Raw genomic sequence first — 57671 nt, forward strand, 5'->3', positions numbered from 1 at the left:
GTTAAGAAAAATATGTTGAACTTATAGCTTATATTTAAAATAAATAGGACTAAACCATTCTCTTTGCAGAAGTAGTGGTTTAGTCCCTTATTTGTATTTATTTAACTTTCATACCAAAATAACTTTGCCTCTTTTTTGAGATTTCTTTCTCATGCCAAAAATAATCAAAAATTACTTTTCTTAAATCTTCTTTTATTTCAGTATCTAAGAAATAGTTTCTTGTTACCGAATCAAAATAATAAATCTCAAGATTGTTGATATACACGGTGGGATAAGCAATATTCATAGGAATTTCCATGATTACACCCCGATTATAAAAACCTTCATTTATTTCTGCAGTATTATCATTCAAAAATTCATAGGCTTTATCATAATCATCAAAATAAGCAGATTCATTACAAGAGAAGTAATAGTAATCACTTATTTTATAATATAATTTTTTCCACATATCTATAGTAAATTCAGTTTCATATTTTAATGAAAGAATTTTACATTCTTTATTAATATCAGCAAGGCTTTTTGGAATTAAATTAAAAACAGTTACCACATATAGTTTTTTCAAATAAATTCTCCTTTCATAAACACGAGAATATAAATAATAATGATAATCATTATCTTATAGTAATCATAAAACAATCACAGTGATAACGTCAAGCTAAAAATTTTTTTGTTGCGTTCATTTAAAAATCTATTTGAATTATTTAAATATATTTCTTGTTGGAGTACATACGATAGCGAAACGCAAATTACGAAAGGTATGAATAAAATACAATTAATCGATGTGAATGGTAATAATATAAGCTCTACACGATGCTATGAAGAACATATTCCCACAATTACTGACTTACGAAAATGGATACTTAATGCAGGTTTAAGAATTAAGTATGAATATGGCAGTTATAATAGAACTCCTATTAATAAGGAGACTACGAAAGCTATTATTTGGGCTGTAAAAGAATAAGAAGGAATAATAAGTGCTGCCAATGAATTAGGCAGCACTTATTATTCTTATAGATTTAGCTTGCCTCACTGGGAAAGCAAGTGAAACAAAATATTATGACAGTTGATAATCCAGCCCTTTAAAATGAATTATTTGTGCAGCATTCAGGCCACATTGTACAATTCCTTTTCTACCAAGCATGGACACTCCGGTGTACTTAAATAAAGTGGAATCTTCATCACGAAATGCGGCTTTCTGGTTTACTTTTATTGAAGGGTCATTTAATATTTGGATAAAATCATATGTCTGGGTACCTTTTTGGCTGCTGAATTTGTAACCGATATTTTTACTGCTGCTGCTTTTAGTAACGACACCATTTTCATCAATTATATGGATTTCGGTTAGTCCGGTTGCTTTGGTCAATTGAATCAAATCTTCATTGGAAAGATTTTTCTTTTCTAACAAACCGGCAATTTGCATATTTACTTCCAGCATTTGCTCGCCAATAGCAGTATCGAATTTCTTCATAATGTCTTTTAGATTGTGGGCAACGTCAAGCAATTCTTCTGTTCTTTCCGTGTACAGTACATTATTTTTTAACTGCACCTCCATAATTTGTGCCATTCCTTCTACGGATTCTCTACCGGACATACTCTTTTGTGCAACATCATCGGCACTTTGTGAAATCAGGTCAGTACCCAGCGTATGGTTAGCCGCATCCTTGGAAATATCTCCAATTAAAAGAACGGCTCCTTGTACGGTATTCATAATATCCTCTAAATTCTTTTTCGCATTTTCTGTTACGTCTACTCCGGTATTTACATCATCCATAACTTGTTTCATGGAATCAACTGCTCGAACTACCTCGGACTGTACATTACATATTAAAATGTTAATTTTTTCTGCTGCATCCCGAGTCTCTTCTGATAATTTTCTGACTTCATCTGCTACAACAGAAAAGCCTTTTCCATGTTCACCAGCTCTGGCAGATTCTATAGCTGCATTTAGTGCTAACATATTCGTCTGTTCGGATATGGTTTTAATAGTTGCTGTAATGGTTCCAATCTCCGAAGAAGATTGCTCTAAATTTTCCACAATATTATAGGTAGACATAATATTATCTTTTACTTGTGTCATAGTTTCAGATACCTCTGAGACTGCAGCGCCCCCAAGTGATGCAGTGTCATTGGCATATTGTACACGTGTAACGGCAGATTCACTGTTTCCTGCGATACTCTTTTCATTTTCCACCAATTGAGTGGTAGATGATGCCACTTCCATGATCATATTTGTTGTCTCTTCAAATAACTGATTTATGTAGATTAATTGTTTGTTTAAGTCTGTCATTCCATCGGTTGTCTTGTCCGTCGTGTCTTTAATTCTGTATGCAGAGATCTCAATGGATACAGCAGAGTGTAAAAGCTCATAAATCCAATTGTTAATAATAATTCGCAGATTCTCAAATTGTTCAATAATCTCGCTTAGATCCCTTTGCTTGGTGCGAAGCTTAATCTGGGAATTAAAATTGCCTTCATTAAACTGATTTAGATTTCGTTTAATCTCATTTAATAAAAGGTATACCTCCCTGTTACAAATAGTTACGATGAAGCTGGTAATTAATAATGATATGCATAAAAACAAGATAACAGTCACTAAAAAACTTAATCCCTTTTTTTCAGCTACTGCGGCTACTGCTGCATAAATTACTGTATTTAACGCAGTCAGTAACAGAATGTGCTTTAGATTCAATTTCGTCTTCAAGTATCTACCTCCATCATATGTATATAACTATGGTATTGTAAGCGAACTTTTTCGCAATGACACCGTAATACAGACATAGTGAAAATTACTAAATAGTATGGCTGTATTATGTTGATTTTATCACAAATGTTATAAAAAGACTAGTATACAATTGAAGTTTTTATAGGTGATAGTGCTTATTTCTTAGTTCTGATTTGACAAACTACACATAAAGTGGTAGATTGAATCTGTTTTTAATATCATCTAAGGAGGACATGAACGAAAATGAAATGGGGAATTATTTCAACCGGTACAATTGCTCATAATTTCGCAAAAACTGTTGCGGCAATGGGCGGAGAGACAGAAGTTTATGCTGTTGCTTCACGCAGCCAGGAAAGTGCACAAGCTTTTGCAGACCAATACGGGATTAAAAAAGCATATGCTACTTACGAAGAATTGGTTAAGGATGATAATGTAGATATTATTTATGTTGCCACACCTCATAATTTACACTATGAAAACATGCTGCTGTGTTTAGAATATAATAAAAATATACTTTGTGAGAAATCATTTACAGTTACTGAAGAAGAAGCACAAGAGATTTATAATTTAGCACAAGAAAAAAATCTGTTTGTTATGGAAGGCTTTTGGACAAAATATCTGCCTATTTACAGGGAAGTTGAAAAATTAATAAATGAAGGTGTGATTGGCGATATTCATATGGTTACGGCACAGTACGGATATTGTACAGCAGGAGCACGTACCATTCGTAAATTTGACCCTGCATTAGCAGGAGGAACACTATTAGATATCGGTGTTTATGCGATAGGTTTTGCTGCCATGATTTTAGGATACCAGCCAAAGTCTATTCAGTCTCTGGTGAAATTAAATGATGTGGGCACAGATGAATATAGTACCATTGTTATGCAATATGAAAATGGAGCAATTGCACAGCTTACCACTGCAATTCAGACAACAATTCCTGTTTTAGGCTGCGTATATGGTTCCAAGGGGTATTTAAATATTCCGGAATTTAAAAATCCTGATAAAATTCAGGTAGTATTAAATGATGGAACCACTTATACCATTGAAAAAGATGTAGAGATAAACGGATACGAGTATGAAATTAAAGAGGCAGAAAGATGTTTATCAGAAAAACGTCAATATAGTGAAATTTTAACTCCTGATCAATCTATAGCAGTCATGAATATGATGGATCAGGTAAGAAATATTTGGAATATGAAATTTCCTTTTGAAAAATAAAGTAATTCAATAGAAAGAACCGAATGGGAACATTATTTTTCTATAGGTTTATGCAGCGACAGGACTAGCTCAGGTTTAAAAGAATTTGAGTTAGTCCTGTTTGCATACTACTCCAAACGAGCTATTTGCTATACAAGTGAACTCTATTTAGCTTTTAAATCCTAAATATAATGTTTTGCGGTGGTCTTGATTGAAGAAGGAGTAAATTTCTTGCAATTTTATTTTTGATATGATAACGTAAAATTATAAATATATCGTAGAAATATATAATTAATCCCGTACTAATTAGGAGAGATTATTATAATAAGGGTAAGATGTGATGTTTACCGTGACCATGATATAAGCACTGCAGGATTATTTAATGAATAAATATTTCAAGTTAAGTCGTTGAATTTACTTTAGGTAGTAAATTTCTGTCATTTATAAAAGGATTAATTATAATATTATTAATTAAATTAACTATATAAAATAAGGTTTCGGTTAATCTTGCTAGAAAAACATGGTGTATGGAGGTTGAAAAATGAGAAAAGATACGTGGAAAAAGATTTTAACATATAGTGTTTTATTAATATTAGTAATAAGCTTCTCAGGATGTAGTAAGACAAGTGATGCGAAAGATTTAGATATACAATATATATCGTCTTCTTATATAGTTGATATGAGTAATCCAGAAGAGGTTGTTAGTAGTTTTTCATCCAAACAGATATTGATATAGTTATATTTGCATATATGAGAGCCTAAAGACCTCGATAGTGTGTTAGGAAACGGAATCTGTGTATTAGAGTAATAAGAGTATGTAAGAGGTTTGTTATTGTTGACAACTTGGGTGAATATATTGAAGGCATAAAAAAGATCTGCAAAGAACGCAAATAGTTAACTTCGTAGGTATTTTGTCTGCGGATAAGAGTGGTAAAAATTTATAGTATGGTGCATAATGGAAATAAATTAAAAAGTGAATGTATGGGAGGATAATAATGATAAAGATATCAATCAATGAAGAGGTTACTGGTGTAAAGCTCAATGAACTGATGGACTTTGTAATTAAGAGAAGTGATTCCATATCTGTGTCCAGATACTATACCGGATTTTTGGAGGTTTTAGAATTCGATCAAATGCAGGAAGGGTACAAAGAATACATATATAAGGAAGATGCAAAACGAAGAGAAGCTTATAAAAGTAATCACAATAATTATCAATTTAGAATAAATAGTATGTTACATTTAGATTCTGAAGATGGCGCTTATTCATATTTTGACGAACTATTGAAGCAGGATTTAAGTGCATTTGAGGAATTGCAATATGATTCTTTTTCTGAAGAATCGGATAAAAGATTCACATCTCAGTCTGTTGAACTTATTAAAACGAAGTACACCAGGGTTACTCCAGTAACTATGAATCCGGTTTTTGAAATGTGCTTTTTTAAGCTTGGGAAAATCAGTTTATCCATTACAAATAAAATGAAAAAGTTATATGACTATCCATACATGATTGATGGCATCGATTATGAAGACATAACCTTTTATAAGAACGATGTTATCACATTTGCAGTATGTTCGCATGAAAGATTTGCTTATCTAAGTCTGAATGAGGAAGATTTTGAAGCCTTTAAGGAGTTGGGAATAGCTTATGAGTAGCATACTATAAGTTTATTTGAATAGTTTATGATGTCCGGTAAAATATGGCGGGGAATTAAATTGAATTTGCTAAAAGTAAGTATCTGCAATTAAAGCCATAGCATATATTGAAATAATAAAAGTAATAAGAGGCTTGCTATGCCAATCGGAAAAGCTGACAATCAATTAAATCTTGCTCTTGACGTTTCAGAACAGACAAGAGAAAGAACTTTAGACCTGAATGTAGGATATTTCCCGGATCTAAGAACTTGGGAGTTAATTGTAAAATACAGCGGAGATATTAGTAGGATTGCTGAGGAATTGGAACTTACTGTAGTACCTCTGCAAAATGAATATGCAATTATAACAATTAGAGAGGATCTGATTGACCTCTTATCTGCCTACGAAGAGATCGAATTCATAGAGAAACCAAAGAGGTTGTTTTATACTGTAAATGAGGGAAGGGCGGCTTCTTGTATTAATCCCCTTCAAACCCCCCAGATTAATTTGTTTGGCAGAGGTGTTCTGATAGCAATAATTGATTCGGGCATTGATTACTCCCATCCGGATTTTCGAAATGAAGACGGAACCACCAGAATAATTGATTTATGGGATCAAACAATACCCGGTAATCCCCCGGAAGGGTATGCAATAGGAACTCTTTATACAAGGGAAGAAATTAATGAAGCTTTGCAGATTAGGAATATGGGAGAGAGGCTTAATGCATTGCCAAGTACGGACCTTAGTGGCCATGGAACCCACGTTGCTTCAATTGCAGCAGGAAATGGACGTGGAAGCAACGGAAGATATAGAGGAGTGGCTTCTCAAAGTGAATTGATTATAGTAAAACTTGGGGCTTCTGTTGGAGAGTCTTTCCCAAGAACCACCCAGTTGATGCAGGGAATTGATTATGTTGTAAAAAGAGCTATTGAGTTAAATATGCCCTTAGTTGTTAATTTAAGTTTTGGTAATAATTATGGAACTCATAACGGTTTGTCCTTATTGGAAACTTATATTAATGATATAGCAAACCGCTGGAAGATGAATATTGTAGTTGGAACAGGTAATGAAGGAACTGCGGGAAAACATACCGGAGGTTTTCTAAGCACAGGAGTAATGGGTGAGCCTGTAGTCATTGAGTTAGCCGTTGGGGAATATGAGGATACCTTTAATCTTCAAATATGGAAGAACTTCTACGATCAATTTGATATTACATTGATTGCTCCTAGCGGAATCAGAGTTGGTCCCATTCCGGAGAGATTAGGTACTCAGCAGTTTGTCATTGGGCCTACAGAAATATATTTATTCTACGGAGAGCCTTTGCCTTACAATATTCAACAGGAGATATATATTGAATTCATCCCAACCAGAGATTATGTGGAGACAGGTATTTGGAAGATTGAGCTGGTTCCTAGAAATATTGTAGTTGGAAATTATGATCTTTGGCTTCCAGCAGGTGGAGTTATAAGTCCTCAAACCAGATTTCTAAGGCCGACGGAATCTACTACTTTAACAATACCATCTACCGCGGAAAGAGCCATTTCTGTAGGAGCTTATGATGCTCATAATGACAGCTTCGCATATTTTTCAGGCAGAGGTTATCCTCGTGGAAGTATTATGGTTAAACCGGATCTGGTTGCCCCTGGAGTGGACATAACTGCTGCTTCACCGGGAGGGAGTTACACCAGCAGATCAGGGACTTCCATGGCTACTCCATTTGTAACAGGAAGTATTGCTATGCTAATGGAATGGGGAATTGTTAATGGGAATGATCCATACCTTTATGGTGAGAAGACTAGAGCATATCTTATCGCTGGGGCAAGGCATCTAAGTATAGAGAGAGAGTATCCAAACCCAACCTTGGGATATGGGGCATTGTGTTTAAGGAATAGTTATCTGCTAACTCAGTAGATAAATAGAAATATTACTATTTCTGACGGGATTAGGACATTTGCCGAAATATTGCTAATAATGTAACAGAACATCGATTTATGTCATAATATATATCAGGCATAATATACTCTTGTTATATTATAGCTAAATAAATTTCGGGAGGTGTTTATATGGGTAGAAATGATTTTGGCCACAATTACTATAGATTTGATAATAGATTTGATAGTAGGTCAAGAAGCCTTTCAGGAAGAAGACGTTTTAGTGAATCAGACAGAAGATTAGGCGGCGTATCAGAAAGAAGACGCTTCAGTGAATCAGACAGAAGATTTGGCGGAATATCAGAAAGAAGACGCTATAGTATATCAGACAGAAGGCCTTGGTAAAATAAATAAATTAAATAAGTGTAATCTAGAAGAAGCATGGAAAATTACTACAAAGTTAACGATAGGGTAAATGGATATTTAATTCGTAAAATTATAGGCGAAGGACGATATGGAATAGCGTATTTAGCTACAAATGATCAAAATGAAAAGTATGTAATGAAACAATTGAAAAAAGAATCGATTAAAGAGACGAAAGAAAATTTATTCTATGAAGAAAAAACATTACGAAGCCTAGATTATTCATGTTTTCCAAAATTTATTTCTAAATTTGAAGATAAATATGGAGAAGGTTATATATTAGAATATATAGAAGGAACAGTTTTTGAAGACTTAATTGTAGAAGACAAACACATTTTTAGTAAAGATGAAATCTATGATGTGGGGGGTCAACTTCTTGAACTAGTTGAGGTTTTACAGAATAATAACATTGTACACCAGGATATTAGGCTTCCCAACGTGATTTTAAGAGAAAATAAAGAGATAGCTTTAATTGATTTTGGATTAGCTAGATTTATAGATAATGACAGATATTTAAAAGAGATAGATTATTGGTGCATAGGTGATTTTCTTATTTTCTTATATTATTCATCGTATGCAGAAACTAATTCTGAAGAAAGACCTTGGTTTGAAGAACTTGAACTAAACATAGATGAAAAAATATTTTTAAAAAGACTGATGGGTATTGAAGAAAGATATAAAGATATAAAAGATATAAAAGAACAACTTGAAACTTTAAAAAAAAATAAACTCTAATATAAACCATGTGATGAAAATGCTACAACATTACATGGTTTATTTATAATATAAAAAATAATAATTATAAGGAGACGTCATTGTGCGAAGTTCTGTTACAATATTAAACATATATCTTGATAGCTTTAGAGCCAATATATATACGGTCGAACCTTTTAGAATGATTGGTTTAATTGATGTTAATATTAGGTATGTCTATGGAATAGAAAGAGTAACCTTGGCATTTTATAGGTCCTCTGGAACCTATAGTGGGAAAATTAAAGGCTTGTGGTATCCTATAGTTGGAATAAAAACTAATACGGGAAGATTTACAGAATTTTCAGATAACATAAATTATATTTTAACACATACGACCAAAAATGGAAGCGCAGATAAAGGCTGGCTTGTTAAGTCATTATTTTTTGGAAACCAATTTGCAGATAAATATTTAATGAAAGGATTTTCCGTTGGACCACATTACAATAAATTATTAGAGATAGGTAAAACATTAAAGAATTTATATGAAAGTAAGAATTTCTATAAAGTCGATTCCTTAGATGCACAATATTTAAACGCCGAAGTGTTTTCAAGAGATACTTATTATAAAAATTTCCATACACAAAAGGAAAATTTTGAAACTTTTATTGTGGATCTGTATAACCAAAGCTTACTATAATATTTTATATTTGATTTATCAAATTAATATATACATTTACATGGGAGAAGAATTGGGAGTTTGTGATATTCTTACTGAACGTGTAGACGACCTGACCGGATTTCACCAGTCAATTGAGGCAGTCTGTAAGAAGTGGACAGGACATTGAAGGACTGGGGTAGATACATTTCAAACTTAAAATGTTTTTTAAAGAACGCTTATCCTAAAAAAAAGACAAGGTATTAGGACTGCCTAATGAGATTTTTCTTGCAACCTTAAAAATGGTTTTGTAATACAAGTATGGGCAAGAACCACTGGAAAATGGTCTTGCCCATAAATTTTCGGCAGCTCCGGTACTTATATGACCGAACCGCAAAAGGAAGTATTTCTTACTTTACATGTTTTTTTATGGCTTCAAAACTTTCTTTACTGATTACATGTTCAATTTTACATGCATCCTCAGCAGCGATATTCTTATCAACGCCAAGTTCAATCAGACAGGAAGAAAGAAGCTGATGTCTTTCATATATCATTTCGGCAATTTCTTTTCCGGAATCCGTCAGATAAATAAAGCCTGCATCGGTAACGGTAATATGATTTTTTTCGCGTAAGTTTTTCATGGCAATACTTACACTTGATTTCTTAAATCCCAGTTCGTTGGCTACGTCAACTGAGCGGACAACCGGGAGTTCTTTACTTAATACCAAAATAGTTTCCAGATAATTTTCTGCTGATTCATTTATATTCATATCTTGTTACACCTCACATTCTATATTTTAAATTTATGTTAGTTATGTCGAATTTAAGTTAGTATATCATAAAAAATATATTATTTCAATTATTTCCGAGATGGGTAGATACCTGTAAAAAATGCTATGTATAACTAATTCAATTATTTTTCTAAGAACAGGAATTTCCTTACCGAAAACATAAGGAATATAACATCAAATAGAAACTTGTTTAATGAGAAAAAATATGCAAAAAAATTCTTGACAATTATTTAACATTGGAATATACTAATATATGAAAATGAAAATCTTTATCAATACCATAAAATTGTATAAGAAAGAGGATGAGATTATGCCGTTAACGATGGTGAAAGTAGGAGAACCTAATACAATAAAAAAGGTTGGCGGAAAAGAAGAAACAAAAAGGTTTTTAGAGAACCTTGGATTTGTTGCGGGAAGTATTGTTTCGGTTGTGTCTGTAATAGGCGGCAACATGATTGTGAATGTAAAAGATTCCAGAGTTGCTATCGGAAGAGACATGGCGAACAAGATAATGGTTTAATAAGATTCATTGTATATAATATGAAAGAAGGAATTAGGTTGAAAAACAAGTTTTTCAGCCGACAATTTGTGCTGGTGCACAAAGTTGCTGTCATTATTAAGAGGTGCTAAAGCGCCGGAATTGAGGTTAATATGAAAACATTAAGGGAAGTAGCCTGTGGACAAACCGTAAAGGTAAAGAAGCTTACCGGGGAAGGTCCGGTAAAGAGACGTATCATGGATATGGGAATTACAAAGGGAGTTGATGTTTTTGTTAGAAAAGTAGCGCCCCTTGGTGATCCGGTGGAGGTGACCGTAAGGGGATACGAATTATCACTTCGAAAAGCAGATGCGGAAATGATAGAAGTAGAATAATTTTTTTTTCGTCATAGGTTAGTAAAGACTAACAAACGGCAGGGGAAACAAATAAGGGATAGGAATAACAAACATAGCCATTGGGCAGAAGGAGATTAAGATGTCAATTAAAATTGCACTTGCAGGTAATCCAAATAGTGGTAAGACAACATTATTTAACGCACTGACAGGCTCTAACCAGTTCGTTGGTAACTGGCCTGGTGTAACAGTAGAAAAGAAAGAAGGTAAGTTAAAGGGGCACAAAGATGTCACAATCATGGATTTGCCGGGAATCTATTCACTGTCCCCATATACTTTAGAGGAAGTAGTGGCAAGAAACTATCTGATCAGTGAAAGACCGGATGCAATCTTGAATATCGTGGATGGAACAAATATTGAGAGAAATCTGTATTTATCTACACAGTTAATGGAACTGGGTATTCCAGTAATTATGGCAGTTAATATGATTGACGTGTTGGAAAAGACCGGTGATAAGATACATATTGATAAGCTCAGTAAGAAGTTGGGGTGTGATGTAGTAGAAATTTCCGCATTAAAAGGAACCGGAATTCAGAAAGCAGCAGAAAAAGCAGTTGCTCTTGCAAGAAAGAAAGAAGTAAATGTACCGGTTCATGAGTTTGCAGCGGAAGTGGAATCTGCAATTCGTTCTGTAGAAGACAAACTGGGAATGGATGTTTCAGAAGAACAAAAGAGATTCTTTGCAATCAAATTGCTGGAAAAAGACGATAAGATTCAGAATCAGATTAAACAGGTACCGGATGTATCTGCCGAAATTAAAACACTTGAAAAAGAATTTGATGATGATACAGAAAGTATTATTACCAATGAAAGATATGTATATATATCATCTATTATTGGTGAATGCTGTACGAAGAATAGAAAAGAGAAGCTAACTACGTCAGATAAAATTGACCGGATCGTTACTAACAGATGGCTGGCACTTCCGATTTTTGCAGCAGTTATGTTCCTTGTATATTATGTTTCTGTTACAACAGTGGGTACATGGGCAACAGATTGGGCTAACGAAGGCTTATTCGGTGATAGTTGGAGCCTTTTTGGAATGGAAGTTCCCGGTATACCTGCACTGATAGAATCAGGTTTAAATGCAATAGGATGTGCTGACTGGTTACAGAGCCTTATTATTGATGGTATTGTAGCCGGTGTTGGCGCAGTCCTTGGTTTCGTTCCCCAGATGCTTATCTTATTCGTATTTCTTGCCTTTTTGGAAGGCTGCGGATATATGGCGAGAGTTGCATTTATTATGGATAGAATTTTCCGTAAATTCGGTCTTTCCGGTAAATCTTTTATACCAATGCTTATTGGAAGCGGCTGTGGGGTTCCAGGTATCATGGCATCCAGAACCATTGAAAATGACAGAGACCGTAAGATGACAATTATGACTACAACCTTTATCCCTTGTAGTGCAAAACTTCCTATCATTGCTTTGATTTCAGGTGCTCTATTTGGAGGCGCATGGTGGGTTGCTCCCAGTGCATATTTTGTAGGTATTGCAGCAATTATCTGCTCTGGTATTATCCTGAAGAAGACAAAAATGTTTGCTGGAGATCCAGCTCCTTTCGTTATGGAATTGCCGGCTTATCATATGCCTACGGTAGGTAATATATTAAGAAGTATGTGGGAAAGAGGATGGTCCTTTATTAAAAAGGCAGGAACCATTATTCTCTTATCAACTATAGTATTGTGGTTCTTAATGCGTTTTGGATGGGCAGACGGTTCTTTTGGATTGTTAGAACCAGAACAACTTGATGATAGTATTTTAGCATCTGTTGGAAATGCATTGGCACCATTATTTGCACCACTTGGCTGGGGAAACTGGAAGTCATCAGTAGCAGCAGTTACTGGTCTTATTGCAAAGGAAAACGTAGTTGGAACATTTGGTATTCTATATGGATTTACAGAAGTAGCAGAAGACGGTGCAGAAATCTGGGGTTCCCTTGCAGGAAGCATGACTGCCATAGCTGCATATTCATTCCTTGTATTTAACCTTTTATGTGCTCCTTGCTTTGCAGCCATGGGCGCTATCAGAAGAGAAATGAATAATGCAAAATGGTTCTGGTTTGCAGTTGGATATCAGACAATTCTTGCATATATCGTATCTTTATGTGTATTCCAAATCGGTACCTTAGTTACAGGTGGTGGCTTTGGAGTTGGAACTGTAGTAGCATTTGTACTTATCCTTGGATTTATATATCTGCTGTTTAGACCACATAAAGAAAGTAAAACATTACATGTAAATATGAAGAGTATAGCTGGCGCAAAATAGAAAGCAGTCCGGCATAAGATAGGGCCTGCGTCTAATGACGCGGGCCTGTTTCTCAAAAGGTGCTAAAGCACCAAAATCGAGATCAGGTTGAAAAAGGTTTTTCAGCCGGTAAATTTGTATATGGCACAAATTTACTCTGCTATTAGAAGGTGCTAAAGCACCAGAATCGAGGTTATTATGGGTACATTAATTACAGGAATTGTAGTTTTGGGAATAGTAAGTTTTATAGTAAAAGGCATGATTCGTGATAAACGAAATGGAAAATCAATACAATGTGGTGACGATTGCAAGCATTGCGGAGGTCATTGCCACAGGTAGGAGGAATGCATTGGAGCAGGAAGTAAAAAAGCCAGGAAAAAAGCCCCGGGATTATAGAAACTATCACAGGACACAGATGCAGAAAGAAATGGTACTTCAAAAACTGAAAGAAAAAGGCTGCAGGATTACCAAACAAAGATTGACCTTGCTGGACATTATTCTGGAGGAAGAATGCTCCTGTTGTAAGGAGATTTTCTATCGGGCAGTAGAGAAAGATAATAGGATTGGAACAGCAACGGTATATCGTATGATAAATACACTGGAGGAGATAGGGGCAATCAGCCGAAAGAATATGTATAAGATTGCCTGTGGTGCTGAATGTGAGATGGAAAATGTTTGTACGGTAGAATTTGATGACGACACCGTCTGTCATTTATCAGCCAATAAATGGAATACGGTTATACATGCGGGACTGTCTGCCTGTGGTTATATGAACGGCCAGGAAATACGCAGTGTGGTTGTGAAACAGTGCAGTTGTGACAAAAGTGAAGCATGAAACAGAACACACAAAATGCAAAAGCTGTCACATGGTAGTAAAGCTGCCGTGATGATGGCTTTTGTTATTATAGGATCAAAAATTCAAAAAGCTTAGGAGGTACCTATGTGGAATCTTTAATGCGGGAAGAATTGTTTTATGGAAGCAGAGTAAAAGTATTAGAAAGAAAAGATAATATGTCTCTATATCAGATAACAGATGAAACCGGAAAAGCAGAGATGACCAGTTATCAGGTATTTGATGGGATTACAATTGTGTACAACGACGTGCATATGGAGGGTATTCATGTGGACGTTTTGCCTCAGGAAGATATGTACGAAATTAATCACTGTAATGAGGGTAGGATCGAGTGTGAATTCAATAGCGGAGACTATCTTTATATGGCAAAAGGGGACTTTTCCATGAACCGGAAGGATGGAACTTGTCATCAGTCTTATTTCCCCGTATCTCACTATCATGGAGTATCTATTTTAGTTATACCTAAAATTGCACAGAGGGAAATTGATAAGCAATTTGGAAAAAATAAAATTGACTTAAACAAGATCTTTACTACTTTTTGCAAGGACACAGGGTTTTATGTGACCAGAGAAAATGAGTCCATGGAACATATATTCCATGAATTGTACCATGTTCCGGAGAAGATCAAGCAGGAATATTTTCGGTTAAAGGTATTAGAGGTAATTTTATTTTTAAGTGCGTTTGAACAGGAGGAAAAAGAGGAAAGAGTATACTATTCAAAAATCCATGTTCAAAAAGTGAAGAATATACAGAGACAATTAGTGGAGAATCTGGATAAAAAATATACCTTGGAACAACTTGCAATAGAACATGACATAGCTTTAACCTCCATGAAAAAGTGCTTTAAAGGGGTATTTGACAGTGGAATCTATGCATATATAAAGGAGTATCGAATGCAGGAAGCTGCAAAAATGTTATTGGAGACAGAAGCGTCAATTTTGAATATTGCCAATTGTGTGGGATATGAGAATGGCAGTAAGTTTTCAGCAGCGTTTAAGGATGTAATAGGGATTACACCTAAGGAATTTCGAAAAAGCAGGGAAACTATGCCTGAATGGAGTGAAATGCGCCGGAATGGAGTAGAAAAATATGCATAAAAGCAATAAAATGAATAAGAAATAAGAAAAAGCGCCATTGTGGTGCTTTTTTTAAAAGAGAATAGTTAGTGATTACTAACCATTAGTAGTCAGTACTCTTTAGTAATTACTAATTATTAGTAGCAACTAATAAATGGAGGTGTCATAATTGAAAAATAAGAAAAAAGGAATCCTTGATTTTGCAGGTAATTATAAATATCTGACATATTTAGGATGCGTATTATCCGGCATCAGTTCCGTATTAATGTTGGTGCCATTTCTGTGTATTTGGAAAATTGCTTATGAAGTTCTGAAAGTAATGCCCAATATTCAAGATGCAAAGAATTTGACGCAGTATGGATGGATTGCTGTTATCTTTGCCCTTGTGGGAATTTTAATTTATGGAGGGGCATTGATGTGTACACATATTGCAGCCTTCCGTACCGCAAGAAATATGAGAAGCAAAACACTGCATCATATTGTAAAATTACCCCTTGGATACTTTGATACCAATGGAACCGGTAAACTAAGACGTATTATTGATGAAAGTGCCGGCCAAACAGAGACTTTTCTTGCACACATACTGCCAGATTTAGCCGGAGCACTTGTAACTCCTGTTGCAATGCTGATTCTGTTATTTGCCTTTGACTGGCGATTGGGACTTATCAGTCTAATTCCTATTATAATCAGTATGTTCTTCCTAAGCCGTATGATGGGACCTAATATGGCAGAAGCCATGAGAGAATACCAGAATGCTTTGGAAGATATGAACAATGAAGCGGTAGAATACATAAGAGGAATCCCTGTTGTAAAAACTTTTGGGCAGTCGGTATTTTCTTTTAAGAATTTTCATGATTCTATAATGAGGTACAAAAAATGGGCAGTGAACTATACAATCAGTTTACGGATTCCCATGTGTAATTATACGGTGTCCATGAATTCCGTCTTTGCACTTTTGATACCAGCGGGTATTCTGATGATACCGGCAGCGGTAAACCCCCAGAAGTTCTTATCTGATTTTATTTTCTATTGTATTTTTACTCCTATTATCACGGTTACAATGAATAAAATCATGTTTTCCAGTGAAAATCTTATGTTGGCAAAAGATGCGGCAACCAGAATCAATGGGATATTGGAAGAAAAAGTACTTAAAGAGCCTGCAGGAACTGAGAGAAAAACGCCGGCTCATAGGGATATAGAATTTAAGGAGGTAACTTTTTCCTATCCAGGAGCTGCCCAGCCTGCTATACGTAATATGTCATTTTCCATTAAAGAAGGAAGTACAGTGGCTTTAGTGGGACCATCCGGTGGAGGAAAAACAACGGTTGCCTCCCTGATTCCCCGTTTCTTTGATACGGACAAGGGAAGTATAACAATAGGAGGGGTAAGTGTTAAAAATATTCCAACGGAGGAATTGATGAAAAAGGTATCTTTTGTGTTCCAGAATACAAGACTTTTTAAAACCAGTCTTTTTGAGAACATTAGATTTTCAAAACCGGAGGCAACAAGGGAACAGGTTATGAAAGCAGCAAAAGCTGCACAATGTGAAGAAATATTTGAAAAATTGCCTCATGGCATTGATACAATAGTGGGAAGTAAAGGTACTTATCTTTCCGGAGGAGAGGCACAGCGAATTGCACTTGCAAGAGCCATATTAAAGGATGCTCCTATTATACTTTTGGATGAAGCCACTGCTTTTGCCGATCCGGAAAATGAGCATAAGATTCAGGAGGCTTTTGCGGAACTTACAAAAGGAAAAACAGTATTGATGATTGCCCACCGTTTGTCTACGGTAAAGAATGCGGATAAAATCATGGTAATTGAAGGCGGTAAAATCAAGGAAAGCGGTACACATGCACAGCTTCTTGAGAAAGGTGGCTTATACCAAAGAATGTGGGAAGAATATCAGACCTCCATCTCATGGAAAGTAAAAGAAGGGAAAGTGAGTTGAAAAAACAAGTTTTTTCGACAGGAAGTTTGTTCCAGAACAGAAAATTACTGTCATTATTAAAAGGTGATAGAGCATCGGAATGGAGGTCAAAATGACACAATTTTTTATCAATAAATTTGCTTTAAGTGAAAAAGGGGCAAAGGATCTGGTGAAAGCAATTATTGCATGTACTTTAACATACATCAGTTTTATGTTCCCGGTGGGATTATTATACACAGTATTACGGGCATTATTGGCCCCTTATATAGGAGGAGTGGAAAAGATACTCCCTCTATACGTATACATTATAATTTCAGTTATTATATTGGGAGTTATCTGGATATTTCAAAAAAATCAGTATAATGCTACTTTCTTATCCTCTTATGAAGAAAGTGCCAACCAAAGAATCAGCATTGCTGAGAAAATGAGAAAGATACCTTTATCTTTCTTTGGGAAAAAAGACTTGTCTGATTTAACAACTACAATTATGACAGACTGTGCCGGAATGGAAACTGCGTTTTCTCATTTTATACCGGAGCTATTTGGTGCAGTACTTGCAGTGGTATTCGTGGGAATCGGACTGCTGCTTACGGATTGGAGATTAGCTGCGGCATTGCTTTGGGTGGTTCCCATGGCCTTTGCCATTACCGTGGGAGGAAGAAAACAGCAGGATAGAGCCAATAAACTTCATGATAATTCTAAGCTGGAACGAGCTGATACGATTCAGGAATGTTTGGAAACAATCAGGGAAATAAAAGCCAATAACCAATCAGAACGGTATCTGGCAAAAGTTGATAAAACACTGGTTGCAGCAGAGAAATTGAACATCAAGGCAGAAATATATACAGCGATATTTGTTATATCGGCACAGATGTTATTAAGGGTTGGAGTGGCTACACTGATTCTGGCGGGAGCCAAGCTGATTATGGGTGGAAAGATTGATTTTCTCACACTTCTTATGTTCCTTATTGCAGCTTCCAGAGTATTCGATCCTCTTGCTATGGCTTTGCAGAATTTAGCTGCAGTTTTTGCTACAGAACTTAAGATTGAACGAATGAAAGAGATTCAGAATCAGAAAATTCAGACAGGAAAAGAGGATGTTGAATTTGGACATTATGATATCTACTTTGATCATGTAGGATTTGCATATAATACAAAGGAAAATGATGGTTCCGAGAATGTATTAAATGATGTAAGTTTTATAGCTAAGCAGGGAGAGGTTACTGCATTAGTAGGACCATCCGGCGGTGGAAAAAGTACGGTAAGTAAGCTTGCAGCAAGATTTTGGGATGTGCAGTCCGGTAAGATTACCGTAGGTGGAAATAATATTTCTGAAATTGAACCGGAGGAACTTTTAAAGAACTATGCCATCGTTTTTCAGGATGTGGTACTGTTTAACAATACGATTATGGAAAACATACGTCTGGGCAGACGAGGAGCTACTGATAAGGAAGTAATTCAGGCGGCTAGAATGGCAATGTGTGAAGAGTTTATAGAAAAGATGCCTCAGGGGTATCAAACAGTGATAGGGGAGAACGGCTCCACTCTTTCCGGTGGGGAAAGACAGAGAATCTCTATAGCAAGAGCTTTGTTAAAAGACGCTCCCATTATACTTCTTGATGAAGCCACAGCATCACTTGATGTAGAGAATGAATCCAAAGTTCAGAAAGCACTATCCAGGCTGGTAAGGAATAAGACAGTTCTTGTCATTGCCCATAGAATGCGGACAATAGCAGGAGCAGATCACATTGTAGTACTTGCTGAAGGCGGTGTGGCAGAAGAAGGAACCCATGATGAACTTTTAAAGACAGGCGGATTATATCATAAATTATGGGAGTTACAGACAAAGTCAGCGGAGTGGACTTTATAAGTTATTAAAATCTAAGAAAAACATATAGTAGAGATCTAAGTGGATAAAAGCCATGCTTATTGAGAAGAAAAAATCAATGAGCATGGCTTATTTTTTATAATAAAGTATAGCAATTACAAGTGGCATTATTAAGAGAAACTAATTATTTATGCCCACTGGTTAAAGGTAGATTTCAAATAAGATGACCTTTTATAAGATCCGGAGTGAAAGAATAAGAAATAAATAAGTTTTATTGATAAAATTGTATCATTAACATACTTGACGAATGTCTTAAAATTAGATAATATAAACATTAGTTAGACATGACTAACCAAAAGAAAGAAGGGGATTTATGAGTCAGGAAGTATTTCAAATCATCCAGGGAATGGATTTAAAGAATATTGAAACCCAATTTGCACTGCAATGCGCCCCATTAATAACTGGTTTAAAAATATCCAACTTATTGATTGTACAAAATGATAATGCTGCCAGAGTAAAAGAAATATTAAAGGGCACCGGTATAGTGTGCTTTGTATTACATGTATCAGATGGAAAGACCATATTTTTGCTGTATAAAGAAAGAGAAATGAAGGCATACCTTTCCCAAAAAAAGGTTAGAACATTGCTCGCCCAATTGGGGTACAGAAACTATGACTTAAAGAGTCTGTTAATACTATTTCGTAAACGATATAAAATGTATGCGAATGGAGAAATAGACTTTCCTCATGAAATGGGCTTGTTTTTGGGGTATCCAGTGGAGGACGTACATGGATTTATTGAAAATACAGGAAAGAATTTTTTACATTCCGGATACTGGAAAGTCTACAAAAACTTACCTTTAAAAATGCAATTGTTCCAAAGTTTTGAACGGGCAAGGGAAAGGGTAATACAGTTAACCTCTTGCGGGATGAGTATAAGAGAAATTATTAATATTTACAGTGAAGCCAAGCTGCAAAGGGCAGTAGTTTAGGAGGAAAATAATATGAGCGTAGTAATCATTGGAGGTCATGACAGAATGGTCTGTCAATATAAAGAAATCTGTAAGCAGTACAATTGTAAAGCAAAAGTATTTACCCAGATGTCTGCCAGACTTAGCGATCAGATCGGGGAACCGGATCTGGTTATTCTCTTTACCAATACGGTATCACATAAAATGGTTCGGTGTGCATTAGTAGAAGCTGAGAAGAAGAACGCAGAAATTGTAAGGAGCCATACCAGCAGCAAAAGTGCTTTAAATGACATTTTAAAGGCTTATGCTTAATTTTTTAGATTTACTTAATTGACTATTATCTAAAATTATTATAAAATTGCCTTTAATAATAAATATTAATTAAAAACTATTGCAGTTAACAAATAGCATTAATCGTTAATGCAATAAATTTATGAGGCAGAGAGTGATAATATGTATGAATACTTATGGTTTTTTATAATTTATGCTTTTTTTGGATGGTGCACAGAAGTGGCATTCGCAGCAGTGGATTTAGGAAAGTTCGTAAACAGAGGCTTTTTAAATGGACCTCTATGTCCTGTGTATGGATTCGGTGTGGCTGCTGTTATCAGCTTGTTAACGCCAATACAGGAGAGTAAGTGGATGCTGTTTATTGGAGCAGTCCTTGTTACCACTATAATAGAGTTTCTAACCGGATGGGTATTAGAAAAGATGTTCAAACAAAGATGGTGGGATTATTCGGATTTACCCTTTAATATAAAAGGGTATGTTTGTTTAAAATTCTCTGTACTTTGGGGACTTGCGTGCCTGTTTGTTATGGAAATCGTGCAGCCGGGAATTATTCATTTTATAGCAGTCGTTCCCACACGCATGGGATGGGTTATGTTGGCGATCTTTTACTTAATTCTATTTGTTGATGTTTTTGCTACAGCACAAACAGTACTTAAAATTAATAAGCAACTGGAAGAAGCCAACAAAATAGCAGAGAAAATACATAGCTTTTCCGATGGTATTGGTAAAAAGATTTCTACGAATAGTATAAGGGTTGCAAGTAAGTTGGAAGAATCAAAAAAAGTAACAGAAGAATTAAAGACCAATGTACTGTCTAATTTAAAGGGTCCAAAAGAACAGTTGGAAAATCTTAAAGAACAAAGAGATAAGATTCTTAGTAAAAACTTTTTTGGTAGAAGCAGAATCATTAAGGCCTTTCCGCAAATATCCTCTTCTAAATATAAACTAGAATTAGAACATTTAAAGGAAAAAATCATAGGAAAAAATCAGGATGAGGATGAGCGCTAAGCCAAAGAAAGCGGTGTATTAGGGAAAGTTTCAAGTTAATAGTAAGAGAATGAATAGTTGATATTGCAACAAAAAAGAGATATACTTAGTTGCAGTATCAACTTTTTTTTAAGAAGACTTAACTAATGAGATGAAGTTATATTTAGGCAGGCTCAACTAATGAAACGAATCTATGTTTTAAGAAGGCTCAGCCAATGAAATGAATCTATGTTTAAGAAGACTCAATTAATGAAACAAATCTATGTTTAAGAACGACTCAGCCAATGAAACAAATCTATGTTTAAGAAGATTCAACTAATGAAAAAACTATATTTAGATGCTATCTGATAAAAAAGTGTATTAAAAACATTTGAAAGAATGGGAGTGCGAATATGGAAAAAAAAACAAAAATAAACCATTTAGAAACAGTACCAATAAATAGATTACTGAAACAATTTGCGATACCCAGTGTTATTTCTATGCTGGTAAGTGCCTTGTATAACATCGTAGATCAGTTTTTTATAGGAAGAAGTGTAGGTCAATTAGGAAATGCTGCAACCAATATTGCATTCCCTCTTACGATTTCCTGTATTGCTATTTCTCTGCTGTTTGGAATTGGCGGAGCATCTGCATTCAATCTTTCCATGGGAAAAGGAGATAAAGATAAAGCCGTTTACTATATTGGGAATGCGGTGGTGATGTTATTTGGCTGCGGTGTAGTATTAACTGCCATTACCCTTCTCTTTTTAAGTCCTATGTTGAAATTTTTTGGAGCTCATCCGGAAATACTTGGTTATGCAAAAGTTTATACGGGCATAACAGCTTTTGGATTTCCCTTTTTAATACTTGCAACAGGGGGAGGTCATCTGATACGTGCAGACGGAAGCCCCAAATTTACTATGATTTGTAATCTTACCGGAGCAATCATTAATACTATACTGGATGCCTTATTTGTATTTGGTTTTAATATGGGAATACAAGGAGCTGCTATTGCAACCATTATTGGACAAACCATCTCTGGCTGCTTGGCACTTTACTACTTACGTCATTTTAAAACTGCAACAATGAAAAAGGAACATTTGAAGATAAGAAGAAAATATATTGGAAGAATCACGTCCCTTGGAGCGGCACCTTGCAGTAATCAGCTTGCAATGATGGTAGTGCAGATTATCATGAATAAATCATTGGCGCATTATGGTGAATTGTCCGACTATGGGATATCAATTCCTTTAGCCAGCGCAGGAATTATTACTAAGGTTAATCAAGTATTCTTTTCCTTTATTATTGGGATATCCCAAGGGTTACAGCCAATTGTAAGTTTTAACTATGGAGCAGCAAAGTATAGACGGGTAAAGAGTGCGTATATACGGGCAATTTCCTATGGATTTGGAATAGCATTGGCAGCATTTTTAATGTTTCAATTTTTACCAAGGCAGATTATTTCCTTATTTGGAGACGGTTCAGATGAATACTACCGGTTTGCGGAAAGATATTTCAGAATATTTTTATTATTTACCTTTTTAAATTTTTTGCAGCCCATTACCTCCAATTTCTTTACGGCAATTGGGAAGCCTCAAAAAGGTGTTTTCCTTTCATTGACCAGACAGATTCTTTTCTTATTGCCTCTTATATTGATTTTACCAACAATAATTGGAATTGACGGTATATTGTTTGCCGGACCAATTGCGGATTTTACGGCTGGAACAGTGGCTATTATTATGATTCTAAAAGAATTGAAGGACAAGCGTTATGGCAATGTAGAAATTAGGATTTAGAAGGTAAAGGCATATATTGTTACTCATGTTTAATATATTATAATGGAAGAATCTGAAAGGTATTAAACATGAGTGTCCCTATAAATCCAGCAACTAACCCAACCAATGAAGAAAGACATGAAATACTGAGAGACAGCCTGGCCCGTGAAGGAAGGGCAGAAGATTACGATAATATTATATATTTATTGAGTCCTCCTCCAGACATTACAGATTATGCTGCACCGGGAGAATTAAAAGGTGTTAGAGTCGGTATTATTGGCGGTGGGCTGGCAGGTATGGCAGCCGCCTATGAACTTAGAAAAACAGGCGCGGATATTACTGTGTTCGAAGCTTCTGAAAACAGAATCGGCGGTAGAGTTTATACTTACTATTTTGATCCGGATAAAAAGTATTATGGCGAATTTGGTCCTATGAGAATTCCGGTATCTCATGAAACAACCTGGTATTATATTAACCAATTGAATTTAGATACTGTTTCCTTGTCCTCTCCCCTTCGAAACAATTTTTTATACGTTCATAATACCAGATTAAGAGCAACAGATTCAATTACAGATTTGTTATATCCTAAGTATAATTTGGAAGAATGGGAGAGAAGTACACCATGGCCTGAACTGAATCAATATGTTACTACGTATATTCTGAATCAATTAACACCGGAGCAAAGAGCGGAACTAATTACTATTCAGCCAACTTACTCAGAAGAAATAGCAAGGATTATGAATACAAGCATTCGAGAAGCGTTAGAGTCATTAGTTCTGTCACAGGAAGCCATTAGCTTGGTATCTGGTGTAGAACCCTCAATTGGTTCTATTTTAGAGACGGCATATGATGAATTTATAAAAGAAGAATATACCATGGATTATAGAAATTTGTATCGCATAAAAGGAGGAATGGTTAATCTTCCCCTTGCTTTCTATCAGACCTTTACAACACCGGATCCTTCCCTTTATTATGACATACCGGATTACCATCTTGGAAACGTGGATTATAGGTTCGGTAATTTTGTTGAAGGTATCTATCAGGATGTAAATAACAACAGGGTTCATTTAAAAAGCAGAGTACAGCAAGATGGAGAAAGCATGATGGAGGTATTTGACTATGTGATATGCACAATTCCTTTTTCCATATTAAGAACGCTGGAAATCAAGCCTTACTTTAGTAATCCCAAGATGCAGTCCATCTTAGAATTTAATTATATCAATGCGCAAAAAACCATTTTTCTTTGCAATCAACGTTTTTGGGAAGCTAATACATATTACGGTAATATTCTTGGAGGAATATCCTTTACAGACCTACCGATTCAATCTATTGTATATCCTTCTGATCACAACTTTTGTCAGGGGGAGAGTACATGTTCCCCAGATGAGCCTGGAGTACTTGTAGGTTCCTATTCTTTTAATCAAAATGGAACCAGGGTTGGTAATCAGAAAGAACCTGATAGAATAGAATTTGTTAAACGAGAGGTAGAAGAAGTACACGGATTACCAGAAGGGTTCTTGGATTCTATTGTAGAACAGGCTAAAACAGTGGTTTGGGACAACAAACCAAACTTTCGCGGAGCTTTTGCATATGCTTTGCCAGGCCAAAATCAACGTTTTTCCTATGTAATGGCATTACCGGAATATAATAATAGAGTCTTTTTTGCCGGAGAGCATACATCAAACAAGCATGGTTGGATGCAGGGTGCTTTGCAGACGGGAAAATCTGCGGCAAATAATCTTGCTTATTATGCACGGCAGTAAAAATATGTCCCATGCCATTATAAAATATCATTTAGAAACTAAGAGACGGAAACATAGCATCCAGCTTGCTTCCGTCTCTTAGCATCTTAGTCTTCAGTAAATACATAACTCAATTAATTTCTCATTATATTAGTATTATTGATTTTAATTCTATTATTGTACAGGTTGAGGATATTTATAAATCTGACCTGCATAGTTTCGCATAATGACTTCATTATCATCCATGGAAATAATATATTCCGGATTCATAGGAACCTTTCCGCCTCCATGAGGTGCATCAATAACAAATTTAGGTACTGCATATCCGGATATGGTACCGGTTAGATTTTGGATAATTTCAATGCCGGTTTCAACTCTGGTACGAAAGTGGCTAAGTCCCTGACTCATATCACACTGATAGAGATAGTAAGGTCTGACTCTAGCTTTTACCAGTTTTAGCAATAACTCTTTCATGATATCTGTATTATCATTGATATTTTTAAGCAGTACACTTTGGTTACCCAAAGGAATTCCTGCATTAACGATATCGGCACATGCTTTTACAGCTTCCGGAGTAAGTTCTTTTGGATGGTTAAAATGGGTATTAATCCATATAGGATGATACTTCTTAAGCATTGTTAAAAGCTCAGAAGTGATTCTCATTGGCATAACCACCGGAACTCTGGTTCCGATTCGAATAATCTCTACGTGTTCAATATTTCTAAGCTTTGATATGATTTTTTCCAATCTTGCATCACTCATGGTTAGAGGATCACCACCGGATAAAAGAACATCCCGTATGTTAGGATTCTTTGCAATGTAGCTTATAGCTGCATCCACCTCTGCATCACTGATTACAAAATCTTCTTCACCGACGGATCTTCTTCTTGTACAATGTCTGCAATACATAGAACACATATGTGTTACAAGAAAAAGAACACGGTCAGGATAACGGTGTACAATATTTTTCACGGGGCTATCCCGTTCTTCGTCAAGAGGGTCCGCCAACTCGTAGGATCCTATTTGAGTTTCATGAATGGTAGGAACAGCCTGCATGCGGATGGGACACATGGGGTCATTTGGATCCATTAAAGAGGCATAATAAGGGGTAATTGCCATTCTAAAATGTTCTAAACAACTACCGATATCCTTCTTTTCTTTTTCACTTAAATGAATGATTTTCTCAAGTTCTTCAATTGTGGTTATTCTATTACGAAACTGCCATTTCCAGTCATACCACTGGTGGGGGTAAGGTTCCGAATCATTTAATCCATCTTTTTTTCCAGTCATTATAAATCCCTCCTATGATAAATAAAAATGAAAGCCGTGTCTTTTTAGGGCACTATTTAAAATACTGCGAACCAAGGTATTATAATTCATACCATTAAATTCTGCTATCATCGGGAAATCACTATAACCTGGGGCCAGCCCCGGTAATGGATTAATTTCTATAAAATATATTTTCTCAGAATTAGAATTTCTCGTCTGGGGATTCTCACTCCTGGGAATTTCCCTTTGGGAAAGGCGAAAGTCAATACGGGCAAAATCCTTACATTGAAGAACTTCATATATTTTTTTGGCGGTTTGCACCATTTCAGTTTCTATTTCTTTACTGATTGCAGCAGGACATTCATAGCGAATCAGTTCTTTATAATTTTGTTTTACATTATAACTATAGATATTGAAAGGGGTTTGCTGATCCAAATATACAATCTCCATAGGGGGAAATACTCGCAATTCACTTCCATTACCAAGGATACCTACGGTGAATTCTCTTCCACCAATGTATTCCTCTACCAACATATCCTGATGATAAAGGCTTATATTTTTAGATATTAAGCTTTTTAACTCACTTGGGTTGGAAACGATTGCAACATCAGAAATACCTTTGCTGGAACCTTCTGCGTTAGGTTTAACAATAGCAGGAAACGTAAAGCTGTCATTGAACTTTGTCTCATCTTTTGATATGACAAAGTATTTTGGTGTCCTTATTTGATAAGTTTCAAGGACACGCTTAGTTAGTGCCTTATCCAGTGCAAGGCATAGAGTAGTCTCATCTGACCCTGTATAAGGAATTTTGTAAAAATTCATAATGGCAGGAATTTCTGCTTCCCGCCCTCTTCCTTGAATGCCTTCAGCAATATTAAAAACTATATCGATGTCATGTTTCGCTAATTTAAGAGGCAGATCTTCCGTTGCTTCTAAAAGTTCAATACGACAATCATCGCTTTCTAAGGCATTTTTAATAGCTAAAACGGTTTCCATACTATCATATTCAGCCTCCATGTCCGGAGCTTCATTTTCTGCAACATTTTCTGATGCATTCTTCTTAAGATTGTAGGTCAAACCTACACGCAGGGGATGGGAAGATTCATCCACAGGAATATTATCCATATGTACCACGATCCTTATTTTGAATTTTTTATTGCTTTATTTCGTTAAGAGTGTAGTCCTTAATTTGATAGAAGTCAACAAAAAAGTAACGAAAAACAGGGGAGAAATTTATGAAAAATTAACAAAAATAAAGGCTGAATTAAATTTTTAATTTTCTTAAGTTTCAATACGTCGTAACTGTAAACTGTAACTGTATTACAGGCAGAGCTTCCTGAATTAAAGAATTAATAAGCGCATAATCTTATTCATAATTATTCATAATTTTACTATTTTTATTTTAAATCTGTATTGTAAAATGGTTTATATAATATATTAAATGTCTTGATAAGAAAGAATGAGGGGATGTTTTATGTGGATAAAAAAACTGCGAAACCGTAAGCTGCAAAGTATTCTTATTGTTTTGATTGTCATGGTTTGTGCCATGCTAATGACTAGCTCACTTGTCATTATGACTTCCTTGGGAAGCCCTTACAGAGAACTGACCGAGGAATCTAAATCCCCGGCTCTTAAATTATATCTTTTTGAAGAAAGTTATGAAAATGCAAGTAAAGTGAAAGAAAAATTTGAAAAATTAGAAGAAGTAGAACAAGTTAGTATGATTGAATATAATTATCTCCAGGATAATTTAAAATTCAATGATAAGAAAATAGAAGATTTTCTGAATTTGGTTGTTTACGACGAAAGACTTCACGATAACGTCAGGATATTAGAAGGGGATATGAATAATTTAAAGAAAAATGAATGTTTTATCCCAGGAGTTTTAGCATATAAAGATAATATTGAAACAGGTGATGTTTTAGAAATATCGGAAGGTGTCTCTTATATAGTAAAAGGTATTTATACAGAACCTTATAATATGAGTATCTCGTATGACATAGAGATTATTATTAATGAGATGCCACAGGACTTAGATAGTAATTATTATTTAAGCATTTTTACAGATACAGATCTGGAAGGTACGGAACTGATTGATATTTATAGAGAAAGCAATAATAAGATACTGGAGGGGTGGGGAATTACTTTAGAAGGCAGAATCAGTGACAATCAGATGACAGAACAGATATTAGGGGGAATCTTACTTGCTATGAGCATAATGATTTTACTGGTTAGCGGAATTATGATTCAGTATATGATTAAGAACACATTAATTACAGATAAAAAATCTGTTGCAATTTATAAGACTTTGGGATATAAAAATAACCTTATTATAGGAATTTATATGAAGTTCTATTCATTTCTGGTACTTATAGGAAGTGTACTTGGGGCAATCAGTTCAAAATTTATATCCGATTCTTTTACAAAGGTTACTTTCCAAAATCTTGGTGTGAATAGCAGTAATGGTATTTTCACAGCGGGAGTTTTCTGTGTGGGAGTGATTATATCTTTCGTACTGCTACAGGTATATTTTGTACTGAAGAAATTAAAAAATATTAAGCCTATTGAAGTATTTCAAGGAGTAAATAATGTAAGAATTAAGAGAAAAAGTTCCGGAACAAGTATCACTCATTTCTCACCTCTTGCAATGGCAGTAAGAAATATTAAAAGAGATAAAAAAAATACCATCATTATAATTATTACCTGCATTGTATCTGCCTTTTGTGTAAATTTTGCCGCTACTGCAATTACCCTGATAAAGGGAATGCCCGGTAATAATTATTATTGGCTGGGTTTTGACAAGTATGATATATCTATGGAAAGCATTCATATCGATGAGTTCGAGAATGCAGTAAAGGAGGTTGAAGACTTTGAAGAGGTTGAAAAGGTTGTAAAATCCTGTTCAAATTATCCGGTCTCTATCGAGTGGAAAAAAGGTATCGGAGATACCATAATAAGTTCTAACATATACGAAACCTATGAAGATTTAGAAATGCCTGTTTTGAAAGGAAGAAATCCGAAATACAGTAATGAAATTGCTATTGGGAATTTTGTAGCTAAAAAACTGGGGAAAGGGGTTGGAGATTATATTGATATCTTTTTTTCGGATAATCAAAAAGTAACCTTACTTATCTCCGGAACTTTTCAAAGCTTTTTCAATATGGGAAAAAGGTGTAGATTGCTTGGTTCTACATTAGTAGAGAATAAAATTGATCTTAACTATACAGAGGGTTCCATTTATATAAAAGAAGGATTTCAAGCAAATGATTTTATAAATAGTCACAGCAATGAATTTAAAGATATGGCTAAGTTCACGCCTCGTCTTAATAAATATGAAAATATTATGAATGCAATATGCGGACCCCAATTAGCAGCTATAGGGCCTTTTATGGTAATGGCTCTAATCTTGGGAGGTTTAAATATAGTAGCTATAGTATATTTAAAAAATAAAAATAACAGTAAAATCAATAGTATATATAAGGCAATTGGATATTCTGCCGGACATCTGCTGAAAACCAATATCTATTATATCTTTTTGATTGCTTCTGTCTCCATACTGATTACAGTACCGTTATTTGTAATAATATTTCCAAGATTTATGATTCTATCTATGTCATTTTTTGGATTCGAAGAATATTTAGTAACCTATGATCCTGTATCACTTTTGCTATGTAATTTATTAGCTTTATTCGCTTTTATAATTAGTGGATTACTTTCATCTAAATCATTGTTTGATAATCCCATTGCGGAGCTGACAGTAGAATAGGAGAGAAAGGAGAATTGCATAAATATGAAAACTTGTATGATAAAAACCAATAAAATATGTAAAAGCTTTGTAACGGACGGTGAAGTTAATAATGTAATTAAGAATCTGGACTTAGAAATTTATAAGGAAGACTTTACGGTAATTATGGGAAGCTCAGGTTCCGGTAAGTCAACTTTAATGTATTTACTAAGTGGTATGGACAAAGTTACCAGCGGTGATGTATATTTAAAGGAAAGGAATATAACCCATTGTAAGGAGAAAGAGCTGGCATCTGTCCGAAGAAATCATATCGGCTTTGTATTTCAGGGTATTAATCTGATACCAGATCTAACAATCAGAGAAAATATTATAAGTCCTACGTATAAGTCAAAAATAAACAGACGCCTGCTAATCCACAAAGTGGATGATTTATTAGAACAGGTAGGATTAAAGGAGCATGAGAATAAGTTCCCGAGCCAGTTATCGGGGGGACAAATGCAAAGAACGGCTATATGTCGAAGTCTCATTAATGAGCCGGAATTAATCTTTGCAGATGAACCAACGGGAGCGTTAAATTCAAGTGCTGGAGAGAATGTATTAGATACCTTTACCGCAATACATGAAAACGGACAAAGTATAGTTATGGTTACTCATGATTTAAAGGCGGCTGTAAGGGGGAACCGGGTCATATTTATAAAAGACGGTAGAATTGACGGTGAATTGGAGCTGGGAAATTTTCAAAAAGAAGAATCAGAGGAAAGAGAAAAAACTTTATTTGATTTCTTAAAAGAAAGAGGCTGGTAGTAAGGAGGAGCTATGTCACATCGTGTACTAATTATTGAGGATGAAAAGGAATTGGCAGAAATATTAGGTGAATATCTGGATGTGGAAGGTTACGAAGTTATGCTGGCATTTGATGGTCAGAAGGGATTAAAATATGTGGAAGATTTTAAACCGGATTTGATCTTGTTAGACATCATGCTTCCTATAGTAGACGGAATGACCATATGTAAGAAAGTACGAGAAACACGGGATATTCCAATTATCATGCTTTCTGCCAAAAGTGGTGAGATGGACAAAGTTATTTGTCTGGGAATTGGTGCGGATGATTACGTTACCAAACCCTTTAGCCCTTTGGAATTAGTTGCACGGGTAAAAGCTCATTTACGGCGGTTTGATAAAACACATAATGAGAAAGAGATGTTAGGAGCCGGCTTGGAAGTAAAGGCAGGGAGATTAACTTTATCCAAGGAGAGTTACACTGCCCAAATTGATGAGGTTGAAGTGAATTTTACAACCAAAGAATTCATGGTCCTTTATTTTTTTGCCAGCCATAATAATCAAGTATTTACTAAGGAACAACTATATGAAAATATTTGGGGAATGAAGGAATATGGGGACATTAGCAGTGTGGCGGTATATATAAAAAGAATACGTGAAAAATTAAAAGAATATCAAATTGATTACATAAAAACGGTTTGGGGAATTGGATATAAATTCTCCATTAATTAGAAGGGTTACATTGATTATGGTGAAGCAAAAAATATTTCTAAAACAGGAATTAATCATAAATATAATCATTATAACAGTTCTCATAACAGGTATCTTTAGCAGCATCAAACAGTATCAAAATTATAAAGAATATACCTATTATAACAATGCCAGAATGTTAACAGCAGATCAAATAAATCTGGTTAAGGAGTGTTTTATAAAAGGCAGTTTTCAATCCTCCGGCTATCAAAAAGGTGGCTATCCGGTTGTAATCATAGATATAGATGGAAATATCTTATACAGCGACAAGACAGGATATTACATAAATGATAAAGTAAATGTAAATGAATTCATACAAATCGATAAGAGTATGTACATAAATGATAGCAATATAGTAAAAACAACCTTTGCATTGGAGGAGGCAGGGCATACATTAGGCTTTGCAGCATTTTTTATGCCAAGAGGGGAAGCAATTGGAATTGAAGAACAGCAAGTTATCCTTAATATTTTTATGCCGGTTATAATAGGTACTTTACTGGTGCTGGCTCTTATTATCATAAACAGGAGATATATGAAACAACACATTATCTACCCTGTGAATGAAATCATCCAGTCCTCTAAAGCCATAATTGTTGGAAACTATAATGTGCCCGTTGTAAAGGCGAGAAGCAATCGGCTAATGCATAATGATATAGATAAACTTTCTTACAACTTTGAACTAATGCGGGATGAATTAAAAGAAAAACGTAATAGGGAAGAAGAATTAAAAAGGAGTCAGAAAGAACTGATTACTTGTATATCCCATGACTTAAAAACTCCTATCTCTACTATTAAAGCATATAGCGAGGGACTTCGGGACGGCATGGCAAAAGATAGTGAGAAGGTATATAAATATGCTGAAATCATTGTATTAAAAACAGAATTATTAAATAAAATGATTAGTGACCTATTAGAACATTTTAATGCAGAACTGAATAAGCTCACCATTACCAAGAAAGAACAGTACTTTAATGACTATATCACGCAAGTGGCAATGGAGCAGAAGGAAGTAGTAAATTATAATCAAATGGAATTCTTTTATAATAATACAGCACCAAACCTGCTAATAAATTTTGATGAAAACCGAATTACTCAGGTATTGACTAATCTCATAGATAACAGTATCAAGTATGGCAAAAGGGAAAACGGAAAAATTGGGATTGACGTTTCTTACATAAAAGCGGAGAAACAATTAAGTATCAAAATATGGGACAATGGGCAAGGCATTGGAACTACAGATATTCCCTATGTCTTTGATAAGTTTTATAGAGGAGAACCTTCCAGAAACATGAGTATACCAGGCTCAGGTTTAGGTCTATCCATCTGTAAATATATCATAGAAGAGCACGGCGGAGAAATCAAATGTGAGAGTAATAAGAAGGAAGGAACTAATTTTATCATTAGTTTACCTGAAAGATTATAAAACATTTGATGCACATGATTATCTGCTGCGGATTACCAATCCTAATCCTATTGTCGTTACCAGTTGTTGCAAGGTATAGCCCTGTAGCAGCCACTGTTCTAGGTTTTATTGCACCGTTTATATGCCCTATTATGATGGGTGGAATGCTGTTTATGATATTTGGCGGTAATAAAAAGAAAAGCTGCCATACTCATATAAGAGAAGAAAGTGAAAGCAGACGTTTTGACTAATAAATGCTTAATAAAAAAGTCTGTAGCTAATTCTTTTACGTAATTACATGAATGCTACAACTAAACATAAATCTGCAGAAAAATACTTACTGCAAGAATTCGAACGTATCTCTTTGCAGTAAGTATTATCTTTTAAATAATATTTATAGATATTTCCCAATACACAGCTTTGCCTCAAAAACGTAAAATGAACTTTGAGAATAGGGGATATCGGTTACTAGTGACTTTGGGAAATTCGTTATGGTTCTTATATTATAGGAATCGCGCCAATATTGAAAAATCGAGATGTTTGACGAGGCAACGCCGAGGAGTTCTCGATTTTTCAATATGCTTTAAGCGATCCCTATAATATTAGAACCATCGAAGTTCCCTATGGAACAAGTAACCGATATCCCCTATTCTCTAAGTTCCTCTTTAACCTTACTTAGGCAAAGCGTCCTAATCTAAATAAACCGTTTTTCCTGTTTCCAGTGATTCATTAACTGCCGCAAGAAATTGTGTTGAAGCAGCTAATTTATCAAGGGAAAGAGGCATAATACCTGTTTTAAGCATTTCGATAAACTTTTCCAAACCAGCCTTGTAGGTGGAAGAATCTATTTTGATTTCGCCTACATGGCTTTTTTTATCTCCATGAATTACACAGAAACTATGGTCTAAATCTTTGGTGAAATCTAGTACAACACTGTAGGTATCGTAGTCAGCTACACAAAGAATGTTGGAATTACGTTTTATTGTTGTTAAGGATTTTACCTTATATCCGAATATGGTAAAAAGCATTTCTACTATGTGGGGCCCGTAAAAGAATATTCCGTTATAAGGACTGTCTATATCGCCGGGGAAGTTAATATATCCGGATAATATTTTCCCAACAGAACCATCATTTATAATTTTACTAAGTTCTAATACATCGTAACTATATTTACAGGTAGAACCTCCTGTGATTAAAGAATTATATTTTTCTGCTTCCATTAGCAGTGTTCTTGTATCCTCTACAGTAACGGTTAAAGGTTTATCAACCCAAACCGGAATCCCTGCTTTTATAAACGGTATTGCATATGGAGTATGTAGGTTTCCATCCCGGAATAGAATCATAACTGCATCTACTTTACCAACTAATTCCTCTGGTGAAGAGACAATCTCCTCAATTTTACACTGAAAGGCTGTTTTCTCAGTCTCTTTTTCATCATGACCGTAGATAGCCGTTATACGAACATCCGGGAAGTTATATTCTCCAGTATCAGAATCTGGAATATTACACAATTTTGCAAATGCTAAAGCATGGCTGCTATCGGAACCAAGTATACCAATTCGTATCATATCAATCTCCATTCTGCCAAAACACCGGGAATTTAGGCGTCAGCATATAATTGTTAAGATGTTTTTCTTTACATTTATCTAATCTAACTTAACTTGAAATATGTGGTAAAATCACTCATATGGTAGCATTTACAAGGTTGTCTGTCAACTTGAATAAAAAGACACTTTATATTTTTCTACACATATTTGTTTTTCTACACATGGGAAAACCCGCTGAATCAAAGGGTCTTAGAAAAATAAAAAGTAAGGGAGGAAATATATAAAGCTTTAGAAATTGCAATATATACGAATTAAAACTTAAATGCTAAGATGAATTTACCAAAAAGGAGGAGGTAAAAGAAATGAAGAAAAAAATTATATCACTTGTGTTGGCGGTTTCACTATGTGCAGGCTTACTGGCAGGCTGTGGAAAAGAAAAACCGAAAGACACAGACCAAGTATCAACTGAGGATACACAGACTAAGGAAACAAAGAGTTCAGAATCATCACAAGAAGCAGAGCAGCCAGCGGAGGAAACCAATCAATATGGTGATACCGGCGGATTAACACTTCCCTTAGTTGATAAACCAACAACAATAACCTGGATGGTACCAAGCAGTGTTCAGGATCTGTCTAACAAAGCTGTTATTAAAGAAATTGAAGCAAGAACCGGTGTAACTCTTGACATCCAAACGTATCCTTCCACCAGTTTTGCGGATAAGCTTAAAGTTACCCTTGCTTCCGGAAGTATTCCTGATATTATTACCGGCGGTAATGTAACCGAAATCAATAACTTAGGTGGCCAAGGTGCTTTTGTTGCAATTAATGAACATCTTGACAGTCTCCCGAATTTTAAAAGTCTTTATGTAGACAATGGAGAAAACAACTGGGTAATGAAGTCCTATTCCAATGATGAAGGTAATATCTATACCTGGCCTGTATATGGATTAAGCAGAGATGTAAACCATGGCTTCTTATATAGAAAAGACATTTTTGATCAACATGGTATTAAGGAGTGGACAACAACAGAAGAATTCTATCAGGCATTAAAACAATTGAAAGAGATTTATCCGGATTCCATTCCTTATGCGTCTAAGACTCAGGATGCAATATTTAAAGATTGGGGATATGGCTGGGGAATTGGTACAGAAAATGCAAACTATCCGGTATATTATGATGAAGGAACAAAGACATGGAAATTATCTACTATTCAGCCTGAATTTAAAGAAATGATTGACTTTATGAAGAAGCTATATAATGAAGGCTTATTAGACCCTGAATTTATAACAGATACCGATGCGTCCTGGACAGCTAAGATGGCAGCAGAAAACACCTCATTTGTTACCTTCGACTGGATCGGCAGACTGGATATGTTCTATGAACAAGTAAAAGGAACTATTCCAACTTATGATTTAAGATATGCCAATCCGGTAGGCCCAACCGGTAATGTAAGATCTCTTTCCAAGGTTATTAACTTTGGTATTGCAGTTGCTAACAATAAGAATGCGGAAGTTGCATTAAAGGTTCTTGACTACTTATCCAGTCCATCTGGAAGTGAATTAATTACATTAGGTATTGAAGGAGAACACTATACTTTGGATGCAGAGGGTAAAGTAACTTATCCGAATATAACCGATGTAGATAAAGTGGATATTAAAACCTTGGAAGAAAGATACGGTGCATGGGTAGAAGGTATGTATTTAAATATAGATCCCAGAAGTACATATTTTAACTACACAGAAAAAGAACAGGAGTCACAGGATAAGATTAATAACGGTATGAAATATGAAGCACTTGATCCGGTTTTGAAATTTACAAATGAAGAGACTTCCAAAATAGCAGAACTTAAAACAACGATACAAAAAGCAGGAGTTGAATTTGCAGTGCAGTATGTTCTGGACAAAAATTACGGCGAGTCACAATGGAATGAATGGCTTGGAAATGCTGAAAAACTTGGTGCATCAGAACTTGAAAATGCTTACAATACTGCTCAGGCCAGATTTAATGCCGAATAAATATTTGATACCAAATAAGTTTTAACGATTTAACCATAGACCAAGGTCTGAAGTGAAGGGGTTGTTGCAAAAGAATTCATATGTCATTTTGGGAGTAAAGTTTTTCCTGTTAAGATGCTAAGGATTTATTCGCTCATGATGACAGATTTGCAGCAGACCCTTTCATTTCCGAGTAAAATGACTAAATGTTGAAAGAAAATATAGAAAGAAAGGTTGCCGCAAAAGATTCTTTCAGCAATTTATGGCAGTATCACATCTGTAGAAAAGTACCACATATTCAGACAGATGTAATATGCAAATGGGTGTAAACATGAATACTTCTCAAGCAGTTTTAACGACACAAAATAAAAAACCCGGGCGGAAAGATACATGGAAACGCTTAAAGAAAAGCAGGCAGTTACTGATTATTTTTCTTCCTTGTGCTGCATTTTATTTAATATTCCGTTATGGTCCAATGTTTGGTTTAGCTATGTCTTTTCAAGATTATGGAATATATTTAGGCTTTCTAAAAAGTCCCTGGGTAGGACTTAAGCATTTTATTAAATTTTTTAGCAGTCCTGATTTTTTCCTGTTATTTAAAAATACATTTTTACTAGGAATTTATACCTTATTATGGACGTTTCCCTTCCCGATAATTTTTGCAATTTTATTAAATGAAGTAAGAAATACAGCTTTTAAGAAAAGCGTACAAACTATAAGTTTTCTGCCGTCTTTTCTTTCCATCGTAATTGTCAGCAGTATGGTAATTGATTTTCTTTCTCCCAATCATGGTATTATCAATACCTTATTAAGTGCTATTGGAATGGAGAAACATTATTTTATAGCGGATCCTAAATGGTTTAGAACCATCTACATAACATCAGAAATATGGAGTAACATGGGATATAGTGCAATTATCTATCTTGCGGCCATAGCAGGTATCGACCCAACCTTATATGAAGCTGCAAGAGTGGACGGCTGCAGCAGGGTAAGATCCATATGGTATATTACCCTACCAAGTATGTTACCTACTATCGCTACCATGTTTATATTAAAGTCAGGTAATATATTCCGTATCGGTTATGAAAAGATACTATTACTGTATAATCCAACTACATATAAGGTAGCAGACGTATTTTCGACCTATGTATACAGGAAAGGTCTGCTGGAGTCAAATTACAGTTATGCAGCTGCGGTAGGTTTATTTGAATCAGCTGTTGCATTAATATTATTGCTAATTACAAATAGAGTCAGCAGAAAATTATCGGAACAAAGCTTATGGTAACGAGGGGGTGGGCATACATGAAAGATAAGAAAAAAATAACTATGTTTGATATAGTAAATACGTTAATCATGCTGATGGTGGGAATTGTTATGCTTTATCCGGTTATTTATGTAGTTGCTGTATCCTTTAGTGATACCATATATATTGTTCAGAATAAAGTAACATTCTTTCCGAAAGGTTTTAATCTGGATGCTTATAAGATGATTCTGCAGGATTCAAGAATACCCAGATCCTATATAAACACCATAATATACACTACAGTAGGACTTGTAATTAATTTGTTAATGACGATTTTAGGGGCATATCCCCTATCAAAAAAAGAGTTTTTCGGCCGTAAGTTTTTTGTTACTGCAATCGTTATTACCATGTTCTTTAGCGGCGGTATGATACCTACCTATATAGTGGTTCAGAAATTAAAGCTGATTGATTCTATGTGGGCTTTGATAATTCCCAATGCCATATGGACAACGGAATTATTAATATTGAAAAGTTTTTATGAATCCATTTCACCAAGTCTCTATGAAGCAGCCATTGTTGACGGAGCTTCTGAGTACAGAATATTGTTTAAAATAGTAGTACCCCTATCGAAACCAGCTTTAGCCTCCATTGCTCTGTTTTATTTTATGGGACACTGGAACAGCTATTTTATACCTTTTATTTATTTAAATAGTACAAATAAATATCCACTACAGGTGGTATTAAGGGATATGCTGATTGAAAACACAGCTTCCAATCCTAATTTAATGACCGTATCTCAGATTACACCAGAGGCAATGAAGAATGCAACCATATTCCTTTCTATGATTCCGGTATTACTGCTATATCCCTTTGCTCAAAAGTACTTTGCAAAAGGTATCATGCTGGGTTCCGTAAAAGGATGACAGGAATGAAGGAGGATGAAACCATGAATATTTTAGTCACCATTCCCAAAAGGTCCGTCAGAGACACATTTATACCTGCTCAGGTTGCAGACCGGATAAATTCTTTGGGTAATGTGGTATGGAACAATACAGAAAATAATTGGTCCAGTGAAGAACTAAAAGAAAGATTAAAAGACATAGATGTCTGTATCTGTGGATGGGGCAGCAGTGAATTTAATGAGACAGCCTTGGAACATGCTCATAGATTAAAGATAATAGCCCATACAGGTGGTTCTTTAACGAATGTAGTCAGTAATGCAATTTATGAAAGAGGTATTAAGATGGTCAGCGGCAATTGGTTTTTTGCCCAGTCTCTTGCAGAAGGAACCCTGGCATACATATTAAGTGCATTAAGGGATATTCCCTACTACAACAATGAAGTTCATCAGGGACGCTGGCATGATGGGAACTATTATAACGAAAGCATTCTGGATCAGACAGTGGGCCTAATCGGCTTTGGAATGACGGCACAGATACTGGTTACTATGTTAAAACCCTTTCATGTAAAGATAAAAGTATTTTCTGAACACAAGACCGATGATATATACAAAGAATATGGAGTACAACGGGGGTCTTTGGAAGAGATCATTACAACCTGTAAGATTATTTCCGTGCATATGGCTCAAAGAGAGGATACCTACCACCTGATTAACAGGGAACTTCTTAAGAAAATACCCCATGGAAGCCTCCTTGTGAACACTTCCAGAGGAAGTCTGATAGACGAAGAAGCTTTGGCAGATGAACTTTCAACAGGTAGATTTAAAGCTGTTCTTGATGTGTATGAAACAGAACCCTTGCAAAAAGGGAGTAAACTGCGGGGGTTAAACAATGCAATTTTGATTCCCCATATGGGAGGCCCCACTATTGATCGGAGAAAAAATTGCACACTGGGAATTCTGGAGGATATAGAGAGATTTTTTAAAGGAGAAGAGTTAAAGTATGAAATAAAAATGGAGTATGCAAACCGAATGACAAGGTAGTTAAGGCCGTATAGCAAGAAAGTTTGACAATCCCTAATAAAGTAGTTAGAATCAAATTAATAGATACTTCCGGGAAAGGAAAATGAATTTGAAGATGAAATTGCGTGTGCAAAATGGAGTGTTCAATAAGTCTTTACTAAAAATTTTTATGGTCTTATTATTTGCTATCTCGATTATGTTTCTTTCTAATTATTATATTTATAGAAGTTCCATGAATGAAATGTTTAAACAGGCTGAAATTAATAATGAACTTGTTGTAAATGGTGTTATTCAGTCCTTTGAAGAAAATTTTAAAGAAATCAATGATATTATATATACGATAGATACATTGCCATATAACATACATGACTCAGAAGGACATAATAATGTGAACATGAATAACGCATATCTTCTGATGAAAAACGTGAACCAGTTGATCTCCCAGGATTTTATTGCGGATTTTGTTGTATTCTTTAAAGATTCTGATTTAGCTTTAACATTATCCGGTACGGAAAGTTTTCAAAGTATTTTTTCAAACAAATATAAAAGTGATAAATATGCTTCTGAGTATTGGAAAAATTTTGCTGTCACAAGCCATCCAATGAAAATAATTCCGGAAGATTATTACCAGGATACTAGAAATTCCGGTAAAACAGTCAGAAAATTACTTGCTATTGTAGCCTCTAATCAAATGAGCAGCACTGTAAAAAATATGGTTGTATTTGTAGATCTGCCAAAGTTGTATAAAAAGGTAAATGAACAAAGTATGATGAAGGGTTCCTCTTTGATTATATTGGATAAAGATAAAAATGTAATTATAAACACAGATGACAATTATAATATGGAGGGGTTGGAAGGTATAATTGTTGATTCCGATAAAGAAACCACCGTTCAAAAGGGTAAATATAATTATCATGTAATAAAATCAGAATACAATTCCTTTACTTATATTAACAAAGTACCCCATAGTTACGAAGGTTCTATTTCTATCATTAAATACAACAGGTTGATATTATTTTTGACAACGATAGCAGGAGTTGCAATTTCACTTATCTTAAGTATTTATTTATACAGTCCTATAAAGAAGATTCTATGGCTGGTAGGTATGAAAGAAGAAGATAAGAATCAGAATAATTATAAATATATCTATAATCATATTGAAAAAATGCAGATGGAGAATAAATTAATAAGTAACAAAATGGATAATGTGAAAGAAGAAGTTATGCGCAGCATATTCTTTAAAATGATTGATGACATAACTTTTTATAAGCAAATGAAAGATCAGATTGACACCTATTTTAAAGCTATATTTTTTAATAAACAATTCTTAATGGTGGCACTGGAATTTACCATTAATGACCAGCCCGACAATGGAAATAGTAATACAGCTCCCATTGCGCCGGATGAAATCAGAAAAATAATTAAGGATTCTTTAGAGGATATAGGGCAGGGTAAACTATCTGTTGTTGTATTTTACATTGAAAAAATGCGTCTGGTAGCTTTAGTGGGCATTAATGAGTCTATAAAAAGAGATCAATTAGTGAGAGACATTGATGAAATGAAGAATCAGCTTCAAAACACAGTTTTTAATGAGTATACCATAACAGCAGTAGTTGGCAAGTTCTACGATGAAGCTCAAAACTGTAAAGAAGCTTTCGATGAAATTAAAATGTGTTTTGAATATCGCTCTATAAACAATATGAAAACACTGATAGATTTAGAGAAAAATGAATACAGCTATGATGTTTACATGCCGTTGGATTTTGATGAAAAGTTGTCTAATTACATACTAAGCGGTAATGTGGACGAAAGTATGAAGCTGATAAAGCAAATAGTAGAAACGAATATTCAAAACAATATAAGCTTTATTAAGTTTCAATATATTTTAAATAATATATTCCATACTATGGTTAATATAATGGTTCATTTGAATGTAAATCAGAAAGAAATTGAAATAGCTGAAAAAGAATTCAGACGAAAAATGAAAACCTTTGTTATTACGAAAAACTATACAGATTTCTTTTATAGTCTGGTTAAATTAACCACAGATAAAATTCGTGGGGAGGATTCGGGAAAATTAAATAAGGATTTTGTACTGCAGTATATTCAGCTGCATTTTTCGGAAAATCTTTATTTAGATAAAATGGCAGAGGTATTTAACACCACACCGAAATACTTTTCCAACTTTTTTAAGAAGGCTTTTGGAGTGAATTTTATAGAATATTTAAATAAAGCAAGGATATCCCATGCCAAAGAACTGCTAAAAGGTTCTGAAATTCCTGTCAATGAAATTGGAGAAAGAATAGGATATCTGAATCCAAGCACATTTTCCAGTACATTTAAAAAATATTGTGGAATTACACCTTCCGAATATAGAAAAAAGTACAATACAAAATAAAAGTAATCTGGAATAAATGAAAAGTTATAAAGAATCAAGAAGTTAAGGCTTAGAGAAAATAAATTATAGAAAGAATGCCATGAAGTGCTTCTTTCAAAAGTTGAAAGAAAATGTAATGAAAGAAAGGATGCCATAAGTGAATTCTTTCAACTATTTATTGATGGCATATCACATCTGGGAGCAAATGTGATAACAATGAGTGTAAAGATGAGAGAACGTAATCCACAAAAATCCAAACAAGATATACTTTCTGCAGCAGAAATCCTTTTTGCCGGGAAGGGCATCTACGGAACCAGAGTAGACGAAATTGCCCATGAAGCAGGTATTAATAAAAGAATGAATTACGAATACTTTGGCAGCAAAGAGGAATTATATAAGGCAGTATTGGTGGAAGTGTATGGAAGGCTTGGGTATAAGGAAGTGGATATTCTATCGGATAAAACGGATCCGGTAGATGCAATCAGAAAACTCATTCAATTTTACTTTAAGTTTTTAAAAGAAAATAACACTTATGTAAAACTGCTTCAATGGGAGAACCTGAATGAAGGTAAGTATATTGAAGATGAAGGTTTTACAGGAATTAAGGACCCTACTTTAGAACTGTTAAGAAAAATAATAAATAAGGGAAAGGAGGATGGGATTTTTCACTCGCAAGTAGATACGGAACAGGTTATATTGTCATTGTTAACTTTCATTTTTGCGTATTTTTCAAATCGCTTTACTTTATCCAAACTATTTGGCAAAAGGCTGGATAACGATGATAATATTAACAAACGTATTGAGCACGTTACGGATATGTTCTTATGCTATCTGCTGAAAGAGTAAAAAATTTACCATTAAGTAACTAACTGGTTACTTATTTGGATTTACAAAAATATAAGAAAAGAACTTGGAATAAGAAAATAGAAAGACTGAGAATAAAAGAATATAAAGACTTAGAATAAAAAATAGAAAGACCTGGAATAAGAAAGTAGAAAGGTTTGGAATAAAAGAAAATAGAAAGACAAGTAAAAGGAAAGTTGGGATATTATGTGGAATGAAGATAGTTTAAATGAAAAACTAACCAATCCCTCTCAAAAATTAATCAGCGGTATGTCTAAGATATCCGGAGACATTCTGATTCTTGGCGCAGGGGGTAAGATGGGGCCTACTTTGGCTATTCTTGCAAATAATGCAATTAAAGCTGCAAAGGGAAATAATAAGGTAATTGCAGTCTCAAGATTTACAGATCCGGTTGTTATCAATCTAATGAAGAAACATGACATTGAAACAATTAGTGTGGATTTATTAAAGCCGGGTGCTTTAGAAAATTTACCTCAGGTACCTAATGTAATTTATATGGCAGGACGTAAGTTTGGTACCGACGGACAGGAAGCACAGACCTGGGCTATGAATACCTGGCTGCCTGGGCTGGTAGCGGAGAAATACAAACATTCCAAAATTGTGGTATTTTCATCGGGAAATATTTATCCCATGATGCCTGTTAATTCAGGAGCTTCTGAAAATATAAAGCCTTCACCGGTAGGTGAATATGCAATGTCTTGTCTTGGCAGGGAGCGTATGTTTGAGTATGCCTCCAAAGAATATGGAACAGAGGTTTTTATGTACCGTTTAAACTATGCAGTGGACTTAAGATATGGAGTTCTTCATGATATCGGGGTGAATATTATGGAGGAAAAACCAGTTAGCCTTTCGGCAGCTGCCTTTAACTGCATATGGCAGGGAGATGCCAATGAAATGGCTTTACTGGCATTACTTCATACAGGATGCCCTCCTGTTAAAATGAATATTACAGGTCCGGAAACTGTTTCCATAAGATATGCGGCTGGAGAATTAGGTAAGTTACTGGGGAAAGAACCAATATTTACAGGTGAAGAAGCTCCGGCTGCTTTGCTTAATAATTCTGCATTGGCCATGGAGACTTTTGGATATCCCACGGTTTCTTTAAAAACACTAATTAGCTGGCAGGCAGAGTGGATATTAGCAGGAGGAAGGTCTCTGGGGAAACCCACTCATTTTGAAGAAAGGGAGGGCAAATACTAATGGCAGGACAGGAAGTAACATTGGACATATTAAAAGCAAGACAGGAAGAAGCTTTGAACATATTAAAAAAGGGTACTTTTATACCGGCTCATCCCCTTGCATTAACGGCCGACAGAAAACTGGACGAAGAGAAACAAAGAATGCTTACCCGCTATTATCTGGCCAGCGGTGCGGGTGGTCTGGCAGTTGCAGTACATACAACCCAATTTGAAATCAGAGATCCTAAGATAGGACTTTTTGAGCCGGTACTAAAAATAGCAGTGGAAGAAATAGAGGCATTTGAGAAAAAAACAGGAAAAGTTATTGTAAGAATTGCAGGTGTCTGCGGGCCTCTGGGGCAAGCAGTGGAAGAAGCTAAGACGGCGCTGAAACTTGGTTATGATGCGGTATTACTTAGCCCGGGAGGATTAAACAACTTAAGTGAAGAAGAATTGTTAAAGCGAAGTGAAGAAGTTGCAAAAATTATTCCGGTTATTGGGTTCTATCTTCAAAAGTCAGTAGGAGGAAGAAAACTGACTTTTGATTACTGGCAAAGGTTTTGCGAAATAAATAATGTAGTAGCCATCAAAGCCGCACCCTTTAACCGCTATGAGACACTGGATGTAGCCAGAGCAGTGGCATTCTCATCAAGAAAAGACCAGATCGCCCTTTATACCGGTAATGATGACAATATTGTTATGGACTTATTAACCAAGTACAAATTCAGCAAAGATGGAAAGGATTATGAAATATCTTTTGCAGGAGGCCTGCTGGGTCATTGGTCTGTATGGACACATACGGCTGTAAAACTTTTTAGGAGACTGAAAGAGGCTGCAAAAAGTGAAATCATTCCTGCAGAGCTTCTGACGCTTGCAATGGAAGTGACAGATGCAAATGCTGCATTCTTTGATACGGCAAATGAATTCAAAGGCTGTATTGCAGGACTTCATGAAGTTTTGCGAAGACAGGGAATTCTTAAAGGAATCTGGTGTCTGAATGAGAAGGAGACCCTTTCACCGGGGCAGGCGGAAGAAATACAAAGAGTTTATGAGATGTATCCTCATCTGAATGATGATGAGTTTATAGAAGCCAACAAAGAAAAATGGATGTAGCGAATTTGTACCTGCACCCAAATTCACAGGTTTTAGACCTATTGAGAATCAATATGCAGTATAGGAGGAGACACAATGATTAAATTCGGAACAGGCGGCTGGAGGGCACTCATTGGTGAAGAGTTCACAAAAGATAATGTAAGAATACTGTCACAGGCTGTTGCTAACATGATTATTTCGGAACAGGCAGAAGAATACGAGTTTGTAATAGGTTACGACAGGCGGTTTTTATCGGATAAAGCTGCAAAATGGATGAGCGAAGTCTTAGCCGGTAACGGTATAAAAGTAATATTTATTGAAAAAATAGCACCGACCCCTTTGGTGATGTTCACCGTACAAATGCAGCAGTCAAAATTTGGTGCAGCCATCACTGCCAGTCATAATCCGGCAGATTATAATGGTATAAAGATATTTACAGAAGGGGGAAAAGACGCTACAGAAACGGTTACAGAAAAAATAGAAGAATTTATAGAGGAAGTGGATAAGAAAGATATAAAATCCATGGAATTTAATTTAGGCATAGAAAAGGGAAGGATTATAAAGTCAGATCCTATGAATACTTATATAGATTCTATTATTAGTATGATTGATATTGATGCAATACGTAAAAAGCACTTAAAGATACTGTTAGACCCAATGTTTGGTGTCTCTAAAACCTCTTTGCAGACCGTTCTAATTACTGCAAGATGTGATGTGGATATTATAAATGACAGGCATGATACTTTATTCGGTGGAAGACTGCCTTCCCCTAGCTTAGAGACTTTACAGCGACTTAGAAGTACGGTTATGGAAAGCGGCTATGACCTTGGTATCGGAACAGACGGAGACGCAGATCGATTAGGCATTATTGATAGTAATGGTGAATTTATTCATCCAAACAGTATTCTTGTATTATTGTACTACTATCTCTTAAAGTACAAGGGTTTAAAAGGCTGCGCTGTAAGAAACCTTACCACAACTCATTTGCTGGATAAGATAGCAGATAAATTCGGTGAAAAATGCTATGAAGTTCCCGTTGGCTTTAAATATATCTGCTCTAAGATGGAGGAACAGGACGCCATCATTGGAGGAGAAAGCAGCGGTGGATTATCCATAAAAGGACATATTAAAGGTAAGGATGGAATATTTGCTGCCAGCCTTTTGGTAGAAATGATCAGTGTTACAGGAAAGTCTTTAACAGAACTGCTTCAGGAATTGTATATTGAGTTTGGGTATTGCTATATGGCAGAAAATGCATTTGTATTCCAGGAGGAAATCAAAGACAGACTGCAAAAGTTATTGTTCCAGGAGAAAAAGTTACCGGAATTTACGTATGACGTTGAGAAAGTCAGCTATATGGATGGAGTAAAAGTTTATTTTACAAATGGCGGATGGATTAGTGCACGATTTTCCGGAACAGAGCCTCTGCTTAGGATATTTGCTGAAATGGAAAGCGAACTTTTAGCAAAAGAAGTCAGTGATGATATGAGAAACTTCTTAAGTTTATAGGAATAGGGTGATAGGATATGACAAAGCTGATTGAAAAAATACAGTATTATTCTAAAGCATACCACAGAATTAAAATGGAAGATGAGTATGTGAAAGAGGCACAATTGCCCGGAAAAACATATTTTATAGATAAGGATGAAATACTGGCTTTGCCAAGAGATGATGGAGACTGCAGATACCCTTACGGCGTTGATGGCTTTTATTTTTGGGCCTATGCATCCGGGTATATGCATGGCAATGAAGGAATCTTTTCACCTTTTCTTAGAGCATCGGAAGGGCAGGAAAACAAAATAGCCTTTTTTGCCGGTATACCGGCAAAGGATAATCAATATGATATAGTTTCACTGCTGTCGGTTCCGGTTATGGATACTAAAATAGAGACAGAGCAATTTACGGTATTTACAAAATGTTGTGCTTACTACATAACTCAATTAGAAGATTTACGTTTTGGGGTTCGGGTATTTGTAAATCATGACAAAAAAGTAATATTTTCTTTAACTGCTGAAAATCTTAGTGGTGAAGGAAAAGACATCCTGCTGTCTTCCTTTTTTAATCCTTTTCTTGTTCATGCCATTGCAGAAAGCGGAGATAATAGATGGTTCCGGGAAGTAAGGTATTGCAAAAAAGAAAAGAAAGGGGTATTAAGTAAGGAAGATAAAGATTTAGGGTATTTTATTATAAAAACTAATGAAGATTTAAGCAGAACCCAATCCGTATCCAATTATGGAATTATAAAAAGACAAATACAATGTGGAGAAAAAAGCAGGTTAATAAGTCATGAAGAAACCGCCTCCAGATATGAGTATGTGGGAGGCAGCAGAGGAAGTCTCCATTCACCCATGGCAGTAAAGAAGGGAACTTTTCCTGGGACTAAACAGGTGTGTACCTTTACAGAAGTGGGAGCGGCAGGTGATTTAATTAAACTGCATTTAGGAGAGAAGGATGTGGCACGGCTGGATATTACCTTTGATTACATACCATATTGTAAGGAAGAATTAGAATTGAAAAAATTGATTAAAGGCAAAGTTAGCCCACTGGAAATAGATACCTCACTGGGTAAACTGGAAGAAATGGAGGAAAAAAAAGCTTCAAAACTAAAGATAGGTGTAGGACAATCAAAACTTCCCGAAATCAAAACAAAGGTATGTAACTCCTTTATAGAACATCTAAAAAAACAAGTGGAATTTTGTGCTTTAATGAAAGGGTACATTCAGGCATATGTAGGTTCATTAATTGGAATCCGGGATGTGTTTCAGGCATTGGAGGCTCTTGCCGCCTGGGAACCGGAGGAAACAAAAGATAAGATGTTAGAAGCTCTGAATTTTACTGCTCCCAATGGAAGATGCCCCCGCCAGTATTCCTTACCAGCAGGAGAAGGTGCTCCGGAGATGGATCTTCGTCCTTTTATAGATCAGGGAGTTTGGGTTATTTCAACAATTGTTACTTACTTAAAATATACAGGTGATTTTTCCTTTCTGGAAGAAGAGTGCGGATATTATGAAATAATAGATGAGAAGAAAAACCTGGTAAAGTTAAGTCCTATAAGAGATAGCGTGTTGGAACATATGCTTAAGATTATGAACTATCTTATTTCAAACAGGGATTTTGAAATAACGAAATGTGTGAGAGCTCTTTATGGAGATTGGAATGATGCACTGGATGGACTTGGAGTCAGTCTGAATCCGGAAAAAGAATACGGCAGTGGTGTATCTGTAATGGTTTCCTTACAAGTATATCAAAATCTAAAAGAGATGGAAGAACTTCTATATAAATTGGATGCACATAAGTATCAGCAGCTTATAAAAGAATACCAAACAGTGGGACAGGAAATAAAAGAGGGATTATATAAGTATGGAATTGTAATAGGAGAAAATGACGAAAAAAGAATTGTGCATGGCTGGGGCGATAAAGCGTCTTACTATGTGGGAAGCTTTCATGATCCGGATCATAAGTCCAGACAGGTCCTTACCTCCAATGCTTTTTGGGTATTAACCGGACTATATGACGAAGATATGGGAATGAAGGATACAATTCTAAACGCTTTTAAAAATTTAGATTCTAAATACGGGTTAAAGACTTTTGAACCTTATTTTGAGGCGGATACCAAGGGTGTGGGACGGATTCCTAAGCTTCCTGCCGGTACCGCGGAGAATGGAGCAGCCTATATACATGCCTCCATGTTTGGAATTATGGCCCTTTTTAGAATGGGATATTCAAAAGATGCATGGATGCAGCTTCTGAAGTCACTGCCGTTTACCCATGAATATATATCCTGTTCCCCATACATTATGCCAAATTCCTATGGTTATAATAAAGAATTAAATATTGACGGAGAATCCATGGCTGACTGGCAGACAGGAAGTTCCAATGTATTGCTAAAACTTCTTATTAAGTGCGTCTTCGGGTTAAATCCGGAATACGAAGGAATATGGCTGCAGCCGGCAGTATATACACCTTTTGAAAGCATGGAACTGCACATTACCGTAAAGAATTGCAAACTTCATATTTATTATAAGGAAGCACAGAAAAAAGGAAGAAGGTATATTGTAAACGGTATACAAAGAAATAGTGTATATGATCCAGTGATGAATTTAGATAAATTATGGATTTCAAACGAAGAACTAAAGGGTAAAAAATTAGACATTGAAGTGCAAACTTAATCATTGTATCATACTTTCTATAAATGAATGTTTTTTTGAGAGCGTGATTTTCTGGGCAAATGGTTTATAAAATGGTTGGTTTCACGAAAAATGGAAAGGAGTCAGAGAATGTTACAATATGATGTAATTGTAGTAGGGGGAGGAATATCCGGTGTTATGTCGGCTATTACCGCTGCAAGGAACGGAGCTAAGACCCTGCTTATAGAAAAGTATGGTTTTCTGGGAGGAATGTTGACCGCTGCTGGTGTAGGTCCAATGATGACTTTTCACGTAGCAGACAGACAAGTAATAAAAGGTTCTGTGGGAGAACTGATTGACAGGTTAGAGGAAAAGAAAAAGTCACCCGGTCATGTAACAGACACCATTGGATATACCTATACGGTAACCCCTTTTGATGCAGAGGCCATGAAACATGAATTAGAACTTATGCTTATAGAAAATGGGGCTGAAATTCTTTACCACACCATGTTATCTGCCGTTAAAATATCAAATGGAACTATAGAATCACTTACTATCAGTAATAAAGCTGGTTTAAGTGAAGTTAGTGCAAAAGTATATATTGATGCCACCGGTGATGGTGATCTTTCTGCCTGGGCAGGAGTGGAATTCACAAAAGGTAGAATTTCAGATGGTGCCTGCCAGCCTATGACAATGAATATGAAAATAAGCAATGTAGATATAGAAGCGGTGAAGGCCTATGTAAAGGAGAATCCCGATGAATTCCCGTATCTAAAGGGCAATACGGACATGGTGGATAAAGCATCCAGACTTTCTGTCAGCGGTTATGAACTAACGGTGAAACAGGGAAAAGAAGACGGTTCTTTGGATTTTGACTCTGAAGGAATTTTATTCTTTGAAACCAATAACCTGGGGGAGGTGATTGTCAATACTACAAGAATACGGGGATTTGACTCCACAGATCCATGGGAACTCTCCAAAGCAGAAATCGAAGGCAGGAGACAGGTTCGTAATCTTGAAAAATTTTTAAAGGAAAAGGTAAGAGGATTTGAACATTCCATACTTATAAGTACAGGACCGGGCATTGGTGTAAGAGGTTCCAGGCAGATTAAAGGTTTGTATACTCTAACTTTGGAGGATATTACTTCCTGTAGAAAGTTTGATGATGTGGTGGCTCATGCAGGTTATCCTGTTGATGTACATAGTCCTGACGGAAAAGGTGAAGTTGTAAAGGATGAGGACAATATTACTTACGGAAGTATGTACAGTGTACCTTATGGCTGCCTTATAAATAATCAAATAGATAATTTAATAACCGTAGGAAGATGTATATCTGCTACCTTTGAAGCTCAGGGAGCAATCAGAACAACACCTATTGCAGGTGCCGTGGCTCAGGCAGGGGGAGCTGCTGCCTTTTTAGCTGTAAAATATGGACAGAAGACAAAAAATATTAATATTCATGAAATGCAGCAGATACTCTTAAATGAGGGAGCATATCTAAATATTTAACCGCATCAGGGAAGCAGATTTGCCTATTTCAGCAGGAGTTAAGCTCCTGCTGAAAGGCCGCGCAGTGGCAACGAGATCGTGAGCAAGCAGCGGTAAACGAATTGCAATATCCGCATAGACAATACAATAAAATTACTTAAATCAGTGGTCAATTAACATATGATTGCAGATGGAAAAGAAAATCAAATCTGTAGTATTACGTATTCAGTTATTTAATTATTTACTATATTTGAAAAAATTGCACCATTTCATTTAATACATCTACACTTTCTTTATTTGCTCTTGTTTGCTTTACTACTTCTTCTGTTTGTCCAACGATAGAAGCAGACTTTTCTGAAATAACGGAAGCGCCTTCTGCTCCGTGGTTTGAAGCCGCTGCAACCTCTTGAATAGCTTGTTTTACATAATGAATAGAGGTCTGTAGCTGATCTGAAATCCGTTTAATTTCTGTAACCATTTCATTAACAGTATTCGCATCAGTATAATACTGTTCTCCGGTATGAACCAGAACACCATAATCATGAATAACGGTATGCTCAACGTAGTCAAGGAGGGTAGCAGCATCTTTAACAAGTGCCTTTACGGCTTCCGATACTTCAGCTGTAATACTTTCAATCTGCGTTGCGGCCTCTTTGGAGTTAACAGCAAGATTACCAATTTCATGTGCAACAACAGCAAAACCTTTACCTGCTTCACCGGCTCTGGCTGACTCTATGGAAGCATTTAATGCCAGCATATTTGTTTGGCTTGTAATATGTAATATAGATTGTGACAATGCTTTTATTTCTTCAATAGCACTGGATTTCTGAATAGAATTTCTTAAATTCTCACTGGTGTTTTCAAAAATGGAAAGAGTGTTCTTTCGAGATTCCTGTGCTTCCTGTTGCAATTGTTCTGCACGTTTTTTGATTTCTCTTACTATATTTTCACCATGTTCTGCTTTCTTTGCTACTTCGTCTACTTCAGCTTCAATATTATGTATGGAGGCATTCATTTCCTGTGTGGAGGCAGCGGTTTCTTCCATGCCTGCTGATAGTTCTTCTGTTGTAAAAGATATGTTTTCAACATTATTATAAACATCATTTACACTGAGCAAAGATTCTTCAGAAGACCGTTCTATCTTAATTATTTCTTCTTTAATACTTAAAATAATACTCTTTATACGAGTTTGCATGTTAGAATAAGATTTGGAAATTGCTCCAATTTCATCTTTTCTATTCATGTGTTTTATATTAAAGGAATGATTGAATTTACCATTTTCAATATCTTCAATATCCTTTCGGATTCTGTTAAATCCCAGACCTATGGTATTGCCAATTATATAAGTAATGAAGCAGCCTGCCACCAATATTACCATAGAGACTATTACAGCAGTTGCAACTACCTTTATTATTTGAGCTCCAATATCATCTAAATATATTCCCACAAACCACATACCGATGGTTGTTCCTGTTGAGTCTTGAATGGGAACATAATAAGTTAATGCTTTCCTTCCAACTATGGAGGCTTCCCCTAAATAATCTTCATTGCCTGTTAATACTTTATCTATTACAATATCGGAGGCTTTAGTGCCCACTAACCTTTTTGACTCGGCGTCTTTAATACTGGTGGTTATTCTGGTATCTCCAAGAAAGATAGTTGCCAGAATATTAGCATCTTTTGCGAAACCATCTACAAATTCATAATTATCATTTAGTAAAATATCACCTTTATAGAGCTTTTCTCCTTCTACTTTCCAATCACCAGGATATTTGTGCTCTAATAATTGGTATCCCGTTTTAGAATAACCGGACAATTGATTAATGTGTTCTGTTTCTATAAATTTTGAGATATTAAGATAATATAAAACATTAATAACCGTTATTGCAGTTACGATTACAGAAGCAAAAACCAGAACTATTTTCCATTTGATTTTCATATTTTAGTACTCCTTTGCTATGTATATATGGAATTGGTAATGTAATATTTAACACATTTTGCAATGATTTGCAATTACTTCTTTCAAATTTTACTTTCTCTACTTCAGAGCAAGTCTTTGGCAGTTCGTATATCTCGAATATTATTAAACCTTCTTGAATAATATTTATTAGAAACCAAAGGAGATATAGGAGGTTTATATTGAGTTATACCAATCCCAAAGGTCAACCACAAGGAATAGCCATACTTGATACAAATAAATTAAGAGAAATATTAATTAGTGAAATTGATGCAATAAACGGTTATGAGGAACATATCGCAAATTCTAATATGGAGGACATTAATGAAGTTTGGAAATATATCATAGAAGATGAAAAGAAACATTATGGTCTGATTCTTTCATTACTGCGTAAGTATGACCCAATGCAATACCAAGCATATAGAGAACATATTAACATTAAAGCAGGCCCTAAGTCACCAATGCAAACATATACCCCAGACTACAATAAACAATTAATCTTAAATAATATAAGGGAAGACATAAAAGGTGAATTTGAGGCTGTTTTACTATATGAACAGCATTTGGCCAGTATGCCCTATCCTGATATACAAAATGTATTGTATACCATAATTAATGAAGAAAAGGGGCATGCGGAACATTTGACACTGTTATTATTAAAGTATGATACGGATAGATATAATGGTCTGGAATAAACTGGATACTGTTACTATTGCTAAAAGTATGCAATAAATTATATTATATTTTTGATAGGACAAACATTTTTCAATGATACATATTAAAAGAAGATAGGATAGTAGAAGTACCTTATTCTTAATTATTTAAACATAATGGTATTTCTTCACTATCCTATCTATTCAATTATAATAAATATTTATATTTACTTTATTATGGTTTTTCCACCCATGTAAGGCTGAAGGGCAGTAGGAATATTAACAGTGCCATCTGCATTCAGGTTGTTTTCTAAGAATGCAATTAACATTCTAGGTGGTGCAACTACCGTATTGTTTAATGTATGGGCAAAGTACTTACCTTTTTCACCAACTACACGAATCTTTAATCTACGTGCCTGTGCATCTCCTAAATTAGAACAGCTTCCTACTTCAAAGTATTTTTGCTGTCTTGGGGACCATGCTTCAACGTCGATAGATTTTACTTTTAAGTCTGCTAAGTCACCAGAGCAGCATTCTAAGGTTCTTACAGGAATATCTAAAGAACGGAATAAATCTACGGTGTTCTGCCATAATTTATCAAACCATATCATACTATCGTCAGGATCACATACTACGATCATTTCTTGTTTCTCAAATTGGTGGATACGGTATACGCCTCTTTCTTCAATACCATGTGCACCTTTTTCCTTTCTAAAGCAAGGTGAATAGCTGGTTAATGTTTGAGGAAGAGAAGTATCTGGAATAATAGTATCAATGAATTTACCAATCATGGAATGTTCGCTGGTTCCGATTAAATATAAATCTTCTCCTTCAATTTTATACATCATGGCATCCATTTCAGCAAAACTCATAACACCAGTAACAACGTCACTTCGAATCATAAATGGCGGTATGCAATAAGTAAAACCACGGTCAATCATAAAATCTCTTGCATAAGAAATTACTGCAGAATGAAGTCTTGCGATATCACCCATTAAATAATAGAAACCGTTACCTGCAACTTTTCTTGCACTTTCTAAGTCGATGCCATTGAATTTTTCCATAATATCAGCATGATAAGGTACTTCAAAGTCAGGAACTACCGGTTCACCGTAGCGTTTGATTTCAACATTCTCACTATCGTCTTTACCGATTGGAACACTTGGATCAATAATATTTGGAATGGTCATCATGATTTGTGTTATCTTTTCCTGCAATTCGGCTTCTTTTGCTTCCAATTCTCCTAAACGGTCGGACTTAGCAGTTACCTGCTTTTTCATTTCTTCTGCTTCATCTTTTTTACCTTGAGCCATTAAGCCGCCGATTTGTTTAGAAGTCTTATTTCTTTCAGCTCTTAAATTATCCGCTTCTTGCTTTACCTGTCTGCTTTCCTGATCCAGTTCAATTACTTCATCTACTAATGGAAGCTTGTGATCCTGGAATTTGTTTTTCATATTTTGTTTTACAATCTCCGGATTTTCTCGGACAAATTTTAAATCTAACATTTGATTTCCTCCTGTAATTTGAATTATTCTTGGTTGGGTACCGGAATTATTCTTGCAATAAAAAAATTCCTTCACCCATTTACAAAAAATATGGGACGAAAGGAATCCGCGTTGCCACCCAAATTGCCAGCTATAAAGATAATAGATATAGAACCATGGATTATCCGTATAAGTGCCAGCCACTCAAATAGTAAGATAAAGGTTACCGACCTTCAGTTTATCACTGACAGCTCCAAAAGTGGAAAGATTTAGCCTTTCACCGATTCACACCAACCACCGGTTCTCTGAAGAAATTTATAAATCGTAGCTTTTATCATTGCTGTTTTCAATATTTATTGGTATTATATACTGATTTTTAAAAATTTACAAGTGTATAATTTAATTATTGAGGTATAATTTCTAATTCTAAGAGATTGAATGGGGGAAGAATCCGGATGAAATGGGATTCTTCTTCCAATCCTTTTCCATGCTATTGTATACAAAATGATATTCTATTAATTTACTTTTCTCTTTACATGACTCATAATAAACCTGCTTTTTGGCAGGGTAGGAATTCTGGATAAAGGGTATTTTAAGTCTTGCACTGGTACTTTATAGGACAAATGATTTGCTATAAAATCCAGACTTGCCTTCATAACTTCTAAGGTAACCATTTCGCCGGCGCACCTGTGACCCAGTTCGTTACCGCCGCCCTGAGGCATGAACAAGTAAGGGCTGTGCTCCCAATCAAAAAAGCGTTCCGGATTGAATTCATAAGGATGGAGCCATATTCTTGAATCATGATTCATCCCATAGATATCTAATAACACAAGAGTATCTTTATGGAACAAATATTGTTCCCATAGGAAGTCCTTTTTTGCCAAAGCCCCCACAAATGGAGTAAAAGGATAGAGTCGTCTTACTTCTTGTACAAACATTTCATTATAATTAGGGTCCCGTAATTGTAATTTAGCTCTGCATTCAGGGTGCTTAAACATAGCTAGTGCACCAAAGGTAATGTAAGTAGCAATAGCAACAATGGGCCTTACTATATTCAATAATTCCACAGCTGCAACTTGTGGATTTAATAATTTACTATTCTGATTTCGATGCCAGGCTATGATATAAGCCGCTGAATCTTTTGGTGGTTTTATTTTACCCGTACGAATCTGAACGATAATATTGCTTATCCATTCTTCAGATCTTTTTCGGGCACTGCATCCTTCCCAATACCTGGGCCCAACTGCGCCGAAGCCATCAATCATTTTACCAAGATCAAAGGCCCTTTGTTCTATTTCATAGTGATCCAAAGGAACACCGGCCCATTTGCAGGCCACCTGGCATAATAGAATCTGTGCTTCGTCAAATAAAATAATATTGCTGTTGTTCCAACGGATACTATTATATTCCCACTGAAATCTGGTGTAATGTATGAGAGTTTTCAGATTTTCCGGAGTCATAATGGAGAGAAACATTTTTTTTCGACTTTGATGCATCTTACCATCCAGACCTTGAACACCTTGTTGACCTAATAGGGTCCTTTGTACTCTTTTTGGAGCAGCTCCTTTTCTTTTGAACAAATAGTCATTATAGAATATTTCGGCTGCCTCTTCTCCTGTAAAACATACCACTTTTTTACCGAATAATCTTGTCTGAAAAATATCAGATTCATACTTCCGGCATCTGTTTTGTATAAAAGGATACCCTTCCAGTAATAAATATAGACTGCTGTCTATTGTTTTTTCACAGGGTATTTTCGTTAATGTACTCATAGTAAATTTCTCCTATCCTAATTAAAAGATTTATAGCTATTATGTGTATATGCTGTTATTTCATACTCAATATCGGATATTAAAATACACATTTTGTAAAATATTTATTGATTTCATTTTTAATTAGTGTTAAAATTGGTGAGCAATTGGAGAATATCAGATGTAGAATGATAATATATACAAATATACTGAATATTTATAAATAATGGCATGAAAAACTGATATAATTATATAGAAAATTTGGCGAATTAGACCCAGGTAATTATATATATTTATGAATAAATATCATATTAATGGAAAAAATATAGTATGTTTAATATTTTTAGCTTAATTATCTAATTATTTTTAATGTTTATTCATAAAGTATGGTGTGGAAAGAGTAATGGCTGCAAAGGTATCTGAAACTGGCAACATCTCGTGGAAAGTGGTACAATCATTGCCATTATAAATAATTGTATATCACAGGTATGTTACCTTATACATAATTTACGAAAAGAGGAATTTATTATAGAAGACATGAATGTAACGCAACAGAAGAATAATTTATTTTCAGAAACAGGAATTGTGGTTTTAACAGTAGCTGCAGTGTTTCTACCATTTATTATTTCAGGGCTTGTTCTTATATCATTAGCAATTTATATTATTTTTAAAAAACAGACAAGAAGTTTAATTCTCATACACAGTGGTTCAAAAGTTCTATTCTCATTCTGTGCTTTTGCTTTTTTTATCGCCGCTATTTATAAAAACTGGCTTGGATTACTTATAGCCTTTGGATTTACCCTTGCATTTGTATTAGGATTGTATTTACGAAGTGTTATGACTAGGATACTTTTTGAAAGAGTTTTAACCATGGTTTGTGTATTGAGTTTAATGGGGACGGTTTATGCTTTGGTTGAAAAATTCGTATTTCCCTATTTTAAGATGGGAAGTAGTGTAAACCGGGCATCGGCAATGTTTTTTTATCCCAATTATTTTGGTACTATCATAAGTATGGTAATTATTATCTGTGCCTATAAAGTATTGACACGTCAAGGTAAGAAGTGGTTTTATTATTTCATTGCAGCTATGAATGTAATCAGCCTGTATTTATGTGAGAGTATGTTTGCATGGGTTGAGATTTTTCTTGGAGTAGCCGTTTTACTTCTTCTTCTCAAAATGCACCGGCTTCTTGCAATATGGCTGTTATTGGCTACCTTTGCCAGCTTTATTATTCTTGTGCTTAATGTGAATATTATTCCACGCCTTTACCAGGCAGAGGTTACTACAGAAATACGTTTTGAAATATGGGATTTTGCCATTAAGCAGATAAAGAAAGCGCCTTTATTCGGACATGGATTTATGTCCTATATGTATACGGATTCAAAACAGCATCTTGGATATTTGGTACCTCATTCCCACAGTATTATACTTGAACTGCTGTTGGATTTTGGTATCGTGGGAACCGTTTTGTTTCTATGGTATTTTGTAAAATA

Annotated in this window: 51 protein-coding genes (2 of these 51 running past the window's edge); 42 read left to right on the forward strand and 9 right to left on the reverse strand. The window is 35.3% G+C overall.

All coding sequences use genetic code 11. The annotated features are described in order from the left end of the window. On the forward strand, position 1 holds a 1-nt sliver of the coding sequence (gene xdh, locus RT261_RS07100; RefSeq protein ID WP_313131132.1) for a selenium-dependent xanthine dehydrogenase. The gene continues 2618 nt to the left of window position 1, outside the view; just 1 of its 2619 coding nucleotides falls inside the window; the start codon falls outside the window, past its left edge; only part of the stop codon is in view: it crosses the left edge, with 1 base visible at position 1. A 96-nt stretch (positions 2 to 97) separates the two neighbouring features. Here the strand turns inward: xdh and RT261_RS07105 are convergent, their stop codons facing one another. Then, on the reverse strand, positions 98 to 562 hold the full coding sequence (locus RT261_RS07105; RefSeq protein ID WP_313131134.1) for a hypothetical protein: 465 nt from the start codon (positions 560 to 562) through the stop codon (positions 98 to 100). Positions 563 to 757: 195 nt separating this feature from the next. Between RT261_RS07105 and RT261_RS07110 the strand changes: the two genes are divergently transcribed. Beyond that, positions 758 to 961 carry a hypothetical protein gene (locus tag RT261_RS07110; protein ID WP_313131136.1) on the forward strand — a complete coding sequence of 68 codons (204 nt, stop codon included), beginning with the start codon at positions 758 to 760 and terminating at the stop codon, positions 959 to 961. Between the two features lie 93 nt (positions 962 to 1054). Here the strand turns inward: RT261_RS07110 and RT261_RS07115 are convergent, their stop codons facing one another. After that, entirely contained in the window at positions 1055 to 2701 is a 1647-nt protein-coding gene (locus RT261_RS07115; RefSeq protein ID WP_313131138.1) for a methyl-accepting chemotaxis protein, read from the reverse strand. Between the two features lie 264 nt (positions 2702 to 2965). On the opposite strand from RT261_RS07115, the gene RT261_RS07120 reads away from it, so the two are divergent. The 7 genes from RT261_RS07120 (at position 2966) to RT261_RS07150 (ending at position 9240) form a co-directional block, all read left to right on the forward strand. Continuing rightward, the gene (locus RT261_RS07120) at positions 2966 to 3943 is read left to right on the forward strand and encodes a Gfo/Idh/MocA family protein (protein WP_313131140.1); all 978 of its coding nucleotides are present in this window, start codon (positions 2966 to 2968) and stop codon (positions 3941 to 3943) included. A 520-nt stretch (positions 3944 to 4463) separates the two neighbouring features. Further along, positions 4464 to 4658 (forward strand): hypothetical protein, encoded by a 195-nt coding sequence (locus tag RT261_RS07125; protein ID WP_313131142.1) that lies wholly within the window; start codon positions 4464 to 4466, stop codon positions 4656 to 4658. A gap of 259 nt (positions 4659 to 4917) precedes the next feature. Next, complete coding sequence (locus tag RT261_RS07130; RefSeq protein WP_313131144.1) at positions 4918 to 5577, forward strand: hypothetical protein; 660 nt, start codon at positions 4918 to 4920, stop codon at positions 5575 to 5577. Positions 5578 to 5715: 138 nt separating this feature from the next. Beyond that, positions 5716 to 7467, forward strand: coding sequence for a S8 family peptidase (locus tag RT261_RS07135; RefSeq protein ID WP_313131146.1), 1752 nt, complete (start codon positions 5716 to 5718; stop codon positions 7465 to 7467). A gap of 152 nt (positions 7468 to 7619) precedes the next feature. Next, complete coding sequence (locus RT261_RS07140) at positions 7620 to 7832, forward strand: hypothetical protein (RefSeq protein ID WP_313131148.1); 213 nt, start codon at positions 7620 to 7622, stop codon at positions 7830 to 7832. Positions 7833 to 7868: 36 nt separating this feature from the next. Then, entirely contained in the window at positions 7869 to 8585 is a 717-nt protein-coding gene (locus RT261_RS07145; RefSeq protein ID WP_313131150.1) for a protein kinase family protein, read from the forward strand. Between the two features lie 160 nt (positions 8586 to 8745). Continuing rightward, on the forward strand, positions 8746 to 9240 hold the full coding sequence (locus tag RT261_RS07150) for a hypothetical protein (RefSeq protein ID WP_313131153.1): 495 nt from the start codon (positions 8746 to 8748) through the stop codon (positions 9238 to 9240). Between the two features lie 368 nt (positions 9241 to 9608). Here the strand turns inward: RT261_RS07150 and RT261_RS07155 are convergent, their stop codons facing one another. Next, a complete protein-coding gene (locus RT261_RS07155; RefSeq protein ID WP_313131155.1) occupies positions 9609 to 9968 on the reverse strand; it encodes a metal-dependent transcriptional regulator in 360 nt (119 codons plus the stop codon). Positions 9969 to 10296: 328 nt separating this feature from the next. On the opposite strand from RT261_RS07155, the gene RT261_RS07160 reads away from it, so the two are divergent. The 13 genes from RT261_RS07160 (at position 10297) to RT261_RS07220 (ending at position 24577) form a co-directional block, all read left to right on the forward strand. Then, complete coding sequence (locus tag RT261_RS07160; protein ID WP_313131250.1) at positions 10297 to 10509, forward strand: FeoA family protein; 213 nt, start codon at positions 10297 to 10299, stop codon at positions 10507 to 10509. Positions 10510 to 10640: 131 nt separating this feature from the next. Next, on the forward strand, positions 10641 to 10862 hold the full coding sequence (locus tag RT261_RS07165) for a FeoA family protein (RefSeq protein WP_313131157.1): 222 nt from the start codon (positions 10641 to 10643) through the stop codon (positions 10860 to 10862). A gap of 100 nt (positions 10863 to 10962) precedes the next feature. After that, positions 10963 to 13146 carry a ferrous iron transport protein B gene (gene feoB / locus RT261_RS07170; protein WP_313131160.1) on the forward strand — a complete coding sequence of 728 codons (2184 nt, stop codon included), beginning with the start codon at positions 10963 to 10965 and terminating at the stop codon, positions 13144 to 13146. A 177-nt stretch (positions 13147 to 13323) separates the two neighbouring features. Next, the gene (locus RT261_RS07175; RefSeq protein WP_313131162.1) at positions 13324 to 13464 is read left to right on the forward strand and encodes a FeoB-associated Cys-rich membrane protein; all 141 of its coding nucleotides are present in this window, start codon (positions 13324 to 13326) and stop codon (positions 13462 to 13464) included. A 76-nt stretch (positions 13465 to 13540) separates the two neighbouring features. Further along, a complete protein-coding gene (locus RT261_RS07180) occupies positions 13541 to 13960 on the forward strand; it encodes a transcriptional repressor (RefSeq protein WP_313131252.1) in 420 nt (139 codons plus the stop codon). A 107-nt stretch (positions 13961 to 14067) separates the two neighbouring features. Next, positions 14068 to 15075, forward strand: a complete 1008-nt coding sequence (locus RT261_RS07185) for a helix-turn-helix domain-containing protein (protein WP_313131164.1) — start codon at positions 14068 to 14070, stop codon at positions 15073 to 15075. 148 nt (positions 15076 to 15223) lie between these two features. Next, positions 15224 to 17005, forward strand: a complete 1782-nt coding sequence (locus RT261_RS07190; RefSeq protein WP_313131168.1) for an ABC transporter ATP-binding protein — start codon at positions 15224 to 15226, stop codon at positions 17003 to 17005. A gap of 91 nt (positions 17006 to 17096) precedes the next feature. Continuing rightward, a complete protein-coding gene (locus tag RT261_RS07195; RefSeq protein WP_313131170.1) occupies positions 17097 to 18854 on the forward strand; it encodes an ABC transporter ATP-binding protein in 1758 nt (585 codons plus the stop codon). A 331-nt stretch (positions 18855 to 19185) separates the two neighbouring features. After that, positions 19186 to 19803 carry a DUF3793 family protein gene (locus RT261_RS07200; protein WP_313131173.1) on the forward strand — a complete coding sequence of 206 codons (618 nt, stop codon included), beginning with the start codon at positions 19186 to 19188 and terminating at the stop codon, positions 19801 to 19803. Between the two features lie 12 nt (positions 19804 to 19815). Then, positions 19816 to 20094 carry a DUF2325 domain-containing protein gene (locus tag RT261_RS07205; RefSeq protein WP_313131175.1) on the forward strand — a complete coding sequence of 93 codons (279 nt, stop codon included), beginning with the start codon at positions 19816 to 19818 and terminating at the stop codon, positions 20092 to 20094. A 141-nt stretch (positions 20095 to 20235) separates the two neighbouring features. Then, complete coding sequence (locus tag RT261_RS07210; RefSeq protein ID WP_313131177.1) at positions 20236 to 21081, forward strand: putative ABC transporter permease; 846 nt, start codon at positions 20236 to 20238, stop codon at positions 21079 to 21081. 371 nt (positions 21082 to 21452) lie between these two features. Beyond that, positions 21453 to 22835 carry an MATE family efflux transporter gene (locus RT261_RS07215; protein ID WP_313131178.1) on the forward strand — a complete coding sequence of 461 codons (1383 nt, stop codon included), beginning with the start codon at positions 21453 to 21455 and terminating at the stop codon, positions 22833 to 22835. 68 nt (positions 22836 to 22903) lie between these two features. Next, complete coding sequence (locus RT261_RS07220) at positions 22904 to 24577, forward strand: flavin monoamine oxidase family protein (RefSeq protein WP_313131180.1); 1674 nt, start codon at positions 22904 to 22906, stop codon at positions 24575 to 24577. A 153-nt stretch (positions 24578 to 24730) separates the two neighbouring features. Here the strand turns inward: RT261_RS07220 and ablA are convergent, their stop codons facing one another. Together ablA and RT261_RS07230 are read right to left on the reverse strand one after the other, a co-directional pair. Then, entirely contained in the window at positions 24731 to 25846 is a 1116-nt protein-coding gene (gene ablA, locus RT261_RS07225) for a lysine 2,3-aminomutase (protein WP_313131183.1), read from the reverse strand. Positions 25847 to 25858: 12 nt separating this feature from the next. Then, on the reverse strand, positions 25859 to 26950 hold the full coding sequence (locus RT261_RS07230; RefSeq protein ID WP_313131185.1) for a D-alanine--D-alanine ligase family protein: 1092 nt from the start codon (positions 26948 to 26950) through the stop codon (positions 25859 to 25861). A 349-nt stretch (positions 26951 to 27299) separates the two neighbouring features. On the opposite strand from RT261_RS07230, the gene RT261_RS07235 reads away from it, so the two are divergent. Genes RT261_RS07235 through RT261_RS07255 form a run of 5 tightly spaced genes read left to right on the forward strand, consistent with a single transcriptional unit; the run spans position 27300 to position 32753 of the window. Then, entirely contained in the window at positions 27300 to 29591 is a 2292-nt protein-coding gene (locus RT261_RS07235) for an FtsX-like permease family protein (protein ID WP_313131187.1), read from the forward strand. 24 nt (positions 29592 to 29615) lie between these two features. Next, entirely contained in the window at positions 29616 to 30374 is a 759-nt protein-coding gene (locus RT261_RS07240) for an ABC transporter ATP-binding protein (RefSeq protein ID WP_313131190.1), read from the forward strand. Between the two features lie 12 nt (positions 30375 to 30386). Then, positions 30387 to 31082: a response regulator transcription factor gene (locus RT261_RS07245; protein ID WP_313131192.1), complete on the forward strand. Its 696-nt coding sequence runs from the start codon at positions 30387 to 30389 to the stop codon at positions 31080 to 31082. A gap of 16 nt (positions 31083 to 31098) precedes the next feature. After that, positions 31099 to 32523 carry a sensor histidine kinase gene (locus tag RT261_RS07250; protein ID WP_313131195.1) on the forward strand — a complete coding sequence of 475 codons (1425 nt, stop codon included), beginning with the start codon at positions 31099 to 31101 and terminating at the stop codon, positions 32521 to 32523. A 5-nt stretch (positions 32524 to 32528) separates the two neighbouring features. Then, a complete protein-coding gene (locus RT261_RS07255) occupies positions 32529 to 32753 on the forward strand; it encodes a hypothetical protein (RefSeq protein ID WP_331665427.1) in 225 nt (74 codons plus the stop codon). Between the two features lie 438 nt (positions 32754 to 33191). Here the strand turns inward: RT261_RS07255 and RT261_RS07260 are convergent, their stop codons facing one another. Continuing rightward, the gene (locus tag RT261_RS07260) at positions 33192 to 34070 is read right to left on the reverse strand and encodes a Gfo/Idh/MocA family protein (protein ID WP_313131197.1); all 879 of its coding nucleotides are present in this window, start codon (positions 34068 to 34070) and stop codon (positions 33192 to 33194) included. 341 nt (positions 34071 to 34411) lie between these two features. On the opposite strand from RT261_RS07260, the gene RT261_RS07265 reads away from it, so the two are divergent. From RT261_RS07265 to RT261_RS07320, 12 genes are all read left to right on the forward strand, one after another. Next, on the forward strand, positions 34412 to 36064 hold the full coding sequence (locus RT261_RS07265; RefSeq protein ID WP_313131199.1) for an extracellular solute-binding protein: 1653 nt from the start codon (positions 34412 to 34414) through the stop codon (positions 36062 to 36064). A gap of 185 nt (positions 36065 to 36249) precedes the next feature. Further along, positions 36250 to 36372 (forward strand): hypothetical protein, encoded by a 123-nt coding sequence (locus tag RT261_RS07270; RefSeq protein ID WP_313131202.1) that lies wholly within the window; start codon positions 36250 to 36252, stop codon positions 36370 to 36372. Positions 36373 to 36374: 2 nt separating this feature from the next. Beyond that, entirely contained in the window at positions 36375 to 37328 is a 954-nt protein-coding gene (locus RT261_RS07275) for an ABC transporter permease (RefSeq protein WP_313131204.1), read from the forward strand. Positions 37329 to 37345: 17 nt separating this feature from the next. Further along, positions 37346 to 38209: a carbohydrate ABC transporter permease gene (locus RT261_RS07280; protein ID WP_313131206.1), complete on the forward strand. Its 864-nt coding sequence runs from the start codon at positions 37346 to 37348 to the stop codon at positions 38207 to 38209. 23 nt (positions 38210 to 38232) lie between these two features. Beyond that, complete coding sequence (locus tag RT261_RS07285; RefSeq protein ID WP_313131208.1) at positions 38233 to 39228, forward strand: hydroxyacid dehydrogenase; 996 nt, start codon at positions 38233 to 38235, stop codon at positions 39226 to 39228. Positions 39229 to 39376: 148 nt separating this feature from the next. Continuing rightward, the gene (locus RT261_RS07290) at positions 39377 to 41605 is read left to right on the forward strand and encodes a helix-turn-helix domain-containing protein (RefSeq protein ID WP_313131210.1); all 2229 of its coding nucleotides are present in this window, start codon (positions 39377 to 39379) and stop codon (positions 41603 to 41605) included. 84 nt (positions 41606 to 41689) lie between these two features. Then, entirely contained in the window at positions 41690 to 42430 is a 741-nt protein-coding gene (locus RT261_RS07295) for a TetR/AcrR family transcriptional regulator (protein WP_313131212.1), read from the forward strand. Between the two features lie 204 nt (positions 42431 to 42634). After that, positions 42635 to 43648 (forward strand): NAD-dependent epimerase/dehydratase family protein, encoded by a 1014-nt coding sequence (locus RT261_RS07300; protein WP_313131215.1) that lies wholly within the window; start codon positions 42635 to 42637, stop codon positions 43646 to 43648. Then, entirely contained in the window at positions 43648 to 44739 is a 1092-nt protein-coding gene (locus RT261_RS07305) for a dihydrodipicolinate synthase family protein (RefSeq protein WP_313131217.1), read from the forward strand. Before RT261_RS07300 ends, RT261_RS07305 begins: the two co-directional genes overlap by 1 nt. 75 nt (positions 44740 to 44814) lie before the next feature. Beyond that, the gene (locus RT261_RS07310) at positions 44815 to 46227 is read left to right on the forward strand and encodes a phosphoglucomutase/phosphomannomutase family protein (protein WP_313131219.1); all 1413 of its coding nucleotides are present in this window, start codon (positions 44815 to 44817) and stop codon (positions 46225 to 46227) included. A gap of 17 nt (positions 46228 to 46244) precedes the next feature. Next, positions 46245 to 48887 (forward strand): GH36-type glycosyl hydrolase domain-containing protein, encoded by a 2643-nt coding sequence (locus tag RT261_RS07315; protein ID WP_313131221.1) that lies wholly within the window; start codon positions 46245 to 46247, stop codon positions 48885 to 48887. 108 nt (positions 48888 to 48995) lie between these two features. After that, positions 48996 to 50354, forward strand: coding sequence for an FAD-dependent oxidoreductase (locus RT261_RS07320; RefSeq protein WP_313131223.1), 1359 nt, complete (start codon positions 48996 to 48998; stop codon positions 50352 to 50354). 223 nt (positions 50355 to 50577) lie between these two features. Here RT261_RS07320 and RT261_RS07325 read toward each other — a convergent pair whose 3' ends face one another. Continuing rightward, positions 50578 to 52272, reverse strand: a complete 1695-nt coding sequence (locus RT261_RS07325) for a methyl-accepting chemotaxis protein (RefSeq protein WP_313131225.1) — start codon at positions 52270 to 52272, stop codon at positions 50578 to 50580. 200 nt (positions 52273 to 52472) lie between these two features. On the opposite strand from RT261_RS07325, the gene RT261_RS07330 reads away from it, so the two are divergent. Then, entirely contained in the window at positions 52473 to 52985 is a 513-nt protein-coding gene (locus tag RT261_RS07330; RefSeq protein WP_313131226.1) for a ferritin family protein, read from the forward strand. Between the two features lie 185 nt (positions 52986 to 53170). Here the strand turns inward: RT261_RS07330 and serS are convergent, their stop codons facing one another. Beyond that, a complete protein-coding gene (gene serS / locus RT261_RS07335; protein WP_313131228.1) occupies positions 53171 to 54448 on the reverse strand; it encodes a serine--tRNA ligase in 1278 nt (425 codons plus the stop codon). 90 nt (positions 54449 to 54538) lie between these two features. Here serS and RT261_RS07340 point away from each other — a divergent pair, with 90 nt between their 5' ends. Further along, the gene (locus RT261_RS07340) at positions 54539 to 54700 is read left to right on the forward strand and encodes a hypothetical protein (RefSeq protein ID WP_313131231.1); all 162 of its coding nucleotides are present in this window, start codon (positions 54539 to 54541) and stop codon (positions 54698 to 54700) included. A 242-nt stretch (positions 54701 to 54942) separates the two neighbouring features. Here RT261_RS07340 and RT261_RS07345 read toward each other — a convergent pair whose 3' ends face one another. Further along, positions 54943 to 56199 carry a cytochrome P450 gene (locus tag RT261_RS07345; RefSeq protein ID WP_313131233.1) on the reverse strand — a complete coding sequence of 419 codons (1257 nt, stop codon included), beginning with the start codon at positions 56197 to 56199 and terminating at the stop codon, positions 54943 to 54945. 417 nt (positions 56200 to 56616) lie between these two features. Here RT261_RS07345 and RT261_RS07350 point away from each other — a divergent pair, with 417 nt between their 5' ends. Continuing rightward, positions 56617 to 57671: the 5' portion of an O-antigen ligase family protein gene (locus tag RT261_RS07350; RefSeq protein WP_313131236.1), read on the forward strand. 199 nt of this gene lie beyond the right edge of the window; 1055 of the gene's 1254 nt are visible here — the first part of the coding sequence; it begins with the start codon at positions 56617 to 56619; its stop codon lies off the right edge, out of view.

The sequence above is a fragment of the Anaerocolumna sp. genome, from assembly GCF_032079385.1.
GTDB lineage: Bacteria > Bacillota > Clostridia > Lachnospirales > Lachnospiraceae > Anaerocolumna.

Coding starts and splice junctions, on each gene's coding strand:
- RT261_RS07110 (WP_313131136.1), top strand. CDS start 758: ATGAATAAAATACAATTAATCGATGTGAATGGTAATAATATAAGCTCT.
- RT261_RS07120 (WP_313131140.1), top strand. CDS start 2,966: ATGAAATGGGGAATTATTTCAACCGGTACAATTGCTCATAATTTCGCA.
- RT261_RS07125 (WP_313131142.1), top strand. CDS start 4,464: ATGAGAAAAGATACGTGGAAAAAGATTTTAACATATAGTGTTTTATTA.
- RT261_RS07130 (WP_313131144.1), top strand. CDS start 4,918: ATGATAAAGATATCAATCAATGAAGAGGTTACTGGTGTAAAGCTCAAT.
- RT261_RS07135 (WP_313131146.1), top strand. CDS start 5,716: ATGCCAATCGGAAAAGCTGACAATCAATTAAATCTTGCTCTTGACGTT.
- RT261_RS07140 (WP_313131148.1), top strand. CDS start 7,620: ATGGGTAGAAATGATTTTGGCCACAATTACTATAGATTTGATAATAGA.
- RT261_RS07145 (WP_313131150.1), top strand. CDS start 7,869: ATGGAAAATTACTACAAAGTTAACGATAGGGTAAATGGATATTTAATT.
- RT261_RS07150 (WP_313131153.1), top strand. CDS start 8,746: ATGATTGGTTTAATTGATGTTAATATTAGGTATGTCTATGGAATAGAA.
- RT261_RS07155 (WP_313131155.1), bottom strand. CDS start 9,968: ATGAATATAAATGAATCAGCAGAAAATTATCTGGAAACTATTTTGGTA.
- RT261_RS07165 (WP_313131157.1), top strand. CDS start 10,641: ATGAAAACATTAAGGGAAGTAGCCTGTGGACAAACCGTAAAGGTAAAG.
- feoB (WP_313131160.1), top strand. CDS start 10,963: ATGTCAATTAAAATTGCACTTGCAGGTAATCCAAATAGTGGTAAGACA.
- RT261_RS07175 (WP_313131162.1), top strand. CDS start 13,324: ATGGGTACATTAATTACAGGAATTGTAGTTTTGGGAATAGTAAGTTTT.
- RT261_RS07180 (WP_313131252.1), top strand. CDS start 13,541: ATGCAGAAAGAAATGGTACTTCAAAAACTGAAAGAAAAAGGCTGCAGG.
- RT261_RS07195 (WP_313131170.1), top strand. CDS start 17,097: ATGACACAATTTTTTATCAATAAATTTGCTTTAAGTGAAAAAGGGGCA.
- RT261_RS07200 (WP_313131173.1), top strand. CDS start 19,186: ATGAGTCAGGAAGTATTTCAAATCATCCAGGGAATGGATTTAAAGAAT.
- RT261_RS07205 (WP_313131175.1), top strand. CDS start 19,816: ATGAGCGTAGTAATCATTGGAGGTCATGACAGAATGGTCTGTCAATAT.
- RT261_RS07210 (WP_313131177.1), top strand. CDS start 20,236: ATGTATGAATACTTATGGTTTTTTATAATTTATGCTTTTTTTGGATGG.
- RT261_RS07215 (WP_313131178.1), top strand. CDS start 21,453: ATGGAAAAAAAAACAAAAATAAACCATTTAGAAACAGTACCAATAAAT.
- RT261_RS07220 (WP_313131180.1), top strand. CDS start 22,904: ATGAGTGTCCCTATAAATCCAGCAACTAACCCAACCAATGAAGAAAGA.
- ablA (WP_313131183.1), bottom strand. CDS start 25,846: ATGACTGGAAAAAAAGATGGATTAAATGATTCGGAACCTTACCCCCAC.
- RT261_RS07230 (WP_313131185.1), bottom strand. CDS start 26,950: ATGGATAATATTCCTGTGGATGAATCTTCCCATCCCCTGCGTGTAGGT.
- RT261_RS07235 (WP_313131187.1), top strand. CDS start 27,300: ATGTGGATAAAAAAACTGCGAAACCGTAAGCTGCAAAGTATTCTTATT.
- RT261_RS07240 (WP_313131190.1), top strand. CDS start 29,616: ATGAAAACTTGTATGATAAAAACCAATAAAATATGTAAAAGCTTTGTA.
- RT261_RS07245 (WP_313131192.1), top strand. CDS start 30,387: ATGTCACATCGTGTACTAATTATTGAGGATGAAAAGGAATTGGCAGAA.
- RT261_RS07250 (WP_313131195.1), top strand. CDS start 31,099: ATGGTGAAGCAAAAAATATTTCTAAAACAGGAATTAATCATAAATATA.
- RT261_RS07260 (WP_313131197.1), bottom strand. CDS start 34,070: ATGATACGAATTGGTATACTTGGTTCCGATAGCAGCCATGCTTTAGCA.
- RT261_RS07265 (WP_313131199.1), top strand. CDS start 34,412: ATGAAGAAAAAAATTATATCACTTGTGTTGGCGGTTTCACTATGTGCA.
- RT261_RS07270 (WP_313131202.1), top strand. CDS start 36,250: ATGTTGAAAGAAAATATAGAAAGAAAGGTTGCCGCAAAAGATTCTTTC.
- RT261_RS07275 (WP_313131204.1), top strand. CDS start 36,375: ATGAATACTTCTCAAGCAGTTTTAACGACACAAAATAAAAAACCCGGG.
- RT261_RS07280 (WP_313131206.1), top strand. CDS start 37,346: ATGAAAGATAAGAAAAAAATAACTATGTTTGATATAGTAAATACGTTA.
- RT261_RS07285 (WP_313131208.1), top strand. CDS start 38,233: ATGAATATTTTAGTCACCATTCCCAAAAGGTCCGTCAGAGACACATTT.
- RT261_RS07290 (WP_313131210.1), top strand. CDS start 39,377: ATGGTCTTATTATTTGCTATCTCGATTATGTTTCTTTCTAATTATTAT.
- RT261_RS07300 (WP_313131215.1), top strand. CDS start 42,635: ATGTGGAATGAAGATAGTTTAAATGAAAAACTAACCAATCCCTCTCAA.
- RT261_RS07305 (WP_313131217.1), top strand. CDS start 43,648: ATGGCAGGACAGGAAGTAACATTGGACATATTAAAAGCAAGACAGGAA.
- RT261_RS07310 (WP_313131219.1), top strand. CDS start 44,815: ATGATTAAATTCGGAACAGGCGGCTGGAGGGCACTCATTGGTGAAGAG.
- RT261_RS07315 (WP_313131221.1), top strand. CDS start 46,245: ATGACAAAGCTGATTGAAAAAATACAGTATTATTCTAAAGCATACCAC.
- RT261_RS07320 (WP_313131223.1), top strand. CDS start 48,996: ATGTTACAATATGATGTAATTGTAGTAGGGGGAGGAATATCCGGTGTT.
- RT261_RS07325 (WP_313131225.1), bottom strand. CDS start 52,272: ATGAAAATCAAATGGAAAATAGTTCTGGTTTTTGCTTCTGTAATCGTA.
- serS (WP_313131228.1), bottom strand. CDS start 54,448: ATGTTAGATTTAAAATTTGTCCGAGAAAATCCGGAGATTGTAAAACAA.
- RT261_RS07340 (WP_313131231.1), top strand. CDS start 54,539: ATGGGACGAAAGGAATCCGCGTTGCCACCCAAATTGCCAGCTATAAAG.
- RT261_RS07345 (WP_313131233.1), bottom strand. CDS start 56,199: ATGAGTACATTAACGAAAATACCCTGTGAAAAAACAATAGACAGCAGT.